Origin of the sequence: Cupriavidus mimosae (assembly GCF_023952485.1) — a bacterium.
Taxonomy (GTDB): Bacteria; Pseudomonadota; Gammaproteobacteria; order Burkholderiales; family Burkholderiaceae; genus Cupriavidus; species Cupriavidus taiwanensis_C.
In genome coordinates this window covers 1-56,092 of sequence record NZ_JALHRY010000021.1, presented here as the reverse complement: position 1 = coordinate 56,092, position 56,092 = coordinate 1, and the positions used below count along the sequence as shown (strand labels likewise).

General features: G+C 66.7%; 53 protein-coding genes and 1 pseudogene (1 of these 54 cut by a window edge). 34 read left to right on the top strand and 20 right to left on the bottom strand.

The genetic code is table 11. The features are described from left to right. The 3 genes in view from gorA to MKD50_RS27450 are tightly spaced (at most 17 nt apart) and all read right to left on the bottom strand, a layout consistent with a single transcriptional unit that may run on beyond the window. A protein-coding gene (gene gorA / locus MKD50_RS27460; protein WP_252669538.1) for a glutathione-disulfide reductase crosses the window boundary here: on the bottom strand, positions 1-450 show its 5' end (the start). Its footprint begins 891 nt before the window's first position; 450 of the gene's 1,341 nt are visible here — the first part of the coding sequence; the start codon lies at positions 448-450; its stop codon lies off the left edge, out of view. Positions 451-467: 17 nt separating this feature from the next. Next, entirely contained in the window at positions 468-1,754 is a 1,287-nt protein-coding gene (locus MKD50_RS27455) for a CaiB/BaiF CoA transferase family protein (protein ID WP_252669536.1), read from the bottom strand. 10 nt (positions 1,755-1,764) lie between these two features. Next, the gene (locus MKD50_RS27450; RefSeq protein WP_252669534.1) at positions 1,765-2,466 is read right to left on the bottom strand and encodes a glutathione S-transferase N-terminal domain-containing protein; all 702 of its coding nucleotides are present in this window, start codon (positions 2,464-2,466) and stop codon (positions 1,765-1,767) included. Positions 2,467-2,601: 135 nt separating this feature from the next. On the opposite strand from MKD50_RS27450, the gene MKD50_RS27445 reads away from it, so the two are divergent. Further along, positions 2,602-3,552, top strand: a complete 951-nt coding sequence (locus MKD50_RS27445) for a LysR substrate-binding domain-containing protein (RefSeq protein ID WP_252669532.1) — start codon at positions 2,602-2,604, stop codon at positions 3,550-3,552. A gap of 100 nt (positions 3,553-3,652) precedes the next feature. Then, positions 3,653-4,891: a CaiB/BaiF CoA transferase family protein gene (locus tag MKD50_RS27440; protein ID WP_115703112.1), complete on the top strand. Its 1,239-nt coding sequence runs from the start codon at positions 3,653-3,655 to the stop codon at positions 4,889-4,891. 235 nt (positions 4,892-5,126) lie between these two features. Here the strand turns inward: MKD50_RS27440 and MKD50_RS27435 are convergent, their stop codons facing one another. Beyond that, on the bottom strand, positions 5,127-5,726 hold the full coding sequence (locus MKD50_RS27435) for a 2-hydroxychromene-2-carboxylate isomerase (RefSeq protein ID WP_115703114.1): 600 nt from the start codon (positions 5,724-5,726) through the stop codon (positions 5,127-5,129). Between the two features lie 617 nt (positions 5,727-6,343). Continuing rightward, a complete protein-coding gene (locus tag MKD50_RS27430) occupies positions 6,344-7,321 on the bottom strand; it encodes a LysR family transcriptional regulator (protein WP_252669530.1) in 978 nt (325 codons plus the stop codon). A gap of 113 nt (positions 7,322-7,434) precedes the next feature. On the opposite strand from MKD50_RS27430, the gene MKD50_RS27425 reads away from it, so the two are divergent. From MKD50_RS27425 to MKD50_RS27410, 4 genes are all read left to right on the top strand, one after another. Beyond that, positions 7,435-8,409: a Bug family tripartite tricarboxylate transporter substrate binding protein gene (locus MKD50_RS27425; RefSeq protein ID WP_240074552.1), complete on the top strand. Its 975-nt coding sequence runs from the start codon at positions 7,435-7,437 to the stop codon at positions 8,407-8,409. 17 nt (positions 8,410-8,426) lie between these two features. Further along, the gene (locus MKD50_RS27420) at positions 8,427-9,635 is read left to right on the top strand and encodes a CaiB/BaiF CoA transferase family protein (RefSeq protein WP_252669528.1); all 1,209 of its coding nucleotides are present in this window, start codon (positions 8,427-8,429) and stop codon (positions 9,633-9,635) included. A 23-nt stretch (positions 9,636-9,658) separates the two neighbouring features. Further along, positions 9,659-10,426 (top strand): enoyl-CoA hydratase/isomerase family protein, encoded by a 768-nt coding sequence (locus tag MKD50_RS27415; RefSeq protein WP_252669527.1) that lies wholly within the window; start codon positions 9,659-9,661, stop codon positions 10,424-10,426. A gap of 221 nt (positions 10,427-10,647) precedes the next feature. After that, positions 10,648-11,700 (top strand): glycosyltransferase family 4 protein, encoded by a 1,053-nt coding sequence (locus MKD50_RS27410; RefSeq protein ID WP_252669526.1) that lies wholly within the window; start codon positions 10,648-10,650, stop codon positions 11,698-11,700. On the opposite strand, the gene MKD50_RS27405 is transcribed toward MKD50_RS27410, so the two are convergent. Beyond that, a complete protein-coding gene (locus MKD50_RS27405) occupies positions 11,697-12,116 on the bottom strand; it encodes a hypothetical protein (protein ID WP_252669525.1) in 420 nt (139 codons plus the stop codon). The genes MKD50_RS27410 and MKD50_RS27405 overlap by 4 nt on opposite strands. Before the next feature lie 164 nt (positions 12,117-12,280). Between MKD50_RS27405 and MKD50_RS27400 the strand changes: the two genes are divergently transcribed. From MKD50_RS27400 to MKD50_RS27380, 5 genes are read left to right on the top strand one after another with little or no spacing between them, the layout of a single operon-like run. Beyond that, the gene (locus tag MKD50_RS27400; RefSeq protein WP_252669524.1) at positions 12,281-13,234 is read left to right on the top strand and encodes a hypothetical protein; all 954 of its coding nucleotides are present in this window, start codon (positions 12,281-12,283) and stop codon (positions 13,232-13,234) included. Next, a complete protein-coding gene (locus tag MKD50_RS27395; protein WP_252669523.1) occupies positions 13,231-14,115 on the top strand; it encodes a HesA/MoeB/ThiF family protein in 885 nt (294 codons plus the stop codon). Before MKD50_RS27400 ends, MKD50_RS27395 begins: the two co-directional genes overlap by 4 nt. Positions 14,116-14,117: 2 nt before the next feature. Beyond that, positions 14,118-15,365 (top strand): hypothetical protein, encoded by a 1,248-nt coding sequence (locus MKD50_RS27390; RefSeq protein ID WP_252669522.1) that lies wholly within the window; start codon positions 14,118-14,120, stop codon positions 15,363-15,365. Then, positions 15,362-17,161 (top strand): GNAT family N-acetyltransferase, encoded by a 1,800-nt coding sequence (locus tag MKD50_RS27385; protein WP_252669521.1) that lies wholly within the window; start codon positions 15,362-15,364, stop codon positions 17,159-17,161. Before MKD50_RS27390 ends, MKD50_RS27385 begins: the two co-directional genes overlap by 4 nt. Continuing rightward, positions 17,134-17,478 carry a hypothetical protein gene (locus MKD50_RS27380; protein ID WP_252669519.1) on the top strand — a complete coding sequence of 115 codons (345 nt, stop codon included), beginning with the start codon at positions 17,134-17,136 and terminating at the stop codon, positions 17,476-17,478. Before MKD50_RS27385 ends, MKD50_RS27380 begins: the two co-directional genes overlap by 28 nt. A 6-nt stretch (positions 17,479-17,484) precedes the next feature. Here the strand turns inward: MKD50_RS27380 and MKD50_RS27375 are convergent, their stop codons facing one another. Then, positions 17,485-19,203, bottom strand: a complete 1,719-nt coding sequence (locus tag MKD50_RS27375) for a c-type cytochrome (protein WP_252669517.1) — start codon at positions 19,201-19,203, stop codon at positions 17,485-17,487. Between the two features lie 119 nt (positions 19,204-19,322). Beyond that, positions 19,323-20,144: a class I SAM-dependent methyltransferase gene (locus MKD50_RS27370; RefSeq protein ID WP_252669515.1), complete on the bottom strand. Its 822-nt coding sequence runs from the start codon at positions 20,142-20,144 to the stop codon at positions 19,323-19,325. A 299-nt stretch (positions 20,145-20,443) separates the two neighbouring features. Between MKD50_RS27370 and MKD50_RS27365 the strand changes: the two genes are divergently transcribed. Then, the gene (locus MKD50_RS27365) at positions 20,444-21,313 is read left to right on the top strand and encodes a DUF72 domain-containing protein (RefSeq protein WP_252669513.1); all 870 of its coding nucleotides are present in this window, start codon (positions 20,444-20,446) and stop codon (positions 21,311-21,313) included. A gap of 31 nt (positions 21,314-21,344) precedes the next feature. On the opposite strand, the gene MKD50_RS27360 is transcribed toward MKD50_RS27365, so the two are convergent. From MKD50_RS27360 to MKD50_RS27335, 6 genes are read right to left on the bottom strand one after another with little or no spacing between them, the layout of a single operon-like run. Beyond that, complete coding sequence (locus MKD50_RS27360) at positions 21,345-21,689, bottom strand: Na+/H+ antiporter subunit G (protein ID WP_062799472.1); 345 nt, start codon at positions 21,687-21,689, stop codon at positions 21,345-21,347. Positions 21,690-21,700: 11 nt separating this feature from the next. Beyond that, positions 21,701-21,973 carry a K+/H+ antiporter subunit F gene (locus MKD50_RS27355; RefSeq protein WP_025586311.1) on the bottom strand — a complete coding sequence of 91 codons (273 nt, stop codon included), beginning with the start codon at positions 21,971-21,973 and terminating at the stop codon, positions 21,701-21,703. Next, positions 21,958-22,461 carry a Na+/H+ antiporter subunit E gene (locus MKD50_RS27350; protein ID WP_240074560.1) on the bottom strand — a complete coding sequence of 168 codons (504 nt, stop codon included), beginning with the start codon at positions 22,459-22,461 and terminating at the stop codon, positions 21,958-21,960. The genes MKD50_RS27355 and MKD50_RS27350 overlap by 16 nt, the downstream gene beginning before the upstream one ends. A 3-nt stretch (positions 22,462-22,464) precedes the next feature. After that, positions 22,465-24,006 carry a monovalent cation/H+ antiporter subunit D gene (locus MKD50_RS27345; RefSeq protein ID WP_252669511.1) on the bottom strand — a complete coding sequence of 514 codons (1,542 nt, stop codon included), beginning with the start codon at positions 24,004-24,006 and terminating at the stop codon, positions 22,465-22,467. Beyond that, positions 24,003-24,389, bottom strand: coding sequence for a Na+/H+ antiporter subunit C (locus tag MKD50_RS27340; RefSeq protein WP_115703141.1), 387 nt, complete (start codon positions 24,387-24,389; stop codon positions 24,003-24,005). The genes MKD50_RS27345 and MKD50_RS27340 overlap by 4 nt, the downstream gene beginning before the upstream one ends. Beyond that, on the bottom strand, positions 24,389-27,205 hold the full coding sequence (locus MKD50_RS27335) for a monovalent cation/H+ antiporter subunit A (RefSeq protein ID WP_252669509.1): 2,817 nt from the start codon (positions 27,203-27,205) through the stop codon (positions 24,389-24,391). Before MKD50_RS27335 ends, MKD50_RS27340 begins: the two co-directional genes overlap by 1 nt. Positions 27,206-27,584: 379 nt before the next feature. On the opposite strand from MKD50_RS27335, the gene MKD50_RS27330 reads away from it, so the two are divergent. Beyond that, positions 27,585-29,012: an amidase gene (locus MKD50_RS27330; RefSeq protein ID WP_252669507.1), complete on the top strand. Its 1,428-nt coding sequence runs from the start codon at positions 27,585-27,587 to the stop codon at positions 29,010-29,012. Between the two features lie 29 nt (positions 29,013-29,041). After that, the gene (locus MKD50_RS27325) at positions 29,042-30,034 is read left to right on the top strand and encodes a tripartite tricarboxylate transporter substrate-binding protein (RefSeq protein ID WP_252669505.1); all 993 of its coding nucleotides are present in this window, start codon (positions 29,042-29,044) and stop codon (positions 30,032-30,034) included. A gap of 42 nt (positions 30,035-30,076) precedes the next feature. Here MKD50_RS27325 and MKD50_RS27320 read toward each other — a convergent pair. Then, positions 30,077-30,310: pseudogene (locus tag MKD50_RS27320) on the bottom strand (PQQ-dependent dehydrogenase, methanol/ethanol family); the annotation flags it as partial. Between the two features lie 276 nt (positions 30,311-30,586). On the opposite strand from MKD50_RS27320, the gene MKD50_RS27315 reads away from it, so the two are divergent. Further along, a complete protein-coding gene (locus MKD50_RS27315; protein ID WP_115703146.1) occupies positions 30,587-31,384 on the top strand; it encodes a crotonase/enoyl-CoA hydratase family protein in 798 nt (265 codons plus the stop codon). 27 nt (positions 31,385-31,411) lie between these two features. On the opposite strand, the gene MKD50_RS27310 is transcribed toward MKD50_RS27315, so the two are convergent. After that, positions 31,412-32,227, bottom strand: coding sequence for an IclR family transcriptional regulator (locus MKD50_RS27310; protein WP_252669503.1), 816 nt, complete (start codon positions 32,225-32,227; stop codon positions 31,412-31,414). A 216-nt stretch (positions 32,228-32,443) separates the two neighbouring features. Here MKD50_RS27310 and MKD50_RS27305 point away from each other — a divergent pair, with 216 nt between their 5' ends. From MKD50_RS27305 to purT, 7 genes are all read left to right on the top strand, one after another. Then, on the top strand, positions 32,444-33,622 hold the full coding sequence (locus MKD50_RS27305; RefSeq protein ID WP_252669501.1) for a thiolase family protein: 1,179 nt from the start codon (positions 32,444-32,446) through the stop codon (positions 33,620-33,622). Between the two features lie 52 nt (positions 33,623-33,674). Further along, entirely contained in the window at positions 33,675-34,439 is a 765-nt protein-coding gene (locus MKD50_RS27300; protein ID WP_252669499.1) for an SDR family NAD(P)-dependent oxidoreductase, read from the top strand. Positions 34,440-34,466: 27 nt separating this feature from the next. Then, complete coding sequence (locus tag MKD50_RS27295; RefSeq protein WP_240074567.1) at positions 34,467-35,231, top strand: crotonase/enoyl-CoA hydratase family protein; 765 nt, start codon at positions 34,467-34,469, stop codon at positions 35,229-35,231. 89 nt (positions 35,232-35,320) lie between these two features. Further along, positions 35,321-36,334 carry a Bug family tripartite tricarboxylate transporter substrate binding protein gene (locus tag MKD50_RS27290; RefSeq protein WP_252669497.1) on the top strand — a complete coding sequence of 338 codons (1,014 nt, stop codon included), beginning with the start codon at positions 35,321-35,323 and terminating at the stop codon, positions 36,332-36,334. A 201-nt stretch (positions 36,335-36,535) separates the two neighbouring features. After that, positions 36,536-37,780, top strand: a complete 1,245-nt coding sequence (locus tag MKD50_RS27285; protein WP_115703152.1) for an MFS transporter — start codon at positions 36,536-36,538, stop codon at positions 37,778-37,780. Between the two features lie 155 nt (positions 37,781-37,935). Continuing rightward, entirely contained in the window at positions 37,936-38,415 is a 480-nt protein-coding gene (locus MKD50_RS27280; protein ID WP_252669494.1) for a hypothetical protein, read from the top strand. 71 nt (positions 38,416-38,486) lie between these two features. Next, positions 38,487-39,692 (top strand): formate-dependent phosphoribosylglycinamide formyltransferase, encoded by a 1,206-nt coding sequence (purT, locus tag MKD50_RS27275; RefSeq protein WP_252669492.1) that lies wholly within the window; start codon positions 38,487-38,489, stop codon positions 39,690-39,692. Between the two features lie 51 nt (positions 39,693-39,743). On the opposite strand, the gene MKD50_RS27270 is transcribed toward purT, so the two are convergent. Together MKD50_RS27270 and MKD50_RS27265 are read right to left on the bottom strand one after the other, a co-directional pair. After that, positions 39,744-41,069 (bottom strand): mechanosensitive ion channel family protein, encoded by a 1,326-nt coding sequence (locus MKD50_RS27270; protein WP_252669491.1) that lies wholly within the window; start codon positions 41,067-41,069, stop codon positions 39,744-39,746. Between the two features lie 82 nt (positions 41,070-41,151). After that, a complete protein-coding gene (locus MKD50_RS27265; protein WP_115680273.1) occupies positions 41,152-41,469 on the bottom strand; it encodes a DMT family transporter in 318 nt (105 codons plus the stop codon). Between the two features lie 121 nt (positions 41,470-41,590). Here MKD50_RS27265 and MKD50_RS27260 point away from each other — a divergent pair, with 121 nt between their 5' ends. From MKD50_RS27260 to MKD50_RS27225, 8 genes are all read left to right on the top strand, one after another. Continuing rightward, entirely contained in the window at positions 41,591-42,499 is a 909-nt protein-coding gene (locus tag MKD50_RS27260) for a LysR family transcriptional regulator (protein ID WP_252669489.1), read from the top strand. Positions 42,500-42,837: 338 nt separating this feature from the next. After that, positions 42,838-43,443 (top strand): NUDIX hydrolase, encoded by a 606-nt coding sequence (locus tag MKD50_RS27255; protein ID WP_115680275.1) that lies wholly within the window; start codon positions 42,838-42,840, stop codon positions 43,441-43,443. A 28-nt stretch (positions 43,444-43,471) separates the two neighbouring features. After that, a complete protein-coding gene (locus tag MKD50_RS27250; protein WP_115680276.1) occupies positions 43,472-44,194 on the top strand; it encodes a sugar phosphate nucleotidyltransferase in 723 nt (240 codons plus the stop codon). Further along, on the top strand, positions 44,191-45,171 hold the full coding sequence (locus tag MKD50_RS27245; protein ID WP_115703160.1) for an NAD-dependent epimerase/dehydratase family protein: 981 nt from the start codon (positions 44,191-44,193) through the stop codon (positions 45,169-45,171). The genes MKD50_RS27250 and MKD50_RS27245 overlap by 4 nt, the downstream gene beginning before the upstream one ends. Then, positions 45,158-46,336 carry an aminotransferase class I/II-fold pyridoxal phosphate-dependent enzyme gene (locus MKD50_RS27240; protein ID WP_172582504.1) on the top strand — a complete coding sequence of 393 codons (1,179 nt, stop codon included), beginning with the start codon at positions 45,158-45,160 and terminating at the stop codon, positions 46,334-46,336. The genes MKD50_RS27245 and MKD50_RS27240 overlap by 14 nt, the downstream gene beginning before the upstream one ends. A gap of 251 nt (positions 46,337-46,587) precedes the next feature. Continuing rightward, positions 46,588-47,346 carry a hypothetical protein gene (locus MKD50_RS27235; RefSeq protein ID WP_147299803.1) on the top strand — a complete coding sequence of 253 codons (759 nt, stop codon included), beginning with the start codon at positions 46,588-46,590 and terminating at the stop codon, positions 47,344-47,346. A gap of 33 nt (positions 47,347-47,379) precedes the next feature. After that, positions 47,380-48,276 (top strand): hypothetical protein, encoded by an 897-nt coding sequence (locus MKD50_RS27230; protein ID WP_252669488.1) that lies wholly within the window; start codon positions 47,380-47,382, stop codon positions 48,274-48,276. After that, a complete protein-coding gene (locus MKD50_RS27225) occupies positions 48,266-49,612 on the top strand; it encodes an MATE family efflux transporter (RefSeq protein WP_252669487.1) in 1,347 nt (448 codons plus the stop codon). Before MKD50_RS27230 ends, MKD50_RS27225 begins: the two co-directional genes overlap by 11 nt. Before the next feature lie 134 nt (positions 49,613-49,746). Here the strand turns inward: MKD50_RS27225 and MKD50_RS27220 are convergent, their stop codons facing one another. After that, a complete protein-coding gene (locus MKD50_RS27220; protein WP_252669486.1) occupies positions 49,747-50,970 on the bottom strand; it encodes an HD-GYP domain-containing protein in 1,224 nt (407 codons plus the stop codon). 227 nt (positions 50,971-51,197) lie between these two features. Between MKD50_RS27220 and MKD50_RS27215 the strand changes: the two genes are divergently transcribed. Together MKD50_RS27215 and MKD50_RS27210 are read left to right on the top strand one after the other, a co-directional pair. Further along, entirely contained in the window at positions 51,198-51,491 is a 294-nt protein-coding gene (locus tag MKD50_RS27215) for a putative quinol monooxygenase (RefSeq protein ID WP_115703166.1), read from the top strand. Between the two features lie 121 nt (positions 51,492-51,612). Continuing rightward, complete coding sequence (locus MKD50_RS27210) at positions 51,613-52,614, top strand: cysteine synthase A (RefSeq protein ID WP_252669485.1); 1,002 nt, start codon at positions 51,613-51,615, stop codon at positions 52,612-52,614. Between the two features lie 8 nt (positions 52,615-52,622). Here the strand turns inward: MKD50_RS27210 and prpR are convergent, their stop codons facing one another. Continuing rightward, positions 52,623-54,587: a propionate catabolism operon regulatory protein PrpR gene (gene prpR, locus MKD50_RS27205; protein WP_240074574.1), complete on the bottom strand. Its 1,965-nt coding sequence runs from the start codon at positions 54,585-54,587 to the stop codon at positions 52,623-52,625. A 280-nt stretch (positions 54,588-54,867) separates the two neighbouring features. Between prpR and prpB the strand changes: the two genes are divergently transcribed. Both prpB and MKD50_RS27195 read left to right on the top strand, forming a co-directional pair. After that, positions 54,868-55,776 carry a methylisocitrate lyase gene (gene prpB / locus MKD50_RS27200; protein ID WP_115703169.1) on the top strand — a complete coding sequence of 303 codons (909 nt, stop codon included), beginning with the start codon at positions 54,868-54,870 and terminating at the stop codon, positions 55,774-55,776. Positions 55,777-55,875: 99 nt separating this feature from the next. Then, positions 55,876-56,092, top strand: a 217-nt coding sequence (locus MKD50_RS27195) for a citrate/2-methylcitrate synthase (RefSeq protein ID WP_305882097.1), incomplete at its 3' end; no start/stop codon positions are given.

The following is a 56,092-nucleotide window of genomic DNA, read 5'->3' as shown; positions in this document are numbered from 1 at the left end:
GGCACCAGGAATCTCCATCGGGGCGGGCCTCGCGCCAGTTGCCACGATGATGTGCTCGGCCGATATCGCCTGGCCGGAGGCAAGACGGACGCGCCCTGTACCTTCCACAGCGGCCCGCTCATCAAAAATGGTGACCCGGCTTCCATCCAGACCCTTGCGGTACAGACTTTCCAGTCGACCGACTTCCCCACCGATGCGGTCGCGCAGCGCACTCCAGTTGTGGTCGATGCCTCCGACGCCCCATCCGAAGCCAATGGCATCGGCTGCTTCCGAACGAAAGCGGCTTGCCGTGACGAGGAGCTTCTTCGGCACACAGCCTCGAATCACACAGGTACCACCAACCCGCGACTCCTCTGCAATCGCTACGCGTGCACCGAGGGCCGCGGCGGCGCGGGCGGCGCGTACGCCCCCGGATCCGGCGCCTATGACAAACAAGTCGAAATGTTCCATGCGTCTTCCCCGCCCGATCACCGTGCGATAGCTGCCTCTTCGGCCGCCTCGCCAGCTGGTTCCAGCAACCGGTCGCGCACCAGTACGCCTTCGGCATACAAGGCATCGATCTCCGCTTCGCTCAGCCCGACGATGTCTTTCAGAACCTGCTCGTTGTGTTCGCCAAGCAGATCCGCTTTCAGGGCGGACGCGTATTGCCAGGCCGAAAACCTCGCCGGCGGCCCTGGGATCTGGAACTCGCCAACGTAGGGATCCGAGACCGTGCGGACCACGCCGCGCTCCTGGAGGTGCGGATGGTTTATCGCCTCGCGCAGGGTGAGTACCGGCGCACACGGAATTCGCTGTTGCTCCAGAGCTGCAATTGCGTCGTCACGGGATGGAAAGCCGGACAGCCACGCTTCCAGGAGTTCCTTGAGTGGCGCGTTGTTGTCGCGGCGCAGCGCGGCGGTGGCAAAGCGCGGATCGGTCAGCAGGTCCGCTCGCCCCAGAGCCGTGGCGAATTGCTCCCATTGGTGCGGCAGCGTGGCCAATGTGAGATAGGTGCCGTCACCGCAACGAAAGATGCCGGTTGGTCCGCCGTCAGGATGCTGAGAACCTGTGCGCCGGGGTTCATAGCCTTTGCGCAGACCGACGCGTGGAACGGACACCTCATGCATGTTGAAGTAGGTATCCAGCAGCGATGTCTCGATGTACTGCCCCTCTCCTGTTCGCTCGCGATGCAGCAGCGCGAAGCCTACCGCCATGGCGGCTGCCACACCGGTTGACGCATCGCCAATCGCCATCGTGATCAGCGCCGGATTGCCGTCCGGCTCGCCGATGAGATCTGTCACCCCGGCATAAGCCTGCGCGACGTAGTCGTAGCCTGGTTTACTGGCCAGCGGGCCCTTTTGCCCGGCCAAAGAAATGGAACACATCACAAGCCGCGGATTGAGCTTCTTCAGCACGTCATAGCCAAGGCCGAAGCGGTCTATGACGCCCGGCGAGAAGTTCTCGACCAGCACGTCGAACTGCGGAATCATCTTGAGAATAAGCGCGCGGGCCTTGTCGTGCTTCAGATTGAGTGCAAGACTTTTCTTCGAATGGTTGTGCTGAACGAAGTAGGTGCTCTGGGAGCAGCGCTTGTACTCGGGTTTCTGACTGCGCAGCCCGCCGATCCGGGTGCGGTCGCCAGACGGCGCGAGTTCGAGCTTGACCACCTCGGCGCCCATTTCGGCAAGGATGCGGGTGCAGGTCGGGCCGGCCACGATCTGGGTAATGTCCAGCACGCGATAGCCGGTCAACATTGGGTACCTGGTTTGCAACATGTTCTGTCTCCTATCGCGCGGCGAACTGGCTCTTGCCGAACAGGTTGTCCCACCGTTCCCCGCTCGGCTTCGCGCCGGTCTTGTCGACCTTCTCCGCCAGCACGGCGAGACCGCGTTGCACCGCCGGGCGCTCGCGCACGGCGGAATACCAGCGCTGGATGTTGGGATAGTCAGCCAGGTCCTGGCCCTGCCATTTGTGGGCGCGCAGCCAGGGAAAGGTGGCCATATCGGCGATCGAGTATTCGCCGGCCAGATATTCGGTGTCCGCGAGTCGGCGCTCGATCACGGTGTAGAGGCGACGCGCTTCGTTCGTATAGCGGTCGATCGCGTAAGCAATCTGTTCTGGCGCGTATTTGCGGAAATGGTGGGCCTGCCCTAGCATCGGGCCGACACCCCCCATCTGGAACATCAGCCACTGCATCACCTGATAGCGTCGGCGCGTCTCCTGCGGCATGAACCGGTAGCCGCTCTTTTCGGCCAGGTACATCATGATGGCGCCCGATTCGAACATCGGCAGCGCCTGCCCGTCAGGACCGTCATGGTCGATAATGGCCGGGATCTTGTTGTTCGGACTGAGCGCCAGGAATTCCGGCGCAAATTGCTGGCCCTTGCCGATATGTACCGGGATGACGCGGTAGGGCATCGCCAGCTCTTCAAGGAGGATGGAGACCTTGTAGCCATTCGGGGTGCTCCAGAAATAGAGATCGATCATCTCGATAAGGTGGCTGGTTACTGGTGGAACCCATCTTAGAAATGTGATGATCGTTGCGCCAATACTGTGTCCCGCTTGGGGCATGTCAAAAACTTATGGCTATCCGTCGCCAGCCTTCGCCCCATACAATGAGCCATGGAATTTCGACAACTGAAGTACTTCGTACGCATCGTTGAGCTTGGGAGCGTCTCGCGTGCGGCCGCGGATCTCTACACCGCGCAGCCGGCGCTCAGCCAGCAAATCGCCAAGCTGGAAGACGAACTGAAGGTAAAGCTGTTGTCCAGGAGCGCCCGCGGCGTTGTGGCGACCGAGGCGGGCGAGGTTTTCTATCGGCATGCGCGTGCGATGCTGCGGCAGGCGGACCTGATGAAGAACGACGTCCGGCATGCCGGCGAACATCCTCAGGGAACCGTTTCAGTCGGCCTGCCAACCAGTGCGGCGACGATTCTTGCGCCGAGGCTGCTGGCGGCAGCAGCCAGGCAGTATCCGGATATTCAGCTTCAGATTACCGAGAGCCTCAGTGGTCATCTTCAAGAACTCGTCGTGAACGGCCGTATCGAGATGAGCCTCCTGTTTGAACGCGTGGATGGATCCGGCGCGGTTCGCGAAAGCAGGATCGGCGCCCATCTGGAGGTGCGCCCGCTGCTGACCGAGCGCTTGCTCCTGATGTCATGCGAAGCCTCGGGCGGCGCCTCGCCTGAAGAAGTCAGCATCGAGGATGCGGCGAAGCGCCCACTGATCCTGCCCGGGAAATCCAACATTACGCGGCAGATTATCGACGCGGCATTTGAAGCCGCGGGAGAGCGACCGGTCGTGCTTGCGGAACTCGACTCCCTCGCAACCATCCGCGCGGTCGTTGCCAGCGGCGTCGGCTCGACCATCCTGTCGCCCTCTCTTCCGGGCGGCACGGCTGGCTTCACCGTCCAGCGCATCGCGGGTGCAGCACTGCAACGACGACTGTCGCTCTGCACGTTCGACATCATGCCGCTGAGTTCTGCGGCGACGCGGATCATGGAGTTGATTTGCGAAACGGCGCTGGCGCTGGTCGACGAAGGCGCATGGCCGGGCGCCGCGCGGATCGGCTAGTCATACGGAATCGCAATACCGCCACCGCAAAGTCCTATTGGCCGGCGCCGCGCTTGCCTGTCTAGACTGCTCATGCGTCTCAACAGGCAAACGGCACCCCATGACAAATAAGCGGATTCTCGACGGCATCAAGATTCTCGACCTCACCCGGTTCTTCTCCGGCCCGCAATGCACCTTGTTCCTGGCAGGGCTTGGAGCGGAAGTCATCAAGATCGACGCCCCGGGCGTCGGTGACCCGACAGCGTTCTCGCCCCCTTTTGCGGGCCCGCACGGCGTCTCGTTCGAAAAGCGCTCGCCCCATGATATGGGGATTGCATATCTCAAACGCGCCCGTGCCAAGAAGTCCACCACCCTCAATCTGAAGAGCACCGAAGGCAAAGAACTCTTCATGCGCATGGCGAGGAACGCCGACGTGGTCGTGGAGAACTTCAGTGCCGGCGTCGCCGATCGCCTCGGCATTGGCTATGACGTGCTACGCGAAATCAATCCGGGCCTCGTCTATTGCTCCCTCACTGGCTACGGCTCGACGGGGCCCGCGCGGAACCTGAAGGCCTATGATCTGATGGTGCAGGCAGCCGTCGGCCTGATGAGCATCACCGGACATGCCGAAGCGGGGCCGACCAAAGCGGGCTCTCCACTCTCTGATGCTATCGCGGGGGTATTTGCGGCGTTCGGAGTCGTGGCGGCGTTGAACTACCGTCAGCGCACCGGCCACGGACAGTCCGTTGACGTTTCCATGGCGGACTGCCTGCTGTCATTGATTCTCGACGAGCCGCTGGATTGCTATCGCGAACTCGGCCTTGCCTTCCAGCAGGGCAATCGCATCATGCGCTTCTCACCCTTCAATGCCTACAAGAGCGCGGACGGCTGGGTCACGCTCGGCACTGCCAGCAACGACGACTGGAGCACGCTGCTGGATTTGATGGGCCGCTCGGACCTCAAGGATGACCCGGATGTCATGTCCGTTGCCTGGCGGCTCTCCAACAATGCAACCGTCGATGAATTGGTATCGACGTGGACCGCAACGCTGGCCACGTCGGAAATCGAGCAACGGTTGCACGCCGCGAAGATCCCTTGCAGCGCGGTGCGAACCATCGATGATGTGCTCGCTTGCGAACAGACGATCGCGCGGAACATGACAGTCTCGCTCTGGAACCCCCTGGCGGAGGCCGCAATGAACGTCAAGGCCCCCGCTTTTCCATTGCGCTTCGGCCATGCCGATGTCGGCTATGACACGGCCGCGCCGATACCTGGCGAACATACCGAGGCGGTGCTGCGAGAAATGGCCGGCGTCGATAGCGTCGAGCTCCAACGACTACGGGAACGCCGGATCATTTGAGCTGTAGCGGGGCGGCAAACGCCCCGTCTGCCCGGCGGCGCGGTGTCCTCATGCCAGAAGTAAAGCCTTCGCTCTACAGGCGCTGCCTGCGGACCGGCGCGCCCTGATGGTCAGGCACAAGGCAAGAAAAAGCGACGTGGCGTTCGCCACGTCGCGCTTAGGGGCAGTGCCGCCAGTCGTCTTCGCATGGCAGCGCTCGGAGCCGTCGCGCCGGGCGTCCACCGTGCGGCAGGTCCTACGCGGCGCGCGCCAGTTCTTCTTCCATGAAGTCGAGGCGATCCTTGCCCCAGAACATTTCGTCTCCCACATACATCATGGGCACGCCAAACACGCCGCGTTCGACGGCGGCGTCGGTGCTTTGCGCAAGCTCGGCGCCGATTTCATCGCTGGATGCCGTGTCCTCGAACCAGGCGAAGTCCACACCGAGGGACTCCACGATGGATCGCACCCCTGCGTACTCGACGATGCCGGCATCGCCCCGCTCCCAGTACGCCTCCATGACCCGCTCTACGAACTCCAGCTCCAGCCCCTTGCGTCGCATCGCCAGCGAGCCGCGCAGCACCCGGCTCGACTTGATCGGAAACTGCCTGGGAATCTGAAACGGCAGCTTGTATTTTTCGGCCCAGCGCATCAGGTCGCGCTTGCGGTAACGGAGCTTCGACTTGGGCTCCTTCATCAGTTCATACTCGTTGTTTCGGAAGACATAGCCCAGGTTGTAGGGATGCAGCACCAGCTCTGCATGGTGACGCTCAAGGATGGGCTTGATCAGCTTGATCGCGAAATAGGTGTTCGTGCTTCCGACATCCCAATACAGGTCAACCTGCTTCTTGGCCATTTCGACTCCTGTTGATTTGAAACAGGTTCAGTCTATGGAAGCGGCAATTGGCTGGCTAATACGGATTGGCGATTCGGGTATATCGGAAAACTATTGGCGAGTCGCTGCCGGGAGCGGGCATCCTGACATGCAGGTGAGACGACTAACGGCCTGTGAGCAACTCATGCATACCCACCCGCGCGGCAAGCCACCGCGACTTCGTTCGTCCGACCAGCCCCCGGCTCGGCCGAGGATGGCCGTGTCATCCGGCGGTCCAACCACAACCGACATGCTGCACTGCATCCGGGCGACCGTACGGAAGATACAGCGGGAGACCCGCAACGCCGGCCATGACATCACGCCCGAGGTCGAGCGCCGGCTGGGTTGTCTGCTCGGACAGGCCATGGTGACTCGATCGGCCTTCGATATAGCGGTGTTGCTCGGCAGCGGCGCCGAACTAATGATGTTTCCGGATGCCGCCACGCTGGAAACATGTGCTGCTGCCGTCGACGCTGCCGGGCAGCGCGCCTTGCGCTGCGTCGTATGGGCGGTCCGCCATCGCTGCTGCAAGGTGGGACAGGGTGTCCGGCGATTTGCCGTCGAACCCCGGCTGGACGCCGGCCGCGTCATCGCCATCGCTAAAGCCCCACGCCCAGCCCTCCGGCATGGAAGCAGCGAACAGGCCACTGCCCGCCCGCCACCAGTCGCCCGGTAATCGCGAGCAGACGTTGCCATACCGTCGTCACGGCCAACGAAGCGGGCAGGATCGCGGCGCGGCAAAGGTAGACCTGTCGCGTAAATTCTTCCTCGGCGATCCGTGCACAGGAGATGAGGCCGCCTTGCCATTCTTCCTGCACCGACGCGTGCGACAGGATCGTGCAGCCGGCGCCCGCCGCGGCAAGCGCAATGAGTTCCGGGATGGCATTCACTTCCGCAATGACGTGAAGTTCGGTGTCCCGGGACGCGCTGAACCGGTCTATCAGGCTGCGCAACCCGTGCAGCCCGGCCGGGAGAATCAATGGGTAATCCACCAATCGGGAGAACGGCACGCTGACGGCAGAATCGATTCCGTTCCGACCGTGCGCCGAGAGCTCGCCTGGCGCTCCGACAAGCAACAGGCGCTCCTCGAGCACGCGCTCGGCGCGCAGTCCCGGGTCGGGTGTGCCGCCGAAGGTCATGCCGATATCCAGGTGTCCGGTCAGCAGCCCTTGCGGGATATAACCCGTGCTCTGTTCGATGATTTGCAGGTCAATCCCTGGCCATTCTGCGCAGACTTCCTTCACCAGCGGCACGGTCAGCAGCTTTGCCAGCGACTGTGGCAAGCCGACTGCCACCCTGCCCTGCGGTTGCTTGATGGCGGTCCGGATGTCCTCGTACGCTGCCTCCACGCGCCGCAGAATGTCATTCGCATGGGCGAGCAGCATTTCCCCCGCCGCCGTAGCGACCACGCCGCGCGGCGTTCGCTCGAACAAGGCCGCGCCGAACTCCTCCTCCAGGCTCTTCATCTGAAGGCTTAGCGCAGGTTGCGCAATATGCAGGCGCTCGGCGGCCCGGGAAATGGACCCGGCCGTGCAGACCGCGACGAAGCCCCGCAGGGTACGAATTTCGAGCGCCATGAAACGCCTCAGAGGAATTGCCATATTGAAATCTTATATCGGATATCGCTAACCTGTCTTGGACTTATAGCTATCAGGCCGTCATGCTACGGCCAAGACCACAGGAGACGATGATGAATCCGACACGACGCACACTGCTGCTGGGGGCCGCGGCCTCTGTCCTGACACGCCCCCTCCTCGCCGCAGACTGGCCGACCAGGCCGGTCCGGATCGTTGTTCCATTTGCTGCCGGCGGGCCTACCGACTTTATTGCCCGATTGCTGGCGACGGCCCTGTCGAAGGAATTGGGACAGCCAGTCGTGGTTGAAAATCGCCCCGGCGCCAGCGGCAATATTGGTGCCCAGCATGTGCTCGATAGCGGCAACGATGGCTACACCCTGCTGCATAACACCGTGGCCATGCAGGCTGTGAACCCGCTGATGTATCCGCACGTGCGCTTCCAGCCGGGACGAGACTTCGTGCCCATCGCGACCACCGGGTCGATGCCGAACGTGCTGGTGACCCACCCCGACAAGCTCAAGGTAAAGACCCTTGCTGACCTGGTCCGATTGGGAAAGGCAAAACCCGATGCCCTGACCTACGCGACCTTTGGGGCAGGCTCCTCGCCTCACATTTACGGCGCCCTGCTGCTGAAAAAAGCTGATTTCAAGGCGGTAGCAGTGCCGTACAAGGGCAGTTCGCCGGCCCTCGCGGATGTAATGGCCGGGCAAGTCGATTTTGTGTTCGACTCGTTCACGACGTGCATTGGCCAGATCCAGGGCGGCAAACTGAGGCCGCTTGCGATTACGTCCTCGCAGCGCTCGCCGCTGCTGCCGGATGTGCCGACGCTCAGGGAGGCCGGATATCCAGGCGCGGATCTGAAATTCTGGTTCTCCCTGCAAGCCTCTGCGCAAACGCCCAAGGCGATTGTCGAGCGCTTGCGAGCGGCTTCGGCCAAGGCAGTCAACGACCCTGAATACGTGTCAGCGCTGCGCAATCGTGGTGCCGTGCCAATGCCGACACGTCCCGAGCAGCTCGACAGCTTTGTCAGGACGGACGCTGAGCGCTGGAAGGACATTGCGCGCGGCCTCGGACTTCAGCCGGAATAATCAGGAAAGCTCACGCCATGCAACCATTGAAAGGCATTCGGGTCCTGGACCTGAGCAAGGTCCTGGCCGGTCCCCTGTGCGGCCAGTATCTGGGCGAACTCGGCGCTGATGTCATCAAGGTCGAACCGCCGGGTGCGGGCGACGACACGCGCGGCTGGCTTCCCCAGGATGCGGGCCAGTCCGCGGTGTTCCTGGCCGTCAACCACAACAAGCGCAGCATCGCGCTGGATCTCAAGACCGAGGCTGGCCAACGTGTCGCGCAGCAACTGGCTGCCAACGCTGACGTTGTACTGCAGGGCTTCGGCGGTGGTACCGCCAGGAAACTCGGCGTTGACTACGCTACCTTGAACGCCGTGAATCCCCGCTTGATCTACTGCGAGATCTCCGGCTATGGGCGCGATGGCCCGCTGGGTAACGAGCCTGGATATGACGTGATGCTGCAAGCGTTCAGCGGGATGATCAGCACCATAGGCGAACCCGGCGGGAAGGTGGCACGGGCCAGCTTCTCGCCCGTCGACATCGGCACCGGCATGCACGCCCTCAGTGGCATCCTGGCGGCGCTGCTCGAACGCCATATGACGGATAAGGGTACGTACCTGGAGGTGGCGCTCATGGAGACCGCCCTTGGCTTCATGGGGTACATGGCCCAGAACTACTGGCGCAGCGGCAAGGCACCGCAGCGGATGGGCACCGCGCATCCGTCGATGTCCCCGTACCAGGCCTTCGACACGGCTGACGGGCTGCTGATGCTCGGCGTTGGCAATGACGCGCAATGGAAGCGCTTCTGCGCGGTGGCGGGCCTCGACGACTGGGTCGATCATCCGGACTTTGCCACCAATGCCGCGCGGGTACAGAACTTCTCCCGGACGGTGACATTGGTGCAGTCGCGCCTGCTGACCCGGCCGCTGTCCTGGTGGCTCGAAGAACTCAAGAAGATCGGTGTCCCGTGCTCGCCGATCCAGACCTTGGACCAGGCCCTGGAACACCCGCAGGTGCAGGCACGGCAACTGATCGTCAAGACCGAACACCCCGTGCTGGGTACCGTATCGAACATCGGGCTGCCAGTTCGCTTCCGCCGCCAAGCTCGGCAGGCAAGTCGTCCCGCGCCGCTGCTCGGCGAGCACACTGACGAGATCCTGCACGAAGCGGGCTTTACGCCAGAGCAGATTGAGGCCATGCACCGTGCCGGCACCGTAGCCGCTTGCGGGGCGACCAAAACCGCCTAGATCAACCCAAGACTGAACAGAATATGTCCCTGGTCACCTATAGCGTGCGCGACCACGTCGCCGAAATCCTTCTCAACCATGCTCCCGTCAATGCCCTCACGGTTCCGATGGTCGACGCGCTGATCCGGGCGTTGGACCGCGCCGCCTCTGATGAGGCGGTGCGAGCCGTGATCATTGCCAGCGCCGTACCCGGGCGATTTTGCGCTGGGCTTGATATTGCCGCGCTGCAGGGCGCGTCGGCAGATACTGTTCACATGCTCCTGGACAAGCTGTATGTCCAGCTGTCGGAAGCGCAGTATCGCCTGGGCAAGCCGTCCATCGCCGCGGTCACCGGCGCTGCGCGCGGTGGCGGCATGACGCTCGCGATATCGTGCGATCTGATCGTGTCCGCCAACGATGCCAGCTTCGGCTACCCCGAAATCGACGTCGGCATGCTGCCGGCCATCCACTTCACCCATTTGCCGCGCATCGTCGGCCGTCATGTGGCATTTGATCTGCTCTTCAGCGGGCGCACCTTCGGCGCGATCGAGGCGCAAGCCTTGCATCTGGTCAATCGCGTCGTCCCCCCGGACCGGGTACTCCAGGAAGCACGGTCACTCGCCGCAATGCTGGCGGCCAAGTCCGCATCCGCGATGCGCATTGGTAGAGCAGCATTCCACCGCGCCGCCGACAGCGACTACCGTCGTGGCGTTTCCTACGCGGTCGATACGTTTTGCCGCGTCGCGGCCACCGATGATGCGCGCGAAGGTATCGCCGCGTTCGTGGAAAAGCGAACCGCAAACTGGCGCTGACCTTGCCGGCTTAACCGCCCTACCCTTGTCGCCGCTATCGTCGTGACCGCGGTCCGGCGGCCGTCTTTGACCTGGTACAGCGTTGATGCCGGACGCCTCCCCGCGCCTGACCGCCCTCCGTGCGCCAGCGCACAGAACGCCGCACCGGCTACCGGCATGCTTAAACATCGCCGTCCCCTCAGCGGGGGCCTGTGCTGTGCAAGCCATGGAGCGCAACGAGGATGAGCCAGCCCGAGCCCCCGGACATCGCGCCGCCGCTGCCCGATCTCCTGATATTCAGCGCCCCGTTCCATCCCTCGGTGGGCGGCATGGAGCGCTTTGCCGAAGACCTGGCGCTGGGGCTGACCGAGCTGGGCTATCGGATCGAGCTGGCGACGCGTACGCCGGCGGACGCGGGCGACGCCCCGGCGTTTCCCTATCCGGTCACGCGCGTGGTGGGCATGGTGGAGCTGGCGCGCGCCATGCTGCGGCACCCGCTGGTGGTGTTCGTCGGCCTGACCTTCTACGACGTGCTGCTGGCCACCTTGCTGCGGCGCCGCATCGTACTGACACATCATGGCCCGTACAGCCACTATGGCGAGACGCGGCGATTCACCGCGGGCAACGTCAAGCGCTGGATGTCGCGCTTCTACCACAACATTTGCGTCAGCCGGTACCTGGCCGGATGGCTGCCAGGCCAGCCTCTGGTGATTCACAACGGCTATCGCGACGACGTGTTCAAGGCCGCTGCCGCGCCGCGCCCGGCGGGCAGCTTCGCCTTTGTCGGGCGGCTGGTGACGGAGAAAGGGGTCGACCTGTTGCTGCGCAGCTTCGCCAGGTTGCGCGCCATGCGCCCCGAGGCCCGCCTGACGGTGATCGGCGACGGGCCGCAGTACGCGGTGCTGGTGGGCCTGGCGGCCACACTGGAGTGTGCCGAGGCCGTGACCTTTGCCGGCGCGAAGCGACCCGGGGCGGTGGCGGCGATGCTGGCGCAGCATGCCTGCCTGGTGGTGCCGTCGACCGGCTTCGAGCCCTTCGGCATCGTCGCCCTCGAAGGCCTGGCAGCCGGCTGCGAGGTCATCGTCACGCGTCGCGGCGGGCTGCCCGAGGCCGTCGACGGCTTCGGCTGGGTGGTGGAACCTGGCGTTGACTCGCTATGCGAAACGATGCTGACCGTTTGCGCCGGCGAGACGCGCCGCAGCGAGCCAGGCCTGCGCCTGTTCCTGGCCGACCACCAGCGCCAGACCGTGGTGCGCCGCTATGCCGAAGCCATCTCCGGCTTCCTGCGGCGCTAGCGCGCGGGCTTTTTCGGCTTGCCGCTTTCGGCCTGGTGCTGCCGGCGCGGATCCTCGTTGCGAAAGCCTCCATAGCTGCTTTGTCCCGGATCGGCGCTGCGGCTTTTGATCTCGCTGGCCTCGCGGTCCATGCGCGCGCCCGGGTTCTTCCTGTCGGCGCCGGCCTTGCCAGCGGTCTTGCCTGAGGTCTTGCCTGAGGTCTTGCCTGCGGTCTTCCCGCTCGAACCTGGTTTCATTGCCAACTCCTTGTCGTGACACGTCGGTCGGTCTGAGGACTTGTTCCCCCGTGCGGGCCGGCCCTGATTTCCGCAGCGGGCCGCCGGCAGCGGGAAGCCAGAACCACGCAACTTTTGTTCCACGATGAAAGGCCGCACGCCGCCGCCGATGACGGCCTGCACTGCAGTCGTATCAAGCAAGCCGCGGGGCGGCGTTGCAGAATTTGCAGGCCGACGACCCCGCCGCCTCCCCGCCGCCTCCCCGCCGCCTCCCCGCCGTGACACCGGCGACGCGGTGTTATATCCTCCACATCACGCTCTCCGCCGTCCGGCCATACAAGAACAAGGCACCGCGCCAAACCTGCATGCTCAAACTCCTCGGGCGTATCCAACCACGGCTGCGCTACCTCGACCTGAGCCTGAACGCCGGCCGCACGGTGCGGATCCGGGTGGTCGAGCGGCCCGGCATGTGGATGGAGCCCGCCCGGCTCGACGCCATGCTGGCCGAGATGCGCGGCATCGTGCGGCGTGGCATTGGCAAGGACCTGGATTACGGCGTGCTCTCGGGGGATCCGGAACGGCTGCGGCGGGCCGTGATCACCCTGCTGTATGACCGCGCCAGCGGCCGCGCCATCGCGTTCAATGCGCTCTCGGTGATGCCTGTCGAGCTGCGCGGCCGACCGGTGGAGGCGATCCACCTCGGGCTGGTGATGGTCGATCCGGGGTATCGCACGCAGGGGCTGTCCTGGGTGCTGTACGGGCTCACCTGCATCCTGCTGTTTTTCCGCCGCGGCCTGCGCCCGGTCTGGATCAGCAACGTGACCCAGGTGCCTTCGATCATCGGCAAGGTGGCCGAGGTCTTCGTCTCCGCCTACCCCAATCCCTTTGCGCCGTCGCGCCGCAGTTTCGAGCACCTGAGCGTGGCGCGCGAGATCATGCGCTCGCACCGCCATGTGTTCGGCGTCGACCGGGCCGCGGGCTTCGACGAGGCCCGCTTCGTTATCACCGATGCCTATACCGGCGGCTCGGACAACCTGAAGAAGACCTTCGACGCAGCGCCTAAGCATCGCGACGCGCGCGCCAACGAACTGTGCCGGCGCGAACTCGATTACCAGCGCGGCGACGACTTCCTGCAGATTGCCTGCCTGGACCTGGCCAGCGCGCGCAAGTACCTGCTGCGCGAGGTGCCGCGCGACTCCCTCCCAGCCATCCTGTACCAGGTGGCGTTTCTCGCGGTGGGCCACCTCGTCCTGCCGCTGTTCCACTGGCTGAACCCGCGCGAGCCGATGGGCGACCTGCGCGCAAGGAAGCGCCCATGACGGTGCCGTTCTCATACGACGAGTTCACCACCCGCAATCTCGGTTTCGTCACGGAGGCGGAGCAGCAGCAACTGCGCCAGGCACAGGTGCTGGTCTGCGGTGTCGGCGGCATGGGCGGGGCCTGCCTGCAGGCGCTGGCTCGCGTCGGCATCGGCCGCTTTGCGCTGGCGGACTTCGACGCCTTCGACGTGTCGAACCTGAACCGGCAGGTCTTCGCCAGCCTGGATACGGTCGGCGTGAACAAGGTGGAGGCCACGGTGGCGCAGATCCGCCGCGTCAACCCGGAGCTTGCCATCGAGACCTTTGGCGCCGAGTGGACCGACAACCTCGATGACCTGCTGGGCCGCTACAAGATCGTGGTCAACGGCATGGACGACATCGCCGCGGGGCTTGCGCTCTACCGCAAGGCCCGCGAGCACGGCGCCACCGTGATCGACGCCTATACCTCTCCCCTGCCCTCGGTCACGGTGGTGCGCCCGCACGATCCCCGGCCGGAGGAGCGGCTGGGCTATGCCACACCCGGCATGGACTGGCAGGCGCTCACGCCGGAACTCCGGCAGGCCTGCCTGGGCAAGGAGCTGGAATACGTGATGGTCCACTCCAGCTCGGTGCGCCATGTCCAGCCGGACCTCGCCCGGGACCTGCTGAGCGGCAAGCGCAAGCGCATGTCGTTCGCGCCGATGGTGATCACCACCGGCAACCTGATGGCGTTCGAAGCAATCAAGCTGGTGCTGGGGCGGCCGCGGCTGGCAGATTGCCGCGGCTACTTCTTCAATCCCTGGAGCATGCGCATCGAGCGGCCGCGCAACCCGCTGTCGGCATGGGCCTTGCGCGCGCTGGTGCGGCGCTACATGGCGAGGCTGATGCGAGATGGGAGCTGACCGTGATTGACGCGCTGGCAAGCGATGTGGCCGTGACCTGGCTCGGCGCGGCCGGCTGCGGGCTCTACCTGCATTTCCTGTGGAACCGGCGCGACGCCGGCGCCGGCACGGGCCTGTTCCTGTTCGGCGTACTGACCGCGCTGCTGGCGGTGCGGGGCTTCGCCTGGCTGTTCGGCGGCACGTGGCTGGCGCAGCTGGTGTTCGCCGCGGCCACGCTGCTGCCGATGGCGATGACGCTGTTCGCCGAGCAGCTGTTGCGGCGGCACCATCCGCTGTGGCTGAAGGGGCTGGCGCTGGGCGTGTCGGCGCTGTTCTTCACCCTCAACCTGTTCACGGACCTGGCCGGCAATACCCGGCTGCTGCTGGCCTTCCTGGGTTGCCTTGCCGTGGTCACGGCCAGCAATGGCTGGTTGCTGCTGTGGCTGCGCGACGCCGACCTGTCGGCCAACGAGGCGCGCCTGGCGCGCGCCGTGGTCGTGGTGGTGGTGCTGGCGCTGCCGCTTGCCGCCACCGATTTCCGCGAAGAGCTGGGCCAGGTGCCGGTGCGCCTTGGCGCGCTGGGGGCGCTGGCGTTCGTCTATGTGTTCCTGCACCTGTCGGAATCGCAGCGAGTGGTGCGCGGGCTGCTGGCGCACATGGCCGCCGCACTGGTGTTCGCGGCGGTGCTGGCCGGCGTGATGGCGCTGGCCACGCACGGCCCCGGCCCGGGCTTTGCCGAGGCCGGCCTGCGCGGCATGCCGGTGGCCATGGCGTGGGTGCTGCTGACCGCCATCTTCGTGCGCATCCGCGCGGTGTCGCTGGCGGGCGATGGCAGTGCCTTCCTGCGCTGGCTGCTGCACGCCCGGCTCGATACCCCGGAGGGCTTCCTGCATTCGCTCAAGCGCCTGCCGCAGACCGCCGACCACGTGGTGCTGGGTGAAGCGGAGCTGAGGGGCTATGCGCTGGACGCGCTGTTCGAGATCGCCGGCAGGCGGCGCGAGCCGGTGTCGATCGGCGAAGCGAGATCATGGGCCGCGATCGGCGCCGACCATCCGGCCGCAAGCCAAACCGGCCATCGCATCGAGGCCGCGGAGCAGCTCGCAGACCTGCTCGCGCGCCACGAGATGACGCATGCGCTGCTGGTCACGCGCCAGCCCGCGCAGGTGGTGCTGCTGAACCTGCCGCAAGGCGCCAACGCGGCCATCGGCGAGCTGCGCGCCGCGGTGATCCTGCGGCTGGCGCGCCATCTCGGCCAGCGCGAGGCCGCATGACGCTCACCCTGCGCGAAGGCGATTTCGATGCGTTCTTCGAGGCGCCGTTTGCCTGCTATGGCCACGCGACACATTTCGTCTCGCCGATGAAGGCAGACCTGGCACGCGCGCTGGATGCGGCGAAGAACCCGCTGTTCCGGCACTTTGCTCGGCGCACCTGGTTCACCGCGCATCGCGAGGGGCGCATCGTGGGCCGGGTCCTGGCGCATGTCCACGATGCCGCCAACCAGCGCTTCGGGCAGCAACGCGGCTATTTCGGCCTGTTCGACTGCATCGACGACGTGGCGGTAGCGCAGGCGCTGCTGGATGCGGCTGCGGGCTGGGCCAGGCGGCAGGGCTGCGACGAACTGGCCGGCAACTTCAACCTGACCATCACGCAGATGATCGGCATCGTCACCGATGGCTTCGAGCATGCGCCCTACACCTACCAGGAATACACGCCGCCGCATATCGCCAGGCTGCTCGCGGCATGCGGCTTCGAGCCGTTCTTTCCGATGCGCACCTTCGAGCTCGACGTGCGCGGCTGCGATCCGGGGCTACTGATCGGTGACAAGCAGCGCGCGCTGCTAAGCGACCCGGCCTGGCAGTTCACGCCGATCCGCCGGCGCGGCTTCGAGCAACGCCTGCGCCAGGCCTGCGCGGTGCTGAACGACGGCTTTGCCGACAACCCGATGTTTGTGCCGCTGACCGAAGAGGAATTCCTGTATCCCTGCGCCGGCATGATGTGGATCATCGACCAGCGGCTGTCGTATCTCGCCAGTTGCAACGGCGAGCCGGTCGGGGTGCTGTTGTGCGTGCCGGACCTGAACCCGTTCCTGCGCGCCACCGGCTTCCGGCTGAAGCTGGCGACGCTGTGGCACCTGCTCCGCTTCCGCGCCGGCCGCAAGCGCGCGGCCATCATCTTTTTCTCGGTGCGGCGGGATTTCCACGGGCTTGGCGTCAATGGCATGATGCTGCATCACCTGCTGGCCGCGATGCGCGGGGCCGGCTACACGCATCTGGGGATCAGCTGGATCTCGGACGCGAACGGCGCCAGCCTCCGGCAGATGGAAAAGATCGGCCAGCCCGCTGCATCGGCTGAACCTGTTCAGGAAGGCGATCTAGCGACATGCTTACCCGCGCCCAGCAACTCATCCTGGCGGCACAGGCCGGCCGCGCGCCCAGCGCGCACAATATCCAGCCTGCACGCTGGCGCTTTGCGGGCGACCGGGTGGAACTGCTGGAGGATCCCGCCCGCTGGCTGGCGGTGGGCGATCCCACCGGACGCGACAACCAGATCGCGCTGGGGATGGCGTGGGAAGGCATGGCGCTGGCGCTGTCGGCCATCGGTGTGGGATTGGCGCGGCCCGAGGTGCGCGCCCTGTCCTATCCTTGCACGTCACCTGCCTTGCGCATCGCGGCCTCTGCGACCATGGCGACCGGAGCGCAGGCCGACGCGCTCGCCGTGCAGGTCGACCAGCGCCGTGCCTATCGGGGCAAATTCCGTGGCGCGAGTTCGTCGCAGCGCATCGCGCTGGCGCAATGCGTTGCCGCGCACGCCGTCCACGTCATGCCCGCCAGGGAGCACAGCAGCGCCGAGATCGCGCGATGGTACGACGAGGCCGCGGCGGCGGCATTCGAGATGCCGGGCTTCGCCGCAGAGCTCTACCGCTGGCTGCGCTTGTCGCCGGACCATCCGCAGTGGCCGCGCGATGGGCTGTCGGCACCGTGCATGGCGTTGTCGCGCTGGGAGGCCTGGGGCGCGTCGATTGTGCTGCGGCCCGGCGTGGTGCGATGGCTGTCCGCGCTTTCGCTGACCGGCATGCTGGCCGCCGAGAGCGCCAAGATACGCAGCGCGGCCGGGATCGTGCTGATCCATGCCGGCCCCGAGGTCTCGAACTTCGACATCGGCCGGCACTGGTACCGGTTCTGGCTGGCCATGACCGCGCACGGCCTGGCCGGCGTGCCGATGTCGGCGTTGGCGGATTCGCCCGGCCATGCGGCGGTGCTGGCGGAAAGCCAGCGATTGCCGCGCGGCAACCGGCTGGTCAACGTGATGCGCTTCGGGCCCGCGCCGCCGGGCGTGGCGCAGAGCGCGCGGCTGCCCGCGCACGAACTGCTACTGGATGACTGACGCGGCCTAGAGCAGTTTCAGGAATTCCAGCAGCGCGTCCTTGTCGTCTTCCGCCAGCGTCGAAAACTCCCGCTCATGGCCGCGGTTGCTGCGCCCGGCCGTCGCGGTGTCGTAGCGCATCGGCGCGGACCACGGCTGGTAGCCCGCGGGATAGGCCCAGTCACGTTGCGCATCTGGCTGCCCGGCAATGCCCAGCTTGCGGTAGTCAAGCGCATGTCCGCCCACCCAGAAGCGCGCGGGCCGCGCCTGCGGATGCATCAGGTGCCACAGCGTCGGCACCGAGCCGTTATGCAGGTAGGGCGCCGTCGCCCACAGCCCGGACAGGATCGGCGCGACATAGCCGCCGGTGTTGGCGGCGTCGATATGCCTGCCGAGCTCGGAGCGCGCGATCGCACGCAACAGGTCCGCATCGATGGCTTGCCAGCGCGTCGGGTCGGTGCCGAGGTCGGCCTGCGCAACTAGCCGGTTGGGGAAGCTCAGCAGACGCGGGCGTTGCGCATCGTCGCTGTAGCGGCCGTGGCATTGCGCGCAGTTGGCGGCGTAGACGGCACGGCCGCGCGCGGCGCGGGCCAGGTCGATCGGCCCTGGGAATGGCGGCGGCGTGTAGTCCGCCAGGAAGCGCATGACGTCTGCCACCGGCGCAATCGCGCGGCCGGCGCGGGCGGGCGGCATGCCCATGGTCGGCACGGTAAAGAAGGCGACGATCGGCGCGAGGCGCGCGGCATCGCCGGTCGCCTCGGGCGAGGCCGGGCCGAAACGCGCCGTACCCTTGCCGGCATAGACGCCGTCATACAGCAGCGAGGTGCGCAGGCTGCGCTGGCCCAGTTCCGGGATCGAGGTGGCGCCGCTGGCCGCAGTGCCGGCGGCCAGCAGGTGGAACTGGAACTTGAGCGCGGCGACGCCGTTGGTGCTGCCGGGCGCCCCGTTGCTGAACGGCAGCGGCGCATCGCCGTTCGCCTCCAGTTCGGCCACGCGCCTGACCAGCCGCGGCCAGACGAACTTGCGCAGCGTATGCAGCTCCTGCGCGCTGGTGTCGGGATAGAGCTGCGTGACGGCCGCCAGCAGCGCCTGCGGATCGGCGCGGACGCGCTTGACCGCCTGATAGACCGCGGCGACGAAGGCATCGAGGTTGAGCGAGGTATTCGGCAGCCCGAGCCAGATGTTGTGTTCGGGATGCCCGTCGGCGCCGTAGGTGACGCCGGCATGGCAGGCGGCACAGCCCAGGTTGGATACCTCCAGCCGGATCGTGGGCACCTCGCGGCCGATCATGCCGCTGACCACGCCCAGCGGCTTGTCGAAGCGGGGTTGCTGTGCGCCAGGCCAGTTGAGGACCGCGTCGGGATAGACAAAGCCGAATTCGCGCAGTGCCCGGCGCAGGCGCTCCGGCGTGACCGGTGCATCGGGATTGCCCGCGACCAGCAGCGCCGCGGTGGCCAGCTTCCACGGCAGTGCATTGGTTTCCAGCGTGTCCGTGCTGAGGCCGCCGAAATCGTCGAAGACGAAGCGCATCGCGCCGATGGCGGCATCGGCATCGGCATGGGCGCTGCCGGCGCGGAAGTCCCGCATCACGGCGGATTCGCCTTCCGCATAGCCGCGCAGGAAATCGCATCCTGACAGCAGGCACAGCAGCAGGCCCAGCAGCAGGCCAAGGGAAAGCAAGCGCTCCAGCCCGATCGCCAGTCCGATGCCCAAGGCCACCGATGCGGAAATGATCAAGGGGTCCATGCCATGTGCCCGAGGTTGCGGTCGTCGTGAAGCCTGGCGGATGCCTGTGACGACAGTATCGGTGCACGCGGCGATTTGCGCACCCCCCGTGCAGGGCCGTGAAGGGCCCGCACGGGGCTTCAGGGCGCGGCGACCATGACCACGTGCGCCTGCATCGGGCCGGCCAGCGGCCCGTTGCCGTAGGCCCGGACCAGCGCCCGCTCGCAGTGTTCGGTCGCGCGCGCCAGGGCGTCCGGCCCGCGCGCTTCCAGCTCGGTGCGCAGCGGCGTGCCCTGGCAGAACGCCGTGGCGGCGATGCGCGCGGTGGCTGCGTGGCTGGTTTCGGTGACGGTCTCGAATACCGCGCCGGCCGTGAACCCGCCGCTGCGCAGGTCCTGCTCGACGGCGGCCTGGCTGTGGTAACCGTGCGGGATGCGCACCATGAAATCGGGCGGCGCCTCGGGGAAAAGCGTGGCGAGCGCCGCGGTGATATCGCGGGCAAAGGCGTTGAACGCGATCCGGTCCCACACGTTGAACACCAGCGTGCCGCCTGGCACCAGCACGCGGCGGGCCTCGGCGAAGGCCCTGCCCTTGTCGGGGAAGAACATCGCGCCGAACTGGCACGCGACCAGGTCGAAGCTGGCGTCGTCGAACGGCAGCTGCATCGCGTCGGCCTCGCGCCATTGCACCGGGCGCGCGGTGCCCGCGGCTTGCGCGCGCGCCAGCATCGGTGCATTGAGGTCGGTGGCGACCACCAGGGTGTCCGCCGGCAGGCGCTCGGCCAGCTCCCGCGTCAGCGCTCCGGTGCCGGCGGCCAGCTCCAGCACCCGGTGCGGCCGCAGCGCGGCGATGCGCCGCCCCAGGTCGGCGGCATAGGGCGCAAAGATCATCGGCACCATCAGGGCCTCGTAGACCTCGGCAATCGCCCCGGCAAAGACCTTGTCCTGCTGCTGCATGCCCATGGCGCCGTCCTCCCCTTGCCTGCCCGGCCGCGAAGTCGCCGGGGTCGCCTGACTGGGTGTAGGACACATCGCCGCGAATGTAAACCGGGCCTGCCAGAACGTCTTGCTCGATAGGGACTTCGACATAAAAACGGCGTCAAAAGACGCCGTGATCGTATTGAAATGGGGTAAATGCGCATGTCTGCGCAAGGCGCGAATCTTGCGAGAATGGCCTCGTCAGACTCCCGCGACGGAACTTCGGGGTCATCGCATGAACCGTGGCGCCGTCGATTGCAAAAAGTACAGACCAGGGCATCCCGATGATCCGGATCGGCATCTCAGGCTGGCGCTATGCCGGCTGGCGCGGCGTGTTCTATCCCGAGGGGCTGGCGCAGCGGCGCGAGCTCGAATACGCGTCGCGCGCGGTCGAGACCATCGAGATCAACGGCTCGCACTACGCGCTGCAGACGCCGAAAAGCTATCGCGCCTGGCATGAGGCCACGCCGCCAGGCTTTGTCTTCAGCGTCAAGGGCCCGCGCTACCTGACCCACATGCTGCGCTTTCGCGACGACTCGGCGCGGCCGGCGATGGCCAATTTCTTTGCCTCCGGCTTGCTGGCGCTGGAGGAAAAGCTGGGGCCGGTGCTGTGGCAGTTTCCGCCCAACTTCGGCTTCGATCCCGAGCGCATGGAACGCTTCCTGTCCCTGATCCCGCACGATACGCACAGCGCCCGCGAGCTGGCGCGCCAGCACAACCGCAACGTCAGGGAGCCGTGGTGCGAGACCCGGCGCCGGCGCCCGATCCGGCATGCGGTGGAAATCCGCCACGCCAGCTTCTGCACGCCCGAGTTCCCGGCCCTGCTGCGCCGGCACCGGGTTGCGCTGGTCATCTCGGATGCCGTCGCAGACTGGCCCTATGCCGAGGACGTCACCAGCAATTTCCTGTACCTGCGCCTGCATGGCACCGAGACGCTGTATGGCGGCGCCTATTCCGACGCGGCACTGGACCGCTGGGCCGCGCGGCTGGTCAAGTGGGCCAATGGCGGCGAGCCCGCGGACGCCCGCCGGATCTCGCCGAAACGCCCCCGCGCCGCCGCGCATCGGGACATCTTCTGCTATTTCGATAACGACAAGAAGGTCAAGGCCCCGTTCGATGCGCAGCGGCTGCGTGCGCGCATCGAGGAGAAATAGGCAGCGATACCGCGCTGGCGGCGGGCTCCGCTCAATCGCGGATGCGCGGCATCCAGCCGCTGCCGCGCGTGCGCGGGTCTACCGGCAGTTGCCGCTGCAGCGCCGCCTTGGCCAGCATATGGGCGCTGATCGGCGCCGTCAAAAACAGGAACGCGGTCACCAGCAGCTCATGCAGGGTGGCGTCGCCGCGGAAGCTGAAATACGCTACCGAGGCCAGCACCACGCCGCCCACGCCCAGCGTGGTCGACTTGGTCGGTCCATGCAGGCGCATGAAGAAATCCGGCAGCCGGAACAGGCCGATGGCCCCCACCAGCATGAACACGCTGCCCACCAGCAGCAGCGCGCAGACGATGAATTCGGCAACGGGATGCAGCATGGGCCGGCCTCCTAATATTCGATGATATCGCCGCGCTGCAGGTATTTCGACAGCGCTACGGTGGCGACGAAGCCCATCACCGCAATCAGCAGCGCCGCCTCGAAGAACACCGCCGAGTCCAGGCTGATGCCCAGCACCACGATCAGCGCGATGGCGTTGATGTTGAGCGTGTCGAGCGCGACGATGCGATCAGGCAGGCTGGGCCCGCGCAGCAGCCGGCCCAGCGTCAGCAGGAAGGCCAGGCCAAGGATGGCCAGGCAGACCGGAATCACGATGGCAAGCATTGGAAGATCTCCTTGAGCGGGGCTTCATAGCGCGACTTGATCAGCTCGACCAGCGCGGCTTCTTCCTCGAGGTCGAGCACATGGACCAGCAAGGCGCGGCGGTCGTCGCTCAGTTCGGCGCACAGCGTGCCGGGGCTGAGCGAGACGATGCTGATCAGCGCGGTGGTGGCGAGTTCATGCTCGACATCGAGCGGCACCACGATAAATGCCGGGCGCAGCCGCGCGGTGCGTCCCAGCACCATCACCGCCACTTCCAGGTTGGCCTTGACGATATCGATCAGCACATGGCAGCTCAGGCGCAGGATCAGGTCCGGGCGCGACAGGCGGAAAGCCCCCAGCACCAGCCAGCGGTCGGCCAGCCGGCCGATGGCCCAGCCCAGCGCCGCGCCCAGCAGCCAGTGGCCCAACGCAATGCTCTGCGCCAGCATCAGCCACATCAGCATCAGGATCAGGCTCAGCCAGGGATGGGGCAGCAGACGACGCAACATGGCCTACCCCCGCGCGCCGGGCAGCACCGCCCGCAGATAGGCGGCGCGGTCCAGCAGTTGCGCGGCGGCGTCCGCCACGTAATCGCTGACCGGACCCGCGCCGACGGTCAGCGCCAGGTTGCCCGCCAGCAGCAGCATGCAGCAGGCCAGCTTGCGCGCGTCGGGCCGCACCCGCAGGCGCGCCGCGCCGGGATGGTCTTCGTCCAGGTATTCGGGGCCTTCGGCGACGCGCTGCGCCTCATGCGGCAGGCGCCACAACAGCCGCGTGCCGGTACGCGACACGGCGATCAGCAGCAGCAGGCTCGAGCCCAGCACCGCCGGCCACAGCACCGGCATCCACGGCGCCGGCGTGGCGCGCAGGATCATGGCCTTGCCGAGGAAGCCCGACAGCGGCGGCAGGCCCACCGCCGCGACCATGCCCACCAGGTACAGCAGCCCCGCCAGGCGCGAGGCAATGACCGGCGCGCCGTCGGTGCGCGCGGCTTCGGGCTCGAGCGCATCGGCCAGCAGGAACAGCGCGGCGGTGCACAGCGTGGTGCTGAGCAGATAGTACAGCGCCGCGGCCCAGCCGGCCTGGCTTTGCATCGACACGCACGCCGCCAGCAGCCCGACCGACGCCACCACCAGGTAGCTGGTGGTGGCGCGCAGCGCCTTCGCGGCCAGCGCGCCCAGCGCCCCGACCGCCAGCGTGGCCAGCGCCAGCGCGAACACCCAGTCGTGCAGGAACGGCCCCAGCAGCCCCTGCGCGCCGCCGAAGATCAGCGCATCGCAACGCAGCATGGCATAGATGCCGACCTTGGTCATGATGGCGAACAGCGCCGCCACCGGCCCGGTTGCGCTGGCATAGGCGCGCGGCAGCCAGAAGTACAGCGGGAACAGCGCCGCCTTGAGCCCGAACACCAGCATCAGCATCGCGCCCGCGGCCACCGCCAGCGGCAGGTCCTGCGCCGGCAGCCCGGCCAGGCGCAGGCCCAGGTGCGCCATGTTGAGCGTGCCTGAGAGCCCGTACAGCACGCCGATCGCGACCAGGAAGAACGACGACGCCACCAGGTTCAGCATCACGTAGTGCAGGCCGGCGCCGACGCGCGCGCGCCCTGCCCCGTGCACCAGCAGCGCGTAGGAAGCGATCAGCAGGATCTCGAAGAAGACGAACAGGTTGAACAGGTCGCCCGCCAGGAACGCGCCGTTCAGGCCCATCAGCTGGAACTGGAACAGCGCGTGGAAATGCCGCCCCTGGCGCGCCGTGCCCTCGCCCGCCGCGGCCAGCGCGGCCACCGCCAGCAGCGCGGTCAGCGCCAGCATCATCGCGCCGGTGCGGTCCAGCTGCAGCACGATGCCGAACGGCGCGCTCCAGTTGCCCATGGCATAGACCGCGATATCGCCGCCGGCCGCATGGCGCAGCAGCAGCACCGCCACCGGCACCAGCAGCAGAGTCGCCACCGCGCTGGCCAGGCGCTGCGCGTGCAGCCGCTGGGCCGGCATCGCCGTCAGCAGCGCGCCGGCGAACATCGGGACCAGGATGGGCAGCAGCACGGCATGGTTCATGGCCGCGGCTCCTTGTCACCAGCGTTGCCGCCCGCGGCGGCGTGGCCGTCGCGCGACTCCGGCTGGCCGGCGGCGTCGACATGGTCGCTGCCGGTCAGCCCGAGCGAGCGCAGCGCCAGCACCACCGCGAACGCGGTCATGCCGAAAGCAATGACGATGGCGGTCAGCACCAGTGCCTGCGGCAGCGGATCGGCATAGCTGGCTCCCGGCGCGATCACCGGCGGCTGGCCGATCGACAGGCGCCCCATGCCGAGCAGGAACAGGCTGACCGCATACGACAGCAGCGTCAGCCCCAGCACCACCGTGAACACGCGCTCGCGCAGCAGCAGGTAGATGCCCGCGGCGGTCAGGATGCCGATGGCGATGGCGTAGAGCGCGGCCATCAGTCGTCCTCCGTGGCCTGTGCCGGCGGCAGATTGCGGACGCCCAGGTGAGACACGATCACCAGCGTGGTTCCGGTCACGGTGCAGAACACTCCCAGGTCGAAGATCATGGCGGTGGCCAGCTCCACCTCGCCGATGCCGGGCAGGTGGAAGTGGCCGAAGGCGGTGGTCAGGAACGGATGGCCGAAGGCCAGGCTGCCCAGGCCGGTCAGCCCCGCCAGCAGGATGCCGGCGCCGGCGATGGCGCGGTAATCCGGCGCGATGCGCGCTTCGGTCCAGCGCACGCCGTTGGCGACGTATTGCAGCAGCAGCGCCACCGAAGTGATCAGCGCCGCGATGAAGCCACCGCCCGGCTGGTTGTGCCCGCGCAGCAGGATAAAGGCCGCCACCAGCAGCGTCAGCGGCAGCATCAGCCGCGCCAGCATCGCCAGCAGCAGCGGATGCGCCTGGCTGGTCCACGGCAGGCCATCCGGCGCCGCCGACGGGGTCGGCAGGCGCATGCCCCTGAGCAGGGCCTGCACCGCCAGCCCGGCGACCAGCAGCACGCAGATCTCGCCGAGCGTGTCGAAGCCGCGGAAGTCGACCAGCAGCACGTTGACCACGTTGTGCCCGCCGCCACCCGGCACCGCCTGCTCGACGTAGAACGTCGACACCGGGTCATACGGCCGCGTCATCACCGCGTAGGCCGCCACTGCCAGCAGCGTGCCGCCGCCCAGCGCCAGCACGGCGTCGCGCACGCGGCGGCCGGCGCGCGGGCGGTGGTGCGGGTTGTCGTGAGTTTCGCGCGGCAGGTAGAACAGCGCCAGCACCAGCAGCAGGATGGTCACCACCTCGACCGAGATCTGGGTCAGCGCCAGGTCGGGCGCCGAGAAGCGCAGGAAGACCAGCGACACCATCAGCCCGCAGCCGCTCAGCAGCACCAGCGCCAGCAGCCGCTGCCGGTGCGTCGCCACCACGGCGATCGCGCACAACGCCAGCAAGGCCAGCGTGGCGGTGCCGATCGGATCGATGGCGCCGGCCGGCACGCTGCCGGACAGCGCCGCCAGGTCGGCCAGGAAATAGGCCGGCAGCGCCAGCATCGCCAGCAGCATCCAGGCGATATAGGTTGGCAGCGAGCCGTCTTCGAGCCAGCGCGTGACCGCTGCGGCAAAGCGTTCCAGCGCGCGCATGCCGTGTTCGAACGAGCGCCGCGCGCTCAGGTGCTCGATCGCCTGCTGCCAGCGCCGCAGCGCGTCGCGGCGCAGGAAGAACAGGGTCGCGCCGCCCGCCATCGACACCAGGCTCATCATCAGCGGCAGGTTGACCCCGTGCCACAGGTTCAGGCTGTATTCTGGCAGCGGCGCGCGCAGCGTCGCCAGCGACGCGGCCGCGAGCAGGTCGCCGACGGTGTAGGCCGGCACCAGCCCGACCACCAGGCAGATCACCACCAGGAATTCCACCGGCACCTTCATGAAGCGCGGCGGCTCGTGCGGCGGATAGTTGGGCAGGTCGGGCCGGCCCCCGCCGAAGAACACGCCGTAGATAAAGCGCAGCGAGTACGCCATGGTCAGCGCGCCGGCCATGGTCGCCGCGGCCGGGATCACCCAGTTGAACTCGCCCAGCAGCCCCTGCGCCAGGGTCTCGCCGAAGAACATTTCCTTGCTGAGGAAGCCGTTGAACAGCGGCACGCCCGCCATCGACAGCGACGCCACGATCGCCAGCACCGCGGTATGCGGCATATAGCGGGCCAGGCCACGCAGGCGGTCCAGGTCGCGCGTGCCGGTTTCATGGTCGATGATGCCGGCGGCCATGAACAGCGAAGCCTTGAACACCGCGTGGTTGATGATGTGGAAGATCGCCGCCACCGTGCTGAGCTGGGTATCGAGGCCGAACAGCAGCGTGATCAGCCCCAGGTGGCTGATGGTGGAATACGCCAGCAGGCCCTTCAGGTCCCGCTGCAGCAGCGCCAGGCCGGCGCCGACGATCAGCGTGGCCAGCCCCGTCATGCTGACCAGGTAGAACCAGCTGTTGGTGCCGTCCAGCACCGGATAGAGCCGCGCCAGCAGGAACACGCCAGCCTTGACCATGGTGGCCGAGTGCAGGTAGGCCGAGACCGGCGTGGGCGCGGCCATCGCGTGCGGCAGCCAGAAGCTGAACGGAAACTGGGCCGACTTGGTGAACACCGCCAGCAGCACCAGCACCAGCATCGGCAGGTACAGCGGGTGGTGCTGGACCTTGCCGGCCTGCGCCAGCACCACCGACAGCTCGAAGCTGCCGCAGATATGGCCCAGCAGCAGCACCCCCGCCAGCAGCGCCAGCCCGCCGCCGCCGGTCACCGCCAGCGCCATGCGCGCGCCCTGGCGCGCATCGGCGCGCCACGACCAGAAGCCGATCAGCAGGAACGACAGGATGCTGGTCAGCTCCCAGAACACCACCAGCAACAGCAGGTTGCCCGCCAGCACCACGCCCAGCATCGCCGCCATGAACAGCAGCAGCAGGCAGAAGAAGCGCACCGCCGACTCATTGCGCGCCAGGTAGTAGCGCGCATACAGGATCACCAGCAGGCCCACGCCCAGCACCAGCAGCGCGAACAGGAAGGCGAGCCCGTCGAGGCGCAGCGACAGGTCCAGCCCGAGCGCGGGCAGCCACGCCACGCGCCAGCCCAGCGCGTGCCCCGGCTGCGCGAAGACCTCGCCGCGCAGGCTCAGCAGCAGCATCAGCGCGGCCAGCGGCAGGCCGATGATGACCGGCGCCAGCAGCCGCGGGGCACGCGTGCCGATCAGCCACGCCAGCGCCGCGGCCAGCAGCGGCAGCGCAATCAGCAGCGGCAGCGCCATGCGCGCCCCTTCAGCCGTTGCCGGGGCCAGGGGCCGGCAGGTGACAGCCGGCCTTGCGGCGCAGGGTCAGCCGGGTCGCCGGTGGGGCGCAGTGTCGGAGTCGGAGTGTCGGGGCGGTGGTCATGATGTGGCAGATCTCGGTGGGCGATTGCGGCCGCTACTGTCCGGATTCTGCCGGCATTGCGCCGGCTGTGCCAGTCAATTGGCGCGATTTGCAAAAAAAATCATCGTATCGCGCAAGGAACCGGAGGCGTGTCGCGATAGGCAGGCCGCACCCGCGCCAGGTCATCCGGGCTGCCATGCGAGAGGCCCGCACAGCAAGTTGTAAGATGGCGGAACCACCGCGCCCCACGTCCCCAACCTTCCGGAGCCACCACCCATGAGCGACGCGCTTTGCCTTGCCAGCGCAGCCGAACTGCAGCAGCGCATCCGGCGCAAGGAGATTTCACCGGTCGAGCTGACCGCGGCCGTGCTGGAGCGCGCGGCCCGGCTGCAGCCCGCGCTGAACTGCCTGATCACGCTGTGCGCGGACGAGGCCATGGCCGCGGCGCGCGCGGCCGAAGCGCAGCTGATGTCCGGCGCGCCGCTGGGCGCGCTGCACGGCATTCCCTTCACGGTGAAGGACATCGTCAACACCGCGGGCGTGCGCACCACCTTTGGCGCAGTGCCGATGCGCGACCACGTGCCCGCCGAAGACGCCGTGGCGGTGGCGCGGCTGCGCGCGCAGGGCGCGATCCTGGTCGGCAAGACCACCACGCCGGAATTCGGCTCCAAGTGCCTGACCGATGCGCCGCTGTTCGGCCGCACCCGCAATGCCTGGCACGCCGGGCGCACCAGCGGCGGCTCCAGCGGCGGCGCGGCGGTGGCGGTGGCGAGCGGCATCGCCCCGCTGGCGGTGGCCACCGACGGCGGCGGCTCGACCCGCATCCCGGCCGCGTGCAATGGCGTGGTCGGGATCAAGCAAAGCCAGGGCGTGGTGCCGCACAGCCAGGCCCAGGACCTGTTCGGCAACCAGACCTACGTGACCCCGACCACGCGCACGGTGGCGGACACCGGCCTGATGCTGCAGGCCATGGCCGGCGAGCACGCCTGCGATCCGTGGTCGATCGGCGTGCCCGTGCCCGACTACGTCGACGCCGCGCGGCCGCACGGCGATCTGCGCGGCCGCCGCATCCGCTGTTGCCTGGCGCCGCCGGGGCGGCCGGTGGCCGCCGACGTGGCGCGCGCGTTCGAGGTCAGCCTGGCGCAGCTGCGCGGGCTCGGCGCGGAACTGGAGCCGTTCAGCGGCGATGGCTTCGACATCGAGCCGGTCTGGCGCACCATCAACCATACGGTATGGCGCACGCGCTTTGCGCCGATCGTGGCGCAGCACCGCGACGCGCTGAGCCCCACCTTCGTGCGCCAGGTCGAATCCGCCGCCGCGTTCACCGCGGTGGAATACCAGCAGGCCATGTTCGCGCGCTCCCAGCTGTTTCTGCGCGTGCAGGCGCTGCTGGCGGATGCCGACTGGCTCGCCATGCCCACGCTCACGCGCACCGCGCTGCCGCTGGAGCAGGACCTGTTCGGCCAGATCGAGATCGACGGCCAGGCCTGCCCCGATGTGCGCGCAAGCTGGTTCCCGTGGACCATGCCGTTCAACCTGACCGGCCATCCCGCCATCAGCCTGCCGTGCGGCTTTGGCCAGGACGGCCTGCCGGTCGGCCTGCAGCTGGTGGGACGAATCCGCGGCGATGCCGCGCTGCTGCGCGCCGCCGCCCTGTTCGAAGCCGTCCACGACTTCACCGGCCACTGGCCCGCCCTGCCCTGACCACCTTACCCCATGACCTGCCGACTGCCATGACCCCATTCTTCCGACCGAAGCGCCGCTTGCTGGCGCTGGCCGCTGCCGCCGCCACCGCCCTTGCCGTTGCCGCGCCAGCCAACGCGGCCGAGCCCGAGCCGATGCATATCATCGTCGGCTATGCCCCTGGCGGCGCCGCCGACAGCCTGGCGCGCCTGTATGCCGAGCAGTTGCGCCAGGACGGCCACGGCACCGTGGTGGTCGAGAACCGCCCCGGCGCCTCGGCGCGGCTTGCGCTCGACTACGTGAAGCGCGCCAGGCCGGACGGCAAGACCGTGTTCATCGGCCCATCGCCGCTGTTCACCATCTTCCCGCTGACCTACAAGAAACTGTCGTACGACGCCGACAAGGACCTGTTGCCCGCGGCGGTGCTGACCGACGTGCCGACCGCGGTCATGACCGGCGTGCAGCAGCCGTACCAGAACATGAAGGAGTATGTCGGCTGGGCCAGGCGCAACCCCGGCAACGCCAGCCTCGGCCTGGCCACCATCGGCAGCGCCGGCCATCTGGGCACGGTGGCGCTGGGCAAGGCCGAAGGCATCGCCATCACGCCGGCGGCGTACCGCGGGGCGTCGCCGATGCTGGTCGACGTGGTCAGCGGCAATGTGTCGATCGGCTGGGACGCGGTGGCCAGCATGATGCCGTTGTACAAGGGCGGCAAGCTGCGCTTCCTCGGCGTCAGCGGCGCGCGCCGCGCCAAGGCGCTGCCCGAGGTGCCCACCATGAAGGAACAGGGCTTCAGCCAGTATGAGCACGCCACCAGCTGGTACGGCGTGTTCGTGCCCGCCGGCACCCAGCCGGACGTGCTGGCGCAGGTGGAGAAGATGTTCCTGGCCGCATCGGCCAACCCCGCCACCGCGGCGAAGCTGGAGGCGCTGGGCCTGGAAGTGGTGGCGCGCCCCGGGCAGGAGGGCCGCCGCCGCATCCAGATCGAGCGCGCCGCGTGGAAGCCGATCGTCGAGGCGACCGGCTTCCAGGCCGAGGACTGAACCCCGCGCGGCCCTCGGCCATGCTCAGGGCCTGGGCCGCACCATCAGGTTGAGCGGCACGTGCTGCGCCGGCAGGTAGACCAGCCCGGTCTGCGGGTTGAACGACATCGGATGCCGGTTATGCGCGCCGTACGGGCCGGGGATCGAGTCATAGGCCTTGTCGGCGGCCCGCGCCTCGGGCCGTTCGATCGGGCGGCCGCCGGCGTCGTAACCGGTGGCCCGCTTGACGTCGACGAAGTTCTTTGCCGAGATGAACTTGCCGTTGGTGCGGTCGATGGCGGCGTCGAGCGCGATCAGTCGGCCATCGTAGGCGGCGACGAACACCTTGCCCTGGTACAGCGCCACGCCGCGGTTGACCACGTCGCAGCAGCCGCGATAGCGGAGCGCACGGTCGACCTTGGGCTAACGCGAAGCCGCTGGCACGGCCGGGTCACCGCCATCAATATCCAGCGGATATCGACCTGCAAGAAATGAATATTGGACGCTGCTGACCACCGTCGCTTAGCCTTGGCCCCAGGACAGACCCCCGCATTCCTACCCGGAGCCCCCGACATGAGCCAGTTTCTTCTCTACGCACAGCAGGACCACATCGTCACCCTGACCATGAACGAGCCCGAGCGGCGCAACCCGCTTACCGGCAATACCGCGGTGGCGGAGTTCCTGGCGGCGATCGAGCGCATCCATGCCGACCGCAGCGTGCGCGCGGTGGTGATCACCGGCGCCGGCACGGCGTTCTCGTCGGGCGGCAACATCAAGGACATGGAGCGCCAGGCCTCAGGCACGGTGCCGGGCATGGAGATCCGCCAGGACTACCGCCGCGGCATCCAGCGCCTGCCGCTGGCGCTGTTCAACCTGGAAGTGCCGGTGATCGCGGCGGTCAACGGCGCGGCCATGGGCGCGGGGCTGGACCTGGCCTGCATGTGCGATATCCGCATTGCCTCGGAACGCGCGCAGTTCGCCGAGTCCTTCGTCAAGCTGGGCATCATTCCCGGCGATGGCGGCGCGTGGCTGCTGCCGCGCGTGATCGGCCTGTCGCGGGCGGCCGAGATGACCTTCACCGGCCAGCCGATCGACGCCAGGCTGGCGCTCGAATGGAACCTGGTGTCGCGCGTGGTGGCGCCCGACGCGCTGCTGCCCACGGCCTATGAACTGGCCGGCCGCATCGCCGCCAATCCGCCGCACGCGGTGCGGCTGGCCAAGCGCCTGATGCGCGAAGCCATGCATACCCGGCTGGATACGCTGCTGGAACTATCGGCCGGCTTCCAGGCGCTGTCGCACCAGACCGCCGACCACCGCGAAGCGGTGCAGGCCTTCCTCGACAAGCGCACGCCGGTGTTTACCGGGAACTGAAGCGACAGCTGAAACGCCGTGGCGGCCCTAGCCTGCCACGCCCAGCGCGCCTTCGACATTGCGCACCAGGCTGACCAGGCGCGGGCCGATATCTTCCTCCAGTTGCTTGCTCTGCTGGCTGAACACCGGCACCGACGCGGCGAAGATCCACGCCTCGCCGTCGCGGCGCGTGCGCAGCGGCACGGCCACCGATTCCACTTCGCGGTGCAGGTCGCGATGGCCGCGGCAGAAGCCGTGCTCCTGCAGGTCGCGCGCGGCATCGGCCAGGCGCGCCTGCAGCCAGTCGGCGCGCGGCGGGTCGGTGGCGCGCAGCTGGGCCAGGTAGGCCTCGCGCTCGGACTCGTCCAGGCGCAGCAGGTACGCGCGGCCCGAGCCGGTGCGCGTGGCCGACACGCGCGTGCCCACCTCTGGCCGGAACACATGGCTGCCGACGCCCTGCGCGATCTCGACATAGGTCAGCGCATGGCCGCTGCCGACGATCAGCTCGACCTGCCCGGCAATATGGTCGGCGAGCTCCTGCATCGCCGGCCGCGCCAGCTGGCGGATGGTCATGCGCGCCAGCGCCGGCGCCGCCAGGTTGATCAGCCCGACGCCGGGCACATAGCGCGACAGCCGTTCCGAGTAATGCAGCAGGCCCAGCCCGCACAGCGTGTCGAGCAGCCGGAACAGGGTCGGTTTTGCCAGCCCGGTGCGTTCCATCAGTTCCCGGCTGCTCAGTTCCTGCACCGTCGGCGAAAAGCAGTTGAGGATCGAAACACCGCGCGCCAACGCGCTGACAAGGCGCGCCTCGCCGTCGGCGTCGGCGGATGCGGGGGCCACGGAGGCATGTGGAGCATTAGTCATCGCAGGGCCTGGATCTGGAGTTTTTTGATACTCGTGTCTCAAAACCCGGATGTTGCCCTTCGCCTTTTCGAAAGTCAAACCAGGCTTTTAACGTTTACATGGCGGTTTTCCGACGCCAGAATCCCAATTCATCGTATCGGACGATCACTTTTCGATACAGACGTCTCAATATCCCTAGCACGACTCGCAACGCTCAGCTTTCTCAGGAGACTTCGCATGCAACAAGCCGTCATCGTCGACGCCATCCGCAGCCCGATGGGCCGCTCCAAGCCGGGCTCGGCCTTTACCGAACTCCATGCCACCGAACTGCTGGCGCAGGTGCTCAAGGCGCTGGTCGAGCGCAACCAGCTTGATCCCGGGCTGGTCGACGACGTCATCACCGGCTGCGTGACACAGGCGGGCGAGCAGTCCGCCGGCCCCGGCCGGGTGGCGTGGCTGGCGGCGGGGTTCCCCGAGCACGTGCCGGCCACCACCATCGACCGCAAGTGCGGCTCCAGCCAGCAGGCGGTGCACTTCGCCGCGCAGGGCATCATGGCCGGCGCCTATGACATCGTCATCGCCTGTGGCATCGAGTCGATGAGCCGGGTGCCGATGGGTTCGGCGCGCATCGGCCAGAACCCGTATGGCCCGTCGATGGAAGCGCGCTATGCGCCCGGCCTGGTGTCGCAGGGCGTGGCGGCCGAGCTGGTCGCCGCCAGGTACGAGCTGTCGCGCGAGCAGATGGACAGCTACTCGGCCCGCTCGCACGAACTGGCCGCCGCCGCGCGCGCAAGCGGCGCGTTCCGCCGCGAGATCGTGGGCATCAGCACCCCCAACGGCGTGGTCGAGCACGACGAGACCATCCGTCCGGGCACCTCGGTGGAGAAGCTGGGCACGCTGCAGGCGTCGTTCCGCAATGACGAGCTGAGCGCGCGCTTCCCGCAGATCGGCTGGAACGTCACCGCCGGCAATGCCTCGCAGATCAGCGACGGCGCCGCCGCGATGCTGCTGATGAGCGAGGCGATGGCGCAGCGCCTGGGTTTGAAGCCGCGCGCGCGCTTCGTCGCGTTCGACGTCTGCGGCGACGATCCGATCGCGATGCTGACCGCCCCTATCCCCGCCAGCCAGCGTGCCATCAAGAAGAGCGGCCTGAAGCTGGAGCAGATCGACCACTACGAAATCAACGAAGCCTTTGCCTGCGTGCCGCTGGCCTGGCAGCGCGCGCTCGGCGCCGACCCGGCGCGCCTGAACCCGCGCGGCGGCGCGATCGCGCTGGGCCATCCGCTGGGCGCCTCGGGCGTGCGGCTGATGACCACCATGCTGCATGCGCTGGAAGACAGCGGCCAGCGCTATGGCCTGCAGTCGATGTGCGAAGCCGGCGGCATGGCCAACGCCACCATCATCGAGCGCCTGTAAGCGGCGCCCTGCCCCATTCCGCCATCCCGATCCCCCATCAAGGAGACTCACCATGAAACTGACCAACATGTCCGCCGTCGTCACCGGCGGCGCTTCCGGCCTGGGCCTGGCCTGCGTGCGGCGCCTGGTGGAGCGCGGCGTCGACGTGGTCATCGCCGACCTGTCGGAAGAGCGCGGCAACGCCGTGGTCGACGAGTTCGGCGGCAAGGTCCGCTTCGTCAAGGCCGACGTGACCGACACCGACCAGATGAACGCGGTCTACGACGCCGCCGAGGCCGTTGCGCCGCTGCGCGCGCTGGTCCATTGCGCCGGCCTGGGCGGCCCGGTGCGCGTGGTCGAGAAGGACGGCTCGCCGGGCTCGCTGGAGAAGTACGAGTCGATCGTGCGCATCAACCTGATCGGCACCTTCAACGCGCTGCGCCTGGGCGCCGCGCGCATGGCCAGGAACGAGCTGGTCGACGGCGAACGCGGCGCCTGCGTGCTGACCGCGTCGGTGGCCGCCTACGAGGGCCAGATCGGCCAGATTCCCTATGCCTCGGCCAAGGCCGGCATCGTCGGCATGACGCTGGTGGCCGCGCGCGACCTGGCGCAACGCGCGATCCGCGTCTGCACCATCGCCCCGGGGCTGTTCGACACCCCGCTGCTGGCCAAGCTGCCGGAGAACGTGCGCGTCTCGCTCGGCGCCATGGTGCCGCACCCGGCGCGCCTGGGCGCGCCCGACGAATACGCCTCGACCGCGCTGCACATCCTCGAGAACCCCATGCTCAACGGCGAGACCATCCGCCTGGACGGCGCCATCCGCATGGCACCGCGCTGAACCGGCCGACCAGACAGGAGACAACTCATGAGCGATACCCTGCTGAAGGAAATCCGCGGCAACGTGATGGTGCTGACCATCAACCGCCCCGAGGCCCGCAACGCGATGGACTTCGAGACTGCCACGGCGATTGCCGCCGCGCTGGATGAACTCGATGCGCGCGACGACCTGAGCCTGGCGGTGCTGACCGGCGCTGGCGGCACGTTCTGCTCCGGCATGGACCTGAAGGGCTTCCTGGCCGGCAAGCGCCCGAGTATTCCCGGTCGCGGCTTCGGCGGCGTGACCGAGCAGCCGCCGCGCAAGGTGCTGATTGCCGCGGTCGAGGGCTATGCGCTCGCCGGCGGCTTCGAGCTGGTGCTGGCATGCGACCTGGTGGTGGCCTCGCGCGGCGCCAGGTTCGGCCTGCCCGAGGTCAAGCGCGGCCTGGCCGCCGCCGCCGGCGGCCTGATCCGCCTGCCGCGCCGCGTGCCCTATCACGTGGCGATGGAATACGCGCTGACCGGCGACATGCTGCCGGCCGAGCGCGCCTACGAGCTGGGCCTGGTCAACCGCCTGACCGATGCCGGCGGCGCGCTCGACGCCGCGCTGCAGCTGGCCGACGCGGTCGGCGCCAACGGGCCGCTGGCCATTGCCGCCAGCAAGCAGGTAGTGGCGCAGTCCGGCGACTGGACCCGCGAGGACATGTTCGTGAAGCAGAAGCCGCTGATCGACCCGGTCTTTACTTCCGCCGACGCGCGCGAGGGCGCCGCCGCCTTCGCCGAGAAGCGCAAACCGGTGTGGACGGGCAAGTGAAACGCCCGCACCTGACCTGAGAACGGCCGGCCGCAAGCCGGCCGTTCTTGCCTTGCCAAGCAGCCCATAAACATACGTGGAGGAGACCCATGACACCCAAGCTGCCCGCATCGCTGTTCCCATCGCTGGCCCATGGCAGCGCAGCACTGCTGCTGGCCACCGCCGCGGCGCTGCCCTGCATGGCCCCCGCGGCCGCGCATGCCGCCGCCTGGCCAGAGCGGCCCATCACCATCATCGTGCCCGGCGCGCCCGGCGGCACCACCGATATCCCGACCCGGCTGGTGGCGCAGAAGCTGTCGGCCATGCTGGGCCAGCCGGTGGTGGTCGATAACAAGCCCGGCAGCGGCGGCATCATCGGCACGCAGGCCTTCATGCGCGCGGCGCCGGACGGCTACACGCTGCTGGTCGGCAATACCGGCTCGCATGCCATCAACTACAGCGCCTACAAGCAGCTGTCCTACCAGCCGCAGGATTTCCTGCCGCTGACCGACCTGATCTCGTTCGCCAATGTGCTGGTGGTCGGCGCGCAGGCACCGGCGCGCAGCGTGGCCGAGCTGGTGGCGCAGCTCAAGCAGTCGCCGGGCAAGTATTCCTATGCCTCGGCCGGCATTGGCCAGACCACCCACCTGACCGCGGAACTGTTCCGGCTGCGCACCGACATCGAGGTCATCCACGTGCCGTACAAGGGCTCGACGCCTGCCACCACCTCCGTGCTGGCGGGCGAAACCACCTTCATGTTCGACAACCTGACGCAGGCGCTGCCGCAGATCCGCGCCGGCAAGCTGCGCGCGCTCGCCGTGACCAGCGCCGAGCGCCTGCCCGCGCTGCCCGACGTGCCCACCATGGCGCAAGCCGGCGTCAAGGACTTCGTGGTGATGGGCTGGCTGGGCTTCTTCGCCCCGGCCAAGACCCCGCCGGCGGTGGCCGCGGCGCTGCAGGAGGCGCTGGGCAAGGCCATGCGCGATCCCGAGGTGGTGGCGCGCTTGCGCGACATGGGCGGCGTTGCCGGCGGCGAGCCGCAGCCGAAGTTCGCCGCGCTGGTGCGCGGCGAGATCCAGCGCTGGGGCGAGACCATCCGCGCGTCGAAGGTCAGCCTGGACTGATCCAGTAGTGACCGCGCCGGGCCGCCTTCGCCAAAGCGGAAGGCGGCCCGGCCCAAAGCCAAATTGACACGGCCGGGTAGCGCGGCATACCCTCGCCTTACCCTGCGGTATATTCAGTGCCCGCTTAAATTCCAGACATTGCAGACATGAAAGGCGCCCGGGGTCCACAACGATAACGATAACCCCGCGACGAGACCCACCGTGCCCCTCTCCCCCGCCCCTTCCCGCTATGCAGGCCTGCGCCCGGCGCTGCCGATCCTGCTCGGCGCTTCAGTGATGCTGAGCCTGGCCATGGGCCTGCGCCAGAGCCTGGGCATCTTCATGCCGCCGCTGACGCGCGACATCGGCATCTCGGTGTCGGATTTCACCGTCGCCATCGCTGTGCAGAACCTCGCCTGGGGCCTGCTGCAGCCGCTCGCCGGCGCCTGGGCCACGCGCATCGGCTTCCGTCCGCTGATGATGGCGGGCTCGCTGCTGTACGTGATTGGACTGGTGCTGCTGGCGACCGCGCACAGCCTGGTTGGCGTCACGCTGGGCGCGGGCGTGGCCATCGGCGCGTCGATGGCCTGCACCGGCAGCGCGCTGGCGATGGCGGTGGCGGCGCGGCCGGTGCCGGCGGCGCTGCGCAGCACGGTGCTGGGGCTGGTGTCGGGCGCGGGCTCGCTGGGCGCGCTGCTGGCGGCGCCGATCGGGCAGATGGTGACGCAGGCCTACGGCTGGCGCACCGGGCTGGCGGCCTTCGTGCTGCTGGCGCTGGTCATGCTGCCGGCGGCGTGGTCGGCCGGGCGCGTCGACCGGCTGCCGCTGGCGGCGCCGGCGGGCATCGGCCAGGACAGCGCGCGCCAGGCGCTGGGCACCGCGCTGCGCCACGCGCCGTTCGTGGTGATGGCGCTGGCGTACTTTGTCTGCGGCATGCAGCTGGTGTTCCTGACCACGCACCTGCCGTCGTATCTCGACGTGTGCGGCATGGACCCGATGCTCAGCGCCGAGGCGCTGGGCGTGATCGGCGGCTTCAACGTGCTGGGCAGCATCTTCTTTGGCTGGGCCGGCGGCCGCTACAACAAGCTGATGCTGCTGGGCGGCATCTATACGCTGCGTTCGCTGGCGCTGACCTGGTACTTCTCGTCGGCACCGACGCCGCAGAGCACGCTGGTGTTCGCCGCGGTGATGGGCTTCCTGTGGCTCGGGGTGGCGCCGCTGGTGTCGGGCTGGATCGCCGAGACCTTCGGCCTGCGCTGGCAGGCGATGCTGGGCGGCGTGGCCTTCTTCAGCCACCAGATCGGCAGCTTTGTCGGCGCCTTCGGCGGCGGGCTGGTCTATGACGCGCTCGGCTCCTATACCGTGGCCTGGCAGGCCGGGGTGGCGCTGGGGCTGGCGGCGGGGCTCGCGCAGATCGCTTTCGCGGTGGCGACGCGGCCGCGGCCGCCGTTGATGGCGACGTCCTGAGCCGTCCAGTGCCCCGCGCCAGCGGTAAGAATCGGCGCAGGTTGTAAATCTGGCGGCACGCGGCAACCGCACAGGCCGGTACGACGCGGGCGCGCCGCTGGAACGGTTCCTGCCTGTGTGCGCAGAGACGCAACGCCCAGACCCAAGGAGGCCCCATGACCTCGACCGAACAGGAAATCCTGGTGTGCGGCCCGGAAGACGGCCGCTGGCATCTGGAAATGCGCACCGGCCACGGCGCGCCGGAGCGGCTCGACGGCGAGTTCGACTCGCCCGAGATGGCGATCGCCGGCGCCCAGCAGGTCTATCCGTCGATTCCGGTCCGCGTGACCGATATCTCCGGCGCGCCGGCCCCGTCGGCGCCCGCGCATGAAGGCTCGCTGACCGACTACCACTACGGCGGCCACAGCGTGACCCGCGACGAGAAGCTGACCGGCAGAGCCCATCCGTCCAGCGATACCTCGCAGCCGCCGCCGGGCCCGCATCCCTATCAACCGACCGATCTCGGCAACCTGCCCCCGGGCACGCCGCGCCACGGCATGTACGGTGTCGCCTCCAGCCCGGCCGAGGCCGAGGCGGCCGACCGCAAGGACCAGGCGGCGCGGCGCCCCGCCGGCTCGCGCGACGCCGAAGACTAGGCCCGGCGGCGCCAGCACGCGCGGCAGCACGTACAATCTCGGTTTTCCCTGCGCCTCGCCGCCCCGCCGCCATGACCACCCTCGGAACGCCCCTCTCCCCCTCCGCCACCAAAGTGATGCTGCTCGGCTCCGGCGAACTCGGCAAGGAGGTGCTGATCGCGCTGCAGCGCCTGGGCGTGGAGACGATTGCGGTCGACCGCTACGACAACGCTCCCGGCCAGCAGGTCGCGCATCACGCCCGCACCATCGCGATGAGCGACCCGGACCAGCTCAAGGCCCTGATCGAAGCCGAGAAGCCGCACCTGGTGGTGCCCGAGATCGAGGCCATCGCCACGCCGATGCTGGAAACACTGGAAGCCGCCGGCACCGTGCGCGTGATTCCCACCGCCCGCGCCGCGCGCCTGACCATGGACCGCGAAGGCATCCGCCGGCTCGCCGCCGAATCGCTCGGCCTGCCCACCAGCCCGTACAAGTTCTGCGATTCGCTGGAAGAACTGCAGGCCGCCATCGACGGCGGCATCGGCTACCCGTGCGTGGTCAAGCCGGTGATGAGCAGCTCCGGCAAGGGCCAGAGCAAGATCGACGGGCCCGAAGGCGTCAAGGCGGCGTGGGACTACGCCATGGCCGGCGGCCGCGTCAGCCACGGCCGCGTGATCGTCGAGGGCTTTATCGATTTCGACTACGAGATCACGCTGCTGACCGTTCGTGCCATCGGCGCCAGCGGGCAGGTCGAAACGCAGTTCTGCGCGCCGATCGGCCACGTGCAGGTCAGCGGCGACTATGTCGAGAGCTGGCAGCCGCAACCCATGCATCCCGCCGCGCTGGCCAGCGCGCAGCGCATCGCGCAGGCGGTCACCGCCGACCTGGGCGGCATGGGCCTGTTCGGCGTCGAGCTGTTCGTCAAGGGCGAACAGGTCTGGTTCAGCGAGGTCAGCCCGCGCCCGCACGACACCGGCATGGTCACCATGGCCACGCAGTGGCAGACCGAGTTCGAGCTGCATGCGCGTGCCATCCTTGGCCTGCCGGTCGACACCACGCTGCGCAGCCCCGGCGCCAGCGCCGTGATCTACGGCGGCGTGGAAGCGCAGGGCGTGGTCTTCGACGGCGTCGACCAGGCCTTGCGCGTGCCGCAGACCGAGGTGCGGCTGTTCGGCAAGCCCGAGAGCTTCGCCCGCCGCCGCATGGGCGTGGCGCTGGCCTATGCCGACGACATCGACACCGCGCGCACGCGCGCCAAGGAAGCCGCCAGCCGCGTGCGCCCGCGCGCAGTGGGCTGAGCCGCGGCTACCTGCATCCCGCTACATCCCACTACATCCCGCTACATCCCGCTAGATCGGATGGCTGCCCGCGGCGGCGCCGTGGGCCGGGGCATGCTGCACCGCCTGCGCCGCCACCTGCGCCGCGGCCAGCACCGGCGCGATGCGCACGCCGTTCAGGTCGGCGCCCGACGGCGCCTGGTACAGCCTCAACCCCAGTTCCGGCAGGATCGCCAGCAGGTGGTCGAACACATCGCCCTGGATGCGCTCGTAGTCCATCCACGCAGTGAGCGCGGTGAAGCAGTAGATCTCGACCGGGATGCCTTGTGAATCCGGTTCCATCATGCGCACGTTCAGCAGCAGGTCGTGGTGGATCTCGGGGTGCGCCTTGAGGTAGGCGATGCCATAAGCGCGAAAGGTGCCGATATTGGTCAGCCGGCGCCGGTTGACCGGGTCGTTGCCGGCGGCGATCAGCAGCCGGTTGGCCTCGTCGACCTCGCGCTGCTTTTCTTCCAGGTAATCGTGCAGCAGGCGAAAGCGCATCAGCGCGTGGACTTCGCGGTCTTCCAGGAAACGCACGCTGCCGGCATCCAATCGCAAGGTGCGCTTGATCCGGCGTGCGCCGGACTCGAACATCTGGCGGTAATTGCGATAGCTCTCCGAGAACAGCTTGTAGGTCGGCACCGTGGTCACGGTGTTGTCCCAGTTCTGCACCTTGACCGTATGCAGCGCGATGTCCTTGACGTAGCCGTCGGCGTTGCACTGGGGCATTTCGATCCAGTCGCCGATGCGCAGCATGTCGTTGGAGGTCAGCTGCGTGCTCGCGACCAGCGACAGCAGCGTGTCCTTGAACACCAGCAGCAGCACCGCCGACAGCGCGCCCAGGCCGGACAGCATCCACAGCGGTGAGCGGTTGATCAGGATCGACAGCACCAGCACCGCGCACACCAGTCCCAGCCCCAGCCGGCCCACCTGGATATAGCCCTTGATCGAGCGCGTCTGCGCCCGGCGGCTGCTGGCGTACACATCCTGCCAGGCCCCGAGCACGCCGCCCAGCATCAGGAAGAAGCATACCCACAGGCTGGCATGCGCCAGGCGCTCGATCGCCAGCGCATAGCGGCCCATATGCGGGACTTCGCCGATGCCGACGGTGATCACGGCAAAGCCCACCGCGTAGCCGAAGCGCCGGTAGGCGCGATGGCGCGTCAGCGCCGTGCTCCACGGCGTCTTGCCCCACACCTTCAGCACCCGGTGGGCGATGCGCGACATCACATGGCCGAACAGCCATTGCGCCAGCGCGGCAATCAGGCATAGCGCTACCAGGTACAGCGCGATCTGCGCCCACGGGTGGGCGGGAATACGTTGCTGGAACAGCTCCAGCAGGGCATCGAAATTCATGGCGGGGCGACTCTGGCCTTTGACTTGGCCAGATAGTGTACCGAACGCGCCCGCCTCCCCTGCGTGCCTTGCGGGATGCGGGCTAGGCCGGCAGCAGCTTGAGCCCGCCGATGCCGACGAAGATCAGCCCGATCAGCACCAGTCGCAGCGGCGACGCGCTCTCGCCCAGGAACAGGATGCCGATCAGCGTCACGCCGATCGCGCCGATCCCGGTCCAGATCGCATAGGCCGTTCCCACCGGCAGGTGCCGCAAGGCGGCGCTGAGCAGGTAGATGCTGGCCAGCGCGGCGCCGATGCCCAGCGCGGTCGGGCCGACGCGGGTCCAGCCATCGGTATGCTTGAGCGCCAGCGCCATCACGATCTCGATCAGCCCGGCCAGCACCAGCAGCGTCCACGCCATTGCCATGTTTTCCTCCCTGAACTCTGTGCGCGCCGGCATCGATTGCCGGCCGCGCCCAGCCAATGTAGGCTGTGCGGATCCGCACGGAAACTGGCGAATTTTGCAAAAGGATTATGCAAACATGCAGGAAGCAGACTGGGACGACCTGAAGTATTTCCTCGCCGTGGGCCAGTCCGGCTCCCTGGCCGGCGCCGCGCGCGTCCTGCACGTCAACCACTCGACGGTGCTGCGCCGGCTGGCGCGGCTGGAAGACACGCTCGGCACGCTGCTGTTCGAGCGCCATGCCACCGGCTACGCCATGACCCCGGCCGGCGAGGCGCTGGCGCAACGGCTGGCCGGGGTGGGCGAACAGATCGATGCGGCGCAGCGCCAGCTGTCCGGCCTCGACAGCCAGCTGAGCGGCCCGTTGCGCGTGACCACCACCGACACGCTGCTGGGCGGGCTGCTGATGCCGCTGTTTGCCGAGTTCCGCGCCCTGCATCCGCGCATCCAGCTGCAGCTGGTCGTCAACAACAGCTTCCTCAGCCTGAGCCGGCGCGAGGCCGACGTGGCAATCCGCCCGGCCAACGCGCCGCCGGAATACCTGGTTGGCCGCCGCATCGGCCGGCTCCAGACAGCGCCATACGCGGCGCGCAGCTACCTGCGGCAGCTCGGCCTCCCCGCCGCGGCAGACAGCCCGGCGCTGGCGGACTGGCCGGCCTATGACTGGGTCGTGCCTGACGAAGCCCTGTCACACCTGGCTCAGGCCCGCTGGATCCGCGAGCACGTGCCGGAGCCGCGCCGCGCGGTCAGCGCCGACAGCCTGGTGGCGATGGCAGACGCGGTCCGGCATGGCATGGGCGCCGGCATGCTGCTGTGCCTGCTGGCCGGCGACGATCCGGCGCTGGTGCGGCTGGCGCCGCCCGACGCCGCCATGGACACCGACCTGTGGGTGCTGACCCACCCGGACCTGCGGCACAGCGCGCGCGTGCGGGCGCTGGGGGACTTCCTGCATGAGCGGCTCAGGCAAGGCAAGTGGCTGGCGGGATGACGCCATACCCGCGCAACGGCCTTAGACCGTATTGACGGTGTCACCGTTGCGACACTAAATCTGTCAACTCGCAGCTCGTTGCAAGGAACCTGTTGGTCTTGGCCGCGACGTGCGAACGCGAAGTCTCGTCTCGCTGAAAAAACTAGGTGCACAAGAAATCCGCCCTCCCACCAAAACGAGGGGGCATTGTATTGAAGAAGCGAATTCAATACATTGAAAATATTTAATTCGCCGCTGAGTTTTTCTACTTGCGGACTTTTCCATAGCCGCAAACAATCCACCATCGCCCATCCATTGCAGATTTAACTCCATGGCTCGTGCCATTCTCGGGAGGATTGATGATTAAAAAATGGAATATCTTGGCCAGCGATGATCTTGTCAAGGACGAGTGGATTCACCTTAGTCGCCATCGTTGCCTGAGGTCCGATGGATCCATTGTCGACCCTTATTACGTTATTAACGGACGGCACTGGGTCAACATAATGCCGGTAACTCGGAATGGCCTCGTTTATTTGATACGGGAATACCGGCATGGTTTCGGCGAGATACTGATGGGCTTGCCAGGCGGGCTGATCGACGAGGGCGAATCCTGCGCTGCGGCCGCCGTCAGAGAACTGCGGGAAGAGACCGGCTTGGCAGCATGTTCCCCGCCTCTTTTGACCGGAGCGATGGTTGTCAATCCATCGACACATTCAAACATGGGTTACAGCTTCCTGACGCTCGTAACAGAGCCACAGTGCCCTCTGGCAGCTAGCCTCGAACCGGATATCGAGGTAGTCAGGTACAGCCTGGAAGAGCTCTTCGATATTGTTATCAGCGGCTCCCAAGCACTTTCCGGCTATGACGCGGCCTCGATCCTGAGAGGTTTCTTTTCACTACGTAAGCTTCCGGATTTCGAATTTGACATTCTGGCGAGGCTAAGTCAAAGAGAATACGTGAGTTGAAGCAATCCCAACGTAGAGGGTGCGAATCATGTGGACAACATTAATTGTCGCGGGTGGATTTGGTACCAGGTTGAGCCCGTTCACGAAAGTCATACCAAAGCCGCTCATGCCTATAGGAGATCATAGTCTCTTGGAGCGGCATATCAGTGCCCTGGCAAAAGCCGGTTCGCAGGATATATTCATCGCCGTTCACTACTGTGCAGACCTCTTCGGGAGCATCGTAGGAGCGCTGGCAGCACGATATGACGTGAATATTCAGCTTCTGCTGGAACCCGAGCCCAGAGGCACATTCGGGTCGGCCCTGGCACTCTGCCAGGAACTGATCGACCGCAAGCAAAGCAAGCCGCTGATGGTACTGAACGGAGACATCGCATCAGACCTGGACCTCATTGATTTCCATCGATTCCACTTGGCCAGCGGGGCCGACTTCTCCGTCGCGGTGAATGACTACATATACAGAGTGCCATATGGCGTGGTGGAATCGCACGACTCTCGGATGCTGGGGGTCAGGGAAAAACCCTCGGTTCCATTTCCGGTTCTCGCCGGGTACTACCTGATGCGGCCATCGATCGGCACACTTCTGAGCGCCTTGGGCAATGGTGAGATAGGTGTCGACAAGGTTCTCTCATCGCTACTGGAACGCGGATCATATGTGTCGACCTATCAGCATCATGGTAAATGGATCGACGCAGGCACAATTGAAGACCTGCACCGGGCCAATGAGCTTTTCTCGGAGAGGGGAATGGCATGAGCGAACGGAAACGAGTTCTCGTTACTGGTGCGGCCGGCTACATTGGAAGTGGCGTGTGCCGCAGGCTGTTGAGTGCGGGATTTGACGTCATCGGCATCGACAGCCTGATATATGGGGCAACGGGCCTGTTGCCGCTTCTGGTGACGCCGCGATTCAGGTTTGTCCAGCTCGATATCAGGGAATACTCACGACTCCAAGAGCAACTGAACCAGATTCGTCCATTTGCGGTGGTTCATCTGGCGGCCATTGTTGGAGACCCCGCCTGCAAGAAGATGCCGGAGGTCGCCCGGCAAACAAACCTGGCCGCCACCAAGGCACTGTTCAGCGCTGCCACTGAAAACGACTCCAGCCGCTTCATTTTTGCCTCAACCTGCAGCAACTATGGCCTGAGTGATTCGACGGCCTTGCTCAGCGAAGACAATGCACTCAATCCACTGTCGCTCTACGCGGAAACGAAAGTTGAAGCCGAGCACTGGCTGATCGAGAATGCAGCCACACTCGAAACCTATATCCTGCGTTTTGGAACGGCGCATGGGTTATCGGCGCGGATGCGCTTTGACCTGACGGTCAACGAATTTGCACGGGCCATCGCTATGGAAGCGCCGTTCGACGTCTACGATTCCCAAACGTGGCGACCGTATTGCCATGTCAATGACTTTGCCGAGCTGATTTGCGGCATTTGCAGCGATGCCAATATTCGCACCGGCGCCAACGTTTTCAATGTTGGATCGGACGAGGAAAACTATCGCAAGATTGACCTGATCAATGCGATTGCTCAGGCAACGAACCGGACCGCGCGCTTCTCGGATACCGGCAACGGCGCGGACCGCAGGAACTACCGGGTGAGTTTCGCCAGGATCGTGGAGGAACTGGAATTCAAGCCGCGATATGGGGTCGAGTACTCTGCCCGCCAGATCAGCGAAGCCTTGAGCCTGGGCCTCCTTTCCTCCCATGAGGCTCACTATGCAAACGTCTGAGGACAGGCGCATTGAAAACTATGCCCCGCTCCTGAATGGGCGCGAGCGGGACTATGTTCTGCAAGCCATCGAGTCAGGCTGGGTGTCGTACGGGGGCCAGTACGTGAAGGAGTTCGAGACTTCGCTCGCTCAGACGTTTGGTTGTGCCGACGCGGTGACAGTCGCTAGCGGTACCTGCGCCCTGCAACTGGCATTCGAGCTTGCCGGGGAGCCAGACACCGAGATCCTGATTCCCGCGTTGACGTTTGCCGCGCCAGCCAGTGCCGCGGTACGGGCGGGTATGCATCCCGTCTTTATAGACCTAAATCCACAGACGTGGCAGATCGACGATGAATTGCTCGCAGCATTTCTGGAGGAACGATGCGTACGCCGAGACGGCCGCGTCGTCAACACATCCTCCGGGAGGCTGGTCTCCACGATCTGCCTCGTACATCTGTGGGGTGACCTCGCAAGGTTGGATCGCATCCATGCGCTATCCAGGCAATGGAATCTCGTGGTCATTCATGATGCCGCGCAATGCTTGGGCGCCTGCTACAAGGGAATGCCACTGGGCGCCTCCGTGCCCGACGATCAAGCCGATCAGATCATCTTCACAACTAGCTTCAACGCCAACAAGATCATCACGACAGGAGCAGGAGGCGCACTGATCGCCAAATCGCAATTGCTCTGTCGCAAAGCACGCCATCTTTCGTCGACGGCCAAGGCCGATACGATGTCATTCTTTCATGACGATTATGGATTGAACTTCCGCATGAGCAACATTAATGCCGCCATAGGTGTTGCCCAGATGGAGCTGCTGTTCGACCGCATTCGTCGAAAGCGAATACTTCACGAATACTACGCTACAGCCATCCAGAAGCGAGTGAATGGTGTGCGGCTTGCTCAGCATACGCCTGAGGCAGCCGGCATCTGCTGGATGACGTGCATCGAGCTGCCGCAGCCGTCCAGATCCGTCATCGAAAAACTGGTGGCACAACACATCATGGCGCGTCCAGTCTGGATTCCCCTTCCGCAGCTTCCTGTCTATTCGCGCTTTCAGTACTATCAGCACGACGCGTTCTCCACACATCTGCATGAGCATGCCATCATGCTTCCCTCGGGTCCCGGCATTACCGAAGCCCAGGTGGATCGCGTCGTATCCGCGCTGGCGGAGGCGTGCAGATGACATATCCCGGGTATTTTTTCAACTACGCCAGCTGTGTGGAAGAAGGCCGGTACTGCCAATCACCGCACACGACATTGCGAGAACTCCGAGCGCACGCGGATCTGCTTCAGCCGCTTACGGGCTGGTACGAGTTCACCTATCGCCGCGCCGTCTTCGAAGAAGTGGCAAGGCCTAGGCTCCTGGACCCGTCTGACTTGCGGGGCATACGGTCCGCGAGGGTCACACAACTGGTACTGTTCCTCTGTGCTGCCATGGTGATGCGGCAACACGGAGCGCCAACGCATGTCGCGGGATATTCTCTCGGCTATGGCGCAGCGTTTGCGCTGTCAGGCGTGCTGACGTTTCCGACTTTTGTGCACGATGTTTTCAGCGCGAATTTTCCTTATGCAGAGGACAACCATGCGGCACTTCAGGAAGATCGGCTGCGCTCCTGCATCCTGTATGACCCAACGGAGTCCACCTTTGGCGACACCGTCGCAAGTGCCATCCAGCACCATTTTCCCGAAGTGGTCATCAAAGACGACCGCCCCCCATTCTGCATGCAGGTAGTGGCCCCCGAGCCGGTACTGGACGCGCTCCGTGCATGGGTATTCCGCTCTTTTCCGGCGGCTGCCTCGCACTCCACGAGGATGATCAGCAGCGACTCCGCCCATCTTTACCCTGACAGATACCGGGCCGTGAAGGCAGCATTCCGGCAGGTAGCCTACGGAAAACCGAGTCTGGACATTGTCACGCACCAGCACGGCGTCCTTCGCCAGGGGCAATTGCCCGAAGATGGTGGCGGCGTGCTTTTCGACGCGATCCAGGCGCCGCTCTCGATGCGGCGAGTCGTCGATGGCCTCGTCGCCTATCGCGGGCCACTGATCATGTTCGGATCTGCGAGAACGGCAGATTTTGTCTTCTTCGGTTTGGGCAGCAAGGTATTGAACCGACCACTCCTTGACTGGGAGCAAGCGCTTCTGCAACGCGACACATCGATTCTCATACCTAACGCAGCCGACTGGCGATAGCCGTTCAGACATATTGCAAGGGCACAGACTCCCATGCTGAAGCGGATCGAAAGTGGATCGTATTCTTCCGGCAACCAACCGTCCGAAGACATTTGCGGCTACGTGGCCGATGACACGTCTGTGCACGCCTGGGTCATCGACGGCGCTACCGGAATCTCTCCATCCTTGATGCTGGCGCCCAATCATTCCGACGCCGAATGGTATGCGCTCCGGATCAACTGGCACTTGCATCGCTCGATCGTGTGCAATGGTACAACGCACGATTCGGATGCGCTTCTCGCGTCTGCCATCGACGCTGCGAATGCGGACTGCCGTGAATTGATCAAGGATCGCGCTGCCGATGCGCACCTTCTTCCTTCTGCCTCGGTCATCCTCGCAAAGGTGCAACGGGATTCGGGAGGCCACCGGGTTTCCTTTGCCAAACTCGGAGATTGCTGCGGCGTGTTACGGGCTGGACCTGCATCGGCTCATATCGTGGAATCCACGCTCGGACCATGGTTTGACCTGGAATTCGATGCACTCGCTGCGCGCCTCGCAAAGACGCATGGTGACGACCAACGGCGAAGCGCTGTCCTGACCGAGATCTCGGGACGCCTGCTGGTCAGGCGCAAGACAATGAACCAACCAGGGGGGTATGCCATCGCGGCGCCAAACTGGGAGCCCTCCACCCTTGCGTTCGAATCTTTCCATTCCATTGAACCGCCATCGCTAATGCTGTTGAGCGATGGCGCTGCCAGGCTGGTCGACAAATATCGCGCCTGTACCCTGGAAGAGGCGCTGGACGAAGTATTCAGGATCGGGGTGGCAGGACTCGTACGCAAGGTCCGAGAAATCGAGCGCGACGATCCGGCCTGCCAGTCGTGGCCGAGATTGAAGGCATCCGACGACGCCACGATTGTCGCACTTCAGGTCGGTGCAGATGTTCCATGAAGCCCGCCGGATCGCCGGGCTGGCCGCCCCTACGCTCGGAATGCAGCTTACTGCCATTGGCATGATGAGCATCGACTCAGTCATGGCGGGGCGCTTCGGCACTTCCGATCTAGCCGCCATCGGTATCGGCAGTGCCCTTTACGTGGCCTTGCTGGTTATCCTGACTGGGATTGCCAATGGCATCACACCTGTCGCTGCGCGACTCTGGGGGAGCGGTGCAATTACCGAACTGCGCGCCGTGCTATCGGCCGGCATGGTCCTCTCCATCGCATGCGCCCTGCTTTCCTATCCCCTGCTCATGACGTGCCTCGCCATGCTGGTCGACACCGATCCGGTAACCATGGGCAAGACTGACTCATTCCTCGGCGTACTCTCCATTGGCTTGCCTGCACTCCTGGCCTACCGGTTGCTGTTTGCGATGGAAGCGGCAACTGGACGTCCCGCAGCATTCATGTGGATCAATATTGCCGGCCTGATATTGAAAGTGCCGCTGAATTTCGCCCTGATGCGCGCGACCATCGACGACACGGGCGAACGACTGGGAGTGGTGGGCTGTGCTGCCTCGTCCGTGATCATCTCGTGGGCGAGCCTGGCCATCTGCTGCCATCTCTTGCGACGCAGCAACGTCCTGAGGGGGTTGGGTCGCCGCCAAGATCTCCGGATCTCACTGACCGCGTTAAAGCTTGTTCTGCAAGCCACGATCCCAGTCTCTGCGGTTCAGTTCGTCGAAATCGTCTCATTTTCAGGCATGGCTATCCTGATCGCCAGCGCGGGATCGAATGCGTCTGCTGCACATCAGATCGCGGCCAACATTGCCACGCTCGTCTTCATGTTGCCGCTATCTGTCGCCATTGCGTCGGGCGCGCTGATTGCCAGATCCGCCGGAGCGAGCGCATTTTCCGAGGAGATCTTGACATTCAGGGTAGGCCTGCTGATGGCCTGCTCTCTAGCGGCAGCAACGACGGTCGGCCTTCTGCTCGGACGGAGCGCAATTGCCGCGCTGTTCACGGCCGATGCCGATGTGGCTGCCCTGGCGTCCAGAATGCTCTTCTGGGTCGCTGCCAGCCAGATGGCCGATGCCATACAGATCTATTTCTGCGTGGTGCTTCGCTCCTACCGCATAGCATGGCCGGCAGTTGCCGTGGCTGTGGTCTTGCGCTGTGGTCTCGGACTTGGCTTGGGTGGATGGATGGCATTCCGCCTGGATGGCTTCGGCCCTGTCGGCGTATGGATAGGCGGATTTATCGCGCTGTGCGCGGCAGCACTTGCCATCGGCGCAATCTTTCATCGGAAGGTTGCATCTCAGCGACGACTTGCAATGGAAGTGGCGCGCTAACGTTCTGACAACCGAGGGACATCCAACATGCGTACGAAGTGACAGAGAATGCCTCAACACAGCGGCGTTAAGCCGCGTCAGGCAACGCTAACAGTAGTGACAGATAAATTGCGCTCTACGATGGCGGGACGGCCTCACGCCGCCGGCGCATACATCTCCAGCAACTGCTCGTCCGTAAAGCCCCACTCCGCCGCGTTTTCGAACGCCACCACGGTCTCGTCGCCATGGCGCAGGTCGATCAGTTCGGTCGGCACCGGCCGCGATTGCGACACCGAATAGAACGCCATCACCTTGGGCCGCAGCGGGTCGGCGTCATGCTGCGCGCACACCACCGCCAGCCGGTTGGAGCGCAGCCGCAGCACGGTGCCGAGCGGGTAGATGCCGACGGTGCGCGAGAAGGCCTTGAACACGCGCCGGTCGAACAGCGTGTCGACGCGCACCGCCATGTATTCCATGGCGCGGGCCGGCGACCATGGCTGGTGCCCGGGGTGGCTGGCGGTCAGCGTATCGTAGGTATCGCAGATCGCGCCGATCCGGGCGTGCACGCTCAGTTCGTGCCCCACCAGGCCGAAGGGAAAGCCGCGTCCGTCGACGCGCTCATGGTGGTGGACACAGACATCGAGCGGGATATTGGAATAAAGCCGGGCTTCGTTGAGGATGCGGTAGCCGGCGGAAGGATGGCGGCGGTAGGCCTCGTCCTGCTCGGGCGTGCGCTCGCCGGCGCGGAGGCTGGCGGCACCGGGCACGGCCAGCTTGCCGATGTCATGCACCAGGCCGGCCAGGCCCAGTTCGCGCACCTCGTCGTCGGGCAGCCCCAGCGTGCGGCCGACCGCGATCATCAGCGCGCAGACCGCGAAGGCATGCAGGTAATTGTCGTCGCCGCGTGCCTTGAGCCGCGCCAGCGCCAGCAGCGCCTGCCCATGGCGCGACAGCGAGCGCGAGGCCGCGTCGACCAGCAGCAGCGCGCCGCTGACCTCCAGCGCCCGCCCCATGCGCACGTCGGCAAACATCGAGCCGATCACGGCCTTGCCGGACTGCAGCAGTTCGCGCGCATGCACGATCTCGGCTTCGAGCGTGGTGGCTGGCGCCGCGTCAGCCTGGCCACCGGCACTGGGCGCAGGCTGGGCCGCGGCAATGGGCGGGGCTGCGTCGGCCGCCTGTTCCGGCGCCGGGAGATTGCGGCCCTTCAGGATATCGATCCAGATTTCGCGCACGCCGGCCGACTGGATCTGCCGTACCTGTTCCTCGCTGGCGACCAGGAAGCGCGCGCGCCAGAACGGATGGTTGATCCAGGGCCCGCCCAGCCTGGCGACGAACATTCCGACCTGCAATTGCTCCGACCCAATGCGTCTCAGCATGCGCCATCCCCCCGGGTGATGGTTTTCTTGTTGTCGCTCCGGATATCGGCAGCGGCGGGCATAACTTGAGCGCCGGCCACGGCGGCAGGAACCGTGCCGCGCACCCTTGTCAAGCGCCGCCCGAATGCCCGGACGGCGCCGTCGGGCATTGCCAGGCCGGGCCATGGCCGCCGCTACAATGGCTGGCCCAGTGCTCACAGACGCCAGCCAGTCGCCCCCGTTCACCCATGTCCGGAACGTACACGCTAGTCGGCATCGCCCGTGCCAAGACCCACCGCCGCGACGCGCTGGTCTCCCAGCTCACCGCGCTGCGCTCGCGCGGGCTGACCGAGCCCGGCTGCCTGGACTACCACGTCGGGCAGGATGCCGACGACGCGCGGGTGTTCGTCATCTACATGGTCTGGGACTCCAAGCGCGCACTCGAATCGCACCTGAACCGGCCTTACATGCGCGATTTCCACGCCGCGCGCGCCGACTTCGTCGAGGGCGATTTCAGCTTCCGCTGGCTCAACGCCGCCTGAGCGCAAGGCGCTATCCCGGTCACTTTCTGCTATTCCAGCGCGCCTGCCGCCGCTTGTCATTCCCGCCGCACCGACCTATCAATCAAGGTGACGCCCGCCCCGGGCGCGGCAGGAGTGCACCATGGAAGTCAGGGATGGATTTGCCGGCACCATCGGCCACACGCCGCTGATCCGCCTGGCGGGCCTGAGCGCCGACACCGGCTGCGACATCTACGGCAAGGCGGAATTCCTCAATCCGGGCGGCTCGGTCAAGGACCGCGCGGCGCTCTACATCATTCGCGGCGCCGAGCGGCGCGGGCTGCTGAAGCCGGGCGGCACGGTGATCGAAGGCACCGCCGGCAATACCGGCATCGGCCTGGCGCACCTGTGTGCAGCGCGCGGCTACCGCTGCATCGTGGTGATTCCCGACACCCAGTCGCCGGAGAAAATGGAGCGGCTGCGCATGCTGGGCGCCGAGGTGCGCGCGGTGCCGGCCAAGCCCTATGCCGATCCCGACAACTACCAGAAAATTGCCGGCCGGCTCGCCGACGAAACCGAAAACGCGATCTGGGCCAACCAGTTCGACAACCTCGCCAACCGCCAGGCCCACTACGAGACCACCGGGCCGGAGATCTGGCACGCCACCACCGGCCATATCGACGCCTTCACCTGCGCCACCGGCACCGGGGGCTCGCTGGCGGGCATCGCGCGCTGTCTGAAGGAACACAAGCCGGGCGTGCGCATCGTGCTGGCCGACCCGCACGGCAGCGGCCTGTACCATTTCGTCAAGCACCACGAGGTCAAGGCCGAAGGCAGCTCGATCACCGAAGGCATCGGCTCCAGCCGCGTCACCGCCAACCTGCAGGACACGCCCATCGACGATGCCGTGCGCATCGACGACCAGACCTGCGTCGACATGGTCTACCGGCTGCTGCGCGAGGAAGGGCTGTTCGTGGGCGGCTCATCCGGCATCAACGTCGGCGCCGCGGTGGCGCTGGCGCGCGAGATGGGGCCGGGCCACACCATCGTCACGCTGCTGTGCGACCGTGGCGACCTGTATATGGGGCGGCTGTTCAATGAAGCGTGGCTGCAGGGCAAGGGGCTGCAGCCGATTCCGTTCCGCCGGGCCAGCCCCGCCGGATAAGGTCCGGGCTAGGCCACCTTCAGCCGCCGCCACAGCGTGGTCGGGCTGATACCGAGGATATGGCAGGCGGCGGTCCGGTCGCCGCCGCACTCTTCCAGCACGCGCCGGATATGGTCGACCTCGCTCGATTGCTTGACGCGCGCCAGCGAGCGGCGCGTCCGCGCTGCCGGTGCGGCTTCGGCTCCGGGCGCGGGCGCAGTGGCAAGCGCGGCCTCGCCGAACAGCTCGGGCGCCGCGGCCTGCAGTTCGCGCTGCAAGGCTTCGCCGTCGAGCCGGCGGCCGGCGACCAGCACCGCGATGCGCTCGGTCACGTTTTCCAGCTCGCGGATATTGCCGGGCCAGCGGTAGCGCGCCAGCCGCGCGCGCGCCGCGGCGGGCAGGCGCTGCGGGCGCTCCAGGCCCAGCCGGTCCTGCGCGCGGCGGTACAGCAGCTCGGCCAGTTCGGGCAGGTCTTCGGCGCGCTCGCGCAGCGGCGGCATGGCAATGCGCAGGATGTTGAGGCGGTAATACAGGTCCTGGCGGAAGCTGCCGTCGCGCACCATCGCGGCCAGGTCCCGATGGGTGGCGGCGATCACGCGCACGTTCACCGGCACCGCGTCGAGCCCGCCGATCGGCAGCACCTGCTTTTCCTGCAGCACGCGCAGCAGCCGCGTCTGCAGCGCGGGCGGCATGTCGCCGACCTCGTCCAGAAACAGCGTGCCGTTGTGGGCCGATTCGAACAGGCCGGCCTTGCCGCCGCGGCGCGCGCCGGTGAAGGCGCCCTCTTCGTAGCCGAACAGCTCGCTTTCCAGCAGCGCCTCGGGGAAGGCGGCGCAGTTGACCGCCACGAACGGGAACGCGCGGCGCGGGCTGGCATCGTGCATGCCTTGCGCCAGCACCTCCTTGCCGGTGCCGCTCTCGCCGCCGATCAGCACGGTGGAGTCCACCACGGCATAGCGCCGCGCCAGTTCGCGCAGCGCCGTCATCGCCGCCGAGGTGCCGGCCAGGTCGTCCAGGCTGTAGCGCACCGCCGCCGGCCGCGCGCGGCTGCGCGAGCGCAGGTTGCGGTCAACGCGCTGGATCGCGCTGGCGTCCTGGATGGTCAGCACCGCGCCGGTGGTGCCGGCCTCGCCCAGGATCGGAATGCGGTTGACCACCACCATCTTGTCGCCCAGCTTGTGGATCGCCTCGAGCTCCTTGTCGCCGGTCTGCATCACGCCCTCCAGCGCCAGGCTCGGCGCCAGCGTCTGCAGCTTGCGCCCCACCGCGGCGGCGGCCGAGGTGCCGAGGAAGCGTTCCATCGCCGGGTTGAACGACTGGATCCGCCCCTGCGCGTCGACCGCCGCGACGCCCTCGTTCAGGTGCGCCAGGATGGTGTTGACGTAGTCGCGCCGGGTGGCCTCGATGCGGCGCAGGCGCGCGGCCTCGATCGCGTCTTCCAGCGCCATGCGCACCGAGTTGCCGGAGTACAGGAACACGCCGGTCAGGCCATAGCGGTCGGCCAGGTCGGTCACCAGGCCGGGGCCCACCACCACCTGGATGCCCTCCTGCTTCAGTGCCTTCACGCGCGCCACCGCGTCGTCCTCGGTCAGGTAGGTGTAGGCCGGTACCGACAGCGAGAACGCGCGCACGAACTCATCGACCTCGGCATAGGTTGCCGCGTGCGTGACCAGCGCCACCCGCGGCGAGATCCGCCGCGCCGTGGCCAGTGCGCTCATCACGTCGAAGCCCGTGACCTTGACCAGCACCACCGGCACGTCGACATGCTGGCGCAGGTAGGCGCCGTTGGAGCCTCCGGCGACGACCACGTCGAGCCGGCCCTCGCGCACCTCGCGCGACACCGCGCTGGCGGCTGCCTCGAAACCCTTGCCGACGATGCGGAATTCGGCGCGGTCGGCATAGGCCGGAATCAGGTCGGCAAAGGCACGCGCGAGGCGGCTGATGCCGATTGCCCAGATGCGCGGGCGGCCTTGCGTGGAAACGGGCGGAGCCATGATGCGGTGCGGAAGGAAAGTCGGATGAAAAGCGGGAGGAACGGGCGTACAGTGCTGTCACATTGTCCGCTACGCGGCCCCGGATTTCAACTTTGAATTCCAAAGCTTGGGGTTTGGATTTCAAATGTGCGGAAATCCCGGCATGGAGGCCGCGAGGAAACCCTCCGTCCTGCCCGCCAGCCTAATACTGACAAGGGCTTCCGGATTTTGCTGCCGCTTTCGCAAGTCCTGGCACATCCCTTGCGATATCTGGCTTGTCCTGTTCACCAATGCATACGCCATGACCTACTCCGCTTCCGACCTCGCGCGCTCCGCTGGCGCCCGCTTCCGCCAGGCGCTGGCCGACGAACATCCGCTGCAGGTGGTCGGCGCCATCAACGCCAACCACGCGCTGCTGGCCAAGCGCGCCGGCTACCGGGCCATCTACCTGTCGGGCGGCGGCGTGGCGGCCGGCTCGCTGGGCCTGCCGGACCTGGGCATCTCGAACCTGGACGATGTGCTCACCGATATCCGCCGCATCACCGACGTGTGCGACACGCCGCTGCTGGTCGACGTCGACACCGGCTTCGGCGCCTCGGCCTTCAACGTGGCCCGCACCACCAAGTCGCTGATCAAGTTCGGCGCCGCGGCCATGCATATCGAGGACCAGGTCGGCGCCAAGCGCTGCGGCCACCGTCCCAACAAGGAAATCGTCACCCAGGGCGAAATGGTCGACCGCATCAAGGCAGCCGTCGACGCCCGCACCGACGAGAACTTCGTCATCATGGCCCGCACCGATGCGCTGGCCGTGGAAGGCCTGGACAGCGCCATCGAGCGCGCCGTGGCGTGCGTGGAAGCCGGCGCCGACGCGATCTTCCCGGAAGCCATGACCGACCTCGGCATGTATCGCAAGTTTGTCGACGCGGTGAAGGTGCCGGTGCTGGCCAACATCACCGAGTTCGGCGCCACGCCGCTGTTCACCACCGAAGAACTGGGCGGTGCCGGCGTGTCGATGGTGCTGTACCCGCTGTCCGCCTTCCGCGCCATGAACAAGGCGGCGGAAAACGTCTACGCGGCGATCCGCCGCGACGGCACGCAGAAGAACGTGGTCGATACCATGCAGACCCGCGCCGAGCTCTACGAGAGCATCGGCTACCATGACTTCGAGCAGAAGCTCGACGCCCTGTTCGCGCAAGGCAAGGGCAAGTAAGCAACCAGACGCAGGCGCGGCCGGGCCGGGGACATCCCCTCCCGGCCGCTTGCACGACCATAGACAGGCAACACCAGGCATCACACCAAGGAGACCCAGATGTCCGAAGCGCAACCGCTCGTCACTCCCAAGCCCAAGAAATCCGTCGCGCTGTCGGGCGTGACCGCCGGCAACACCGCGCTGTGCACCGTCGGCCGCACCGGCAACGACCTGCACTACCGTGGCTACGACATTCTCGATATCGCCGAGACCTGCGAGTTCGAGGAAATCGCCCACCTGCTGGTGCACGGCAAGCTGCCGACCAAGTCCGAACTGA

Coding starts and splice junctions, on each gene's coding strand:
- MKD50_RS27230 (WP_252669488.1), top strand. CDS start 47,380: ATGCTGAAGCGGATCGAAAGTGGATCGTATTCTTCCGGCAACCAACCG.
- MKD50_RS27245 (WP_115703160.1), top strand. CDS start 44,191: ATGAGCGAACGGAAACGAGTTCTCGTTACTGGTGCGGCCGGCTACATT.
- MKD50_RS27420 (WP_252669528.1), top strand. CDS start 8,427: ATGCAACCATTGAAAGGCATTCGGGTCCTGGACCTGAGCAAGGTCCTG.
- MKD50_RS27400 (WP_252669524.1), top strand. CDS start 12,281: ATGCTCAAACTCCTCGGGCGTATCCAACCACGGCTGCGCTACCTCGAC.
- MKD50_RS27265 (WP_115680273.1), bottom strand. CDS start 41,469: ATGGCGTGGACGCTGCTGGTGCTGGCCGGGCTGATCGAGATCGTGATG.
- MKD50_RS27225 (WP_252669487.1), top strand. CDS start 48,266: ATGTTCCATGAAGCCCGCCGGATCGCCGGGCTGGCCGCCCCTACGCTC.
- MKD50_RS27260 (WP_252669489.1), top strand. CDS start 41,591: ATGCAGGAAGCAGACTGGGACGACCTGAAGTATTTCCTCGCCGTGGGC.
- MKD50_RS27235 (WP_147299803.1), top strand. CDS start 46,588: ATGGTGATGCGGCAACACGGAGCGCCAACGCATGTCGCGGGATATTCT.
- MKD50_RS27305 (WP_252669501.1), top strand. CDS start 32,444: ATGCAACAAGCCGTCATCGTCGACGCCATCCGCAGCCCGATGGGCCGC.
- MKD50_RS27370 (WP_252669515.1), bottom strand. CDS start 20,144: ATGGGCATGCAGCAGCAGGACAAGGTCTTTGCCGGGGCGATTGCCGAG.
- MKD50_RS27240 (WP_172582504.1), top strand. CDS start 45,158: ATGCAAACGTCTGAGGACAGGCGCATTGAAAACTATGCCCCGCTCCTG.
- MKD50_RS27290 (WP_252669497.1), top strand. CDS start 35,321: ATGACACCCAAGCTGCCCGCATCGCTGTTCCCATCGCTGGCCCATGGC.
- MKD50_RS27330 (WP_252669507.1), top strand. CDS start 27,585: ATGAGCGACGCGCTTTGCCTTGCCAGCGCAGCCGAACTGCAGCAGCGC.
- MKD50_RS27255 (WP_115680275.1), top strand. CDS start 42,838: ATGATTAAAAAATGGAATATCTTGGCCAGCGATGATCTTGTCAAGGAC.
- MKD50_RS27415 (WP_252669527.1), top strand. CDS start 9,659: ATGTCCCTGGTCACCTATAGCGTGCGCGACCACGTCGCCGAAATCCTT.
- MKD50_RS27360 (WP_062799472.1), bottom strand. CDS start 21,689: ATGCTGCATCCCGTTGCCGAATTCATCGTCTGCGCGCTGCTGCTGGTG.
- MKD50_RS27455 (WP_252669536.1), bottom strand. CDS start 1,754: ATGTTGCAAACCAGGTACCCAATGTTGACCGGCTATCGCGTGCTGGAC.
- MKD50_RS27430 (WP_252669530.1), bottom strand. CDS start 7,321: ATGGCGCTCGAAATTCGTACCCTGCGGGGCTTCGTCGCGGTCTGCACG.
- MKD50_RS27310 (WP_252669503.1), bottom strand. CDS start 32,227: ATGACTAATGCTCCACATGCCTCCGTGGCCCCCGCATCCGCCGACGCC.
- MKD50_RS27445 (WP_252669532.1), top strand. CDS start 2,602: ATGGAATTTCGACAACTGAAGTACTTCGTACGCATCGTTGAGCTTGGG.
- MKD50_RS27300 (WP_252669499.1), top strand. CDS start 33,675: ATGAAACTGACCAACATGTCCGCCGTCGTCACCGGCGGCGCTTCCGGC.
- MKD50_RS27325 (WP_252669505.1), top strand. CDS start 29,042: ATGACCCCATTCTTCCGACCGAAGCGCCGCTTGCTGGCGCTGGCCGCT.
- MKD50_RS27395 (WP_252669523.1), top strand. CDS start 13,231: ATGACGGTGCCGTTCTCATACGACGAGTTCACCACCCGCAATCTCGGT.
- MKD50_RS27355 (WP_025586311.1), bottom strand. CDS start 21,973: ATGCTTGCCATCGTGATTCCGGTCTGCCTGGCCATCCTTGGCCTGGCC.
- MKD50_RS27210 (WP_252669485.1), top strand. CDS start 51,613: ATGGAAGTCAGGGATGGATTTGCCGGCACCATCGGCCACACGCCGCTG.
- MKD50_RS27295 (WP_240074567.1), top strand. CDS start 34,467: ATGAGCGATACCCTGCTGAAGGAAATCCGCGGCAACGTGATGGTGCTG.
- MKD50_RS27350 (WP_240074560.1), bottom strand. CDS start 22,461: ATGTTGCGTCGTCTGCTGCCCCATCCCTGGCTGAGCCTGATCCTGATG.
- MKD50_RS27440 (WP_115703112.1), top strand. CDS start 3,653: ATGACAAATAAGCGGATTCTCGACGGCATCAAGATTCTCGACCTCACC.
- MKD50_RS27340 (WP_115703141.1), bottom strand. CDS start 24,389: ATGGCCGCGCTCTACGCCATCGCCATCGGCATCCTGACCGCCGCGGGC.
- MKD50_RS27450 (WP_252669534.1), bottom strand. CDS start 2,466: ATGATCGATCTCTATTTCTGGAGCACCCCGAATGGCTACAAGGTCTCC.
- prpB (WP_115703169.1), top strand. CDS start 54,868: ATGACCTACTCCGCTTCCGACCTCGCGCGCTCCGCTGGCGCCCGCTTC.
- MKD50_RS27215 (WP_115703166.1), top strand. CDS start 51,198: ATGTCCGGAACGTACACGCTAGTCGGCATCGCCCGTGCCAAGACCCAC.
- MKD50_RS27250 (WP_115680276.1), top strand. CDS start 43,472: ATGTGGACAACATTAATTGTCGCGGGTGGATTTGGTACCAGGTTGAGC.
- MKD50_RS27435 (WP_115703114.1), bottom strand. CDS start 5,726: ATGGCCAAGAAGCAGGTTGACCTGTATTGGGATGTCGGAAGCACGAAC.
- MKD50_RS27365 (WP_252669513.1), top strand. CDS start 20,444: ATGATCCGGATCGGCATCTCAGGCTGGCGCTATGCCGGCTGGCGCGGC.
- MKD50_RS27410 (WP_252669526.1), top strand. CDS start 10,648: ATGAGCCAGCCCGAGCCCCCGGACATCGCGCCGCCGCTGCCCGATCTC.
- MKD50_RS27425 (WP_240074552.1), top strand. CDS start 7,435: ATGAATCCGACACGACGCACACTGCTGCTGGGGGCCGCGGCCTCTGTC.
- MKD50_RS27345 (WP_252669511.1), bottom strand. CDS start 24,006: ATGAACCATGCCGTGCTGCTGCCCATCCTGGTCCCGATGTTCGCCGGC.
- MKD50_RS27385 (WP_252669521.1), top strand. CDS start 15,362: ATGACGCTCACCCTGCGCGAAGGCGATTTCGATGCGTTCTTCGAGGCG.
- purT (WP_252669492.1), top strand. CDS start 38,487: ATGACCACCCTCGGAACGCCCCTCTCCCCCTCCGCCACCAAAGTGATG.
- prpR (WP_240074574.1), bottom strand. CDS start 54,587: ATGGCTCCGCCCGTTTCCACGCAAGGCCGCCCGCGCATCTGGGCAATC.
- MKD50_RS27335 (WP_252669509.1), bottom strand. CDS start 27,205: ATGGCGCTGCCGCTGCTGATTGCGCTGCCGCTGCTGGCCGCGGCGCTG.
- MKD50_RS27270 (WP_252669491.1), bottom strand. CDS start 41,069: ATGAATTTCGATGCCCTGCTGGAGCTGTTCCAGCAACGTATTCCCGCC.
- MKD50_RS27315 (WP_115703146.1), top strand. CDS start 30,587: ATGAGCCAGTTTCTTCTCTACGCACAGCAGGACCACATCGTCACCCTG.
- MKD50_RS27280 (WP_252669494.1), top strand. CDS start 37,936: ATGACCTCGACCGAACAGGAAATCCTGGTGTGCGGCCCGGAAGACGGC.
- MKD50_RS27220 (WP_252669486.1), bottom strand. CDS start 50,970: ATGCTGAGACGCATTGGGTCGGAGCAATTGCAGGTCGGAATGTTCGTC.
- MKD50_RS27375 (WP_252669517.1), bottom strand. CDS start 19,203: ATGGACCCCTTGATCATTTCCGCATCGGTGGCCTTGGGCATCGGACTG.